Below are 44,814 nucleotides of genomic sequence, written 5' to 3'. Positions count from 1 at the left end.
AGAGACAGCATCAGCATCCATTACCCGCGCTGCACCCGCCCTCACCGGGATGTGCACTGCTGCACTGCATGGCAACCCGGTGGCGGGATATCGCCGCGCCAGGCCCCATCTCCTCCGGGCCAGGGGATGCGTGCGGTACGCTGTGGGGTCCACCGTCTTCCGGAAGGTGCAGGCGCCATGGGCTTCACCTCGAACGTCAACGGCCGGGAGCACGCCGTCGACGCGCCCGAAGACACGCCCCTCCTCTCCATCCTCGTGACGAACTGGGGCCCGGTATGGCTGCAGCGTGGGGCAAGTGCGGCGCATGTACGGTGCTGAGCAATGGCTCACCACTGCGCGCCTGTGTCGCGCCTGCGGCGGCCCTGCTGAAGGAGAAGCCTCCCAGGGTCCCACTTCGGCTGCGCTGGCCAATGCCCTCTTCGACGCCACGGGTGCCAGGCCGCGAGAGCTGCCGCTGATACCGGAGCGGCTGGCGGCGGCGCTCCAGACACGCTGAGGCGGCACCGAGGGGGCAAGCCCATGGCCCGCGCCCACGTCGACAACACTCGACGGAGGCCGCGCGCCATGTGAATCTGCGTTCGAAGTGGAAGGGTGCGGCGATGAACGCCGCAGGAACTCGGATGGTCGGGCCGCCATCCCAGCCGGCAACGCAGCCGGCGGGACCAGCGTATGTCGACGACCACGCCACCGGGGCAGTCTGCCCTTCCGCCCGAGGCCTGGGCCCCACTGCTTCGACTCTCCAGGCTCGCAGGCCGGCCACTGGAGCGCTTCCTCCATATCGAGGCGGCCAGTGGCATCCTGCTCCTCGTGGCGGCGGCCATCGCGCTCCTGTGGGCGAACTCGCCCTGGGCGGAGAGCTACGCGCACTTCTGGCACACGCCACTCGGCATCCGCGTCGGTGACTTCACCTTCGAGCGCAGCCTCGAATGGGTCGTCAACGACGGCTTGATGGCCATCTTCTTCTTCGTCGTGGGCATGGAAATTCGCCGCGAGGTCCATCAGGGCGAGCTGTCAGAGTTGCGGCGCGCCGCGCTCCCCGCCGCGGCGGCGCTGGGGGGCATGCTCGTTCCGGCGGGCCTGTACCTCCTCCTGGCGGATACCCCGGACACCCGCTCGGGGTGGGGCGTGCCCATGGCCACGGACATCGCGTTCGCGGTGGGCATCCTCACGCTCCTCGGAAGCCGGGTGCCCCCCGCCCTGCGCGTGCTCCTGCTCGCGCTCGCGGTCATCGACGACCTGGGCGCCATCATCGTCATCGCGGTGTTCTACTCATCGGGCGTGGCCATCACCGGGCTGCTCGTCGCGGCGCTGGGAATCGTGGGTGTCTTCGCGATGCAGCGGTTTGGCGTGCGCTCGAAGTGGGCCTACATCGTTCCAGCGTTCGTCGCCTGGGCGGGCGTCTACTCCGCGGGGATTCATCCGACGATCGCGGGCGTCATCATCGGGCTCATCACGCCGGTGCGCACCTGGCTCGGTCCGGAAGGATTCGTCACCGGCGCTCGGACCGAACTCGAACACATCGCCCAGGCGCAGCCAGGCGAGCTGTCCTCCCATCACCTGTCGGAGACCTTGCGCCGGGTCGATGCCGCGCGCCGTGAGGCCATGTCGCCTTCGGAGAGCCTGATTGCCACGCTGCATCCGTGGGTGGCGTTCGGCATCATGCCGGTGTTCGCGCTCGCGAACGCGGGGGTGCCGATTTCCAGTGAACCGCTCGATGCGGCGTCGTGGACCGTGGCCCTCGCGACGGCCACCGGGCTCCTGGTGGGCAAGCCCCTGGGCGTGATTGGCGCCTGCTGGCTCGCACTGCGCCTGCGGCTCGCGACGTTGCCGAAGGGCCTGGGCATGCGGGAGCTGCTGGTGCTGGGAAGCACCGCGGGCATCGGCTTCACCATGGCCCTGTTCATCGCGCAGTTGGCCTTCACGGAGACGAAGCTGCTCGCCGCAGGGAAGCTGGGGGTACTGGCCGCGAGCGGGGCCGCCGCCGTCGTCGCACTCGTCCTGGGACGGTGGTTGCTCACCACTTCGGCCCGGCCCGGCGCCGCGAGGTCCGTGGACGAGGCGGAGCGTTCGACGGCGCTATGACGCCGCCCAGCCCCAGGTGTCCGCCACGCGCCACGACGCCAACGACGTCACGGGGACGCAGGTGGGCTTCCGGCTCCCCACCGATGTCGCAGGAGTCATCATCGAGGTGCGCTGGCCCGAGCTCGCGCACTTGGACGCCTCCTGGCGACGCATCCAGGGCTCGGGCACTATCCCGGTCACGAGCCTCGATGGCTCGTCGAACACTGCGGGAGCAAGTGATGCGGACATCGATGAAATGCATGGGGCTGTTGTTGCTCGTCCTGGGAGGCGCGTGCGCGAGCACCCGGCCCGCCGTGACCGAGCCCGTGCCTCCCCACCAGACATTCACCATCGAGTCCGCGAAGCTGAAGGAGCCCCGCCACATCACCGTCTACCTGCCGCCGGGCTACACGACGGCGGCGGAGAGCCGCTTCCCGGTGCTCTACATGCCCGATGGCGGCCTGAAGGAAGACTTCCCGCACCTGGCCACCACCGTCGACACGGCCATCCGCGCGGGCGAGCTGCGGCCCCTCATCATCGTGGGAATCGAAAACACCGTGCGGCGGCGGGACATGACGGGCCCGACCACGGTGGCATCGGACCTGGAGGTCGCCCCCGTCACGGGAGGCTCGGCGACGTTCCGAGCCTTCATCCACGAAGAGTTGATGCCGGAGGTGGAGCGCCGCTACCGGGTGACGCAAGAGCGGGCCATCATCGGCGAGTCGCTCGCGGGCTACTTCATCGTGGAGACGTTCTTCCTCCAGCCGGAACTGTTCGGCACCTACCTCGCGCTGAGCCCCAGCCTGTGGTGGAACGCGGAGTCGTTGGTGAAGGGGGCGGGTGAATGGTTCGCGGCCCGGCCGGACCTGCGCGCGGGACTTTACGTGTCCTCCGCCAATGAAACGGGCGACATCGTCCCCGCCGTGGCGAGGCTCCAGGACGTCCTCCGAACCAGCGCACCCGCGGGCCTGAAGTGGGAAGTCGAACCCCGGCCCGACTTGCGCCACGACAACATCTACCGGGAGAGCTCGCCCAGCGTGCTGCGCAAGTGGCTGCCTCCCGTGGTGGCCGCTGAACGCGCGCCCTGACGCAGCGCCCACGCGCCGCGCGGAAGCCCTGGGCATCCACGCGGCGCACCACGTCCGCAAACTACTGCGGAGGCATCTGGTTCGGGTCCATCCAGGCCACCTCCCAGTGGTGACCATCCGGGTCGTAGAAGCTCCCGCCGTACATGAAGCCCATGTCCATGGCGTCCGCCGCGGGTGAACCACCGTTCGCCAGCGCGGTCTTCACCATCTCATCGACATCCTCTCGGCTGTTGGCGGACAGCGCATAGGTGCCGGCGGTGCTCTGCGTCGCATCGTGCAGGGGCTTCTTGATGAAGTCCTTGAAGCGGGTATGCGTGAGGAGCATCACGAACGCGTCCTCGCCCACCACCATGCAGGTGGCGTGCTCGTCGGTGAAGTCCTTGTTGAACTCGAAGCCCAACTTCGTGAAGAAGTCCACCGACCGCTTCAGGTCGGCCACGGGCAGGTTGAGGAAGAGCTTACGGGGACGGCTGACCTTCATGTTCGCCTCCAGGGCGGGTGGGTTACGAGGGCTTTGACTCCCGAGGCGGACCGAATTCATCGGTCTTTTTTCAGAAAGATTCTCCGCCCCCCCGCCTACCGAGGGAGCTCCTGGGGAAGGCCGAACCGCGGGAACAACGCCTCCGTATCGAGGAAATGGGTCATCGCCGCGATGCGTCCACCGGACAGCTCCAGGACGATGAGCGACCACGGCTTGAAGGGCCCGCCGTCACTGCTCGCGTGGTACTGCCCATAGGCCGGTGAGCCACAGGCCTCGGTCCTCACCAGCCGGGAGTCCCTGCAGACCGCCCCTCGCCCGAGGAACCAACCGCGAATGGACGCGTGCCCCTGGAGCCACAGCGTGTACGGGGGCATGGAGAGGGTGACTTCCTCGTGGAGAATCGCGGTGAAGGCGTCCATGTCGTAGCGCTCGAACGCATCCACGTAACGATTCAGCAGCGCCACCTGCGCGTCGGACTGAGGCACCCGGAACTCGGAGTCTTCCAGCCGCAGGTCCGACACAGTCACCCGGGCACGCTGGAGCGCGCTGTTGACCGAGGCGACCGACGTCTCCAGCGTCTCGGCGATCTCCGTGGCTGGCCAGCCCAGGACCTCGGCCAGCAGCAGCACCGCGCGCTGCTTGGGGGGCAGGTGTTGAAGCGCCGCGAGGAACGCGAGCCGGATGCTCTGACGCAGTGACGCCTGCTCGGAGGGGTCCACGTCCGACGGCACCGCCAGCGCGTCCGGAATGGGCTCAATCCAACTGTTCGCCGGCAGTGGCGTCAGCGGCCCGTCGATGGAGTACGCGGGCCCCAGCTCCATCGGCCGCGCGCGGCGCCCGCTCGCCGACAAGGCGTCCAGGCACACGCGGGTGGCGATGGAGTACAGCCAGGTCCGTGGAGACGCACGGCCCTCGAACCGGTCCCTCGCGCGCCAGGCGCGCACCATCGTCTCCTGGACGGCGTCATCCGCCTCCGAGACAGAACCCAGCATGCGATAGCAATGGCCCATGAGCGCCGAGCGGTGCGCCTCGAAGCCAAATGCCTGCTTCCCAGAATCCGGAAGGTCCTTCATCAACGGGCGGTCTATCAGTCCCAGCAGGTCATGTCAGGGGCTCGGACAGGCAGCCCCCGTATCAATCCACGCGCGGATGAGCTCACCCAATGCACGCTGAGTGCCCGGCACGGGCTCCAGGCCAGGACCCGGGTCCCAACCCCACCCCACCAGGACGTCCTCGGCCATGTGGTGTCTCATTCGCGTTCCAACTCTCTCAGGACGGCCTCCGCGGCGCGGCGGCCCGACACCAGCGCGCCGTCGATGGAGGCATTGTCACGGTGGTCTCCACACACGAACAGTCCCGGTGACAGCCGCACCGGCCGGCGAGGCGGCTCCAACACCTCCGGAGGCTGCGCGGGCAGCGCGAGCGGAATCGCATAGGTGCGCAGGTGCCGCCATGCGGACACGGCCGGACCGAACCAGTCCGTCAGCTCCGCGAGCACCTCGGCTTGCAGCGTGGCCAGGTCCGGCGTGGCGCCGACAACGGACACGGACACGAGCGCCTGTCCCCGCGGCGCATACGCCGGTGACACCTCGCTCATCACCGCCACGTTGTTCACCCGGCCCCGGCCCTCGCCATTGAGCAGCAGCCAGGGCCCTTCCACGGGCGGCTCCGGCGCGGCGAAGTAGAGGCACGTCACCCGGTTCATCACCGGTGGCACCATGCCCGGCAGCAGCTCCACCGCGCTCGCCGGGTCCGTGGCCACCACCACCGCCCTGGCGCCAATCAACTCTCCGTCCGCCAGACGCACGCGGTGTCCCCACACGTCCGCCACCGGCGCGCGCATCCGCAGCAGGCCCGACGGAAGGCGCGCCGACAGTTGCGCTGGAATGGCGCCCATCCCTGACTCCGGAACCGCCGCGTATCCGGATGAGAACATGCGGAAGACGAACTCCAGGAAGCGGCTGGAGGTGGTCAGCTCCCGCTCCAGGAAGATGCCAGCGAAGAAGGGACGCAGGAACGACTCACGCAAGGCCTCCGTGAAGCCCAGTTCGTCCAGGTAGCGCCGCGACGTGCGTGACGGCCGATGCCACACGTCCTCCACCTCACCGGAGAGCGCCAACTGCCTCAGTTCCAGGATGCGCAGCTTGTCCCCGAACGTCCCCACGGGAGCAAACAGGTGCCCGAGCGCCTCCACGGGGCGCCGCAGCGGGTCCGCGACCGTGTGCAACTTGCCACCCCGCCACACCTTCGCGCCGGGGGCGAACCTGCGCAACGTCAGCGCCTCAAGGTCCAACGTGCGCCGGCCCTCCGGATACGCGGACAGGTACACCTGGAAGCCTCTGTCTAGCAGAAAGCCCTCATGGACATCCGTGCGAACCCTGCCCCCCGGTGCGTCACTGCCCTCTAGCAACAACACCTTCACCCGTGACGCGACGAGCGCCCGCGCGCACGCCAACCCCGCGAGCCCTGCCCCGACGACGATGACCTCCGGATTCGACACGCACGCGCCTCCACACTTCCCGCTCAAGAAAAGCGCCCACGCTCGCTTGATAAGCGTGGGAGGCGCAAGGGAGACTCGGAAGCGGTTGCGGGCAACAGACACTTGATGCAGAAACACCGGCTGTTGCCCGTCCCACCCATGCAACCAAGCGCCGGAATGCTCCCGGCCCACAGCACCCCTCGGAGCGAGAGAAAGCAGGCAGCCCCATGTTGATCGTGATGCGACCCGACGCGACGGCCCAGGACATCGAGCGTGTGAACGACGAGATCCGCCGCCGTGGTTGGCAACCGCACGCGATTCCAGGGGGCACTCGCACGGCCGTTGGCATCACCGGAAACCCGGGCGCGGTGGAACCGGAGCCCTTCCGCGTGCTCCCTGGCGTCGCTGACGCCGTGGCCATCTCCCAGCCGTTCAAGCTCGTCAGCCGCGAGGTGAAGCCGGACGACACGCAGCTGCGCATCGGCGACCTGACGATTGGCGGCTCCGCCTTCCACGTCATCGCCGGCCCGTGCTCGGTGGAGTCGCGCGAGCAGATTCTCTCCACCGCCCACGCGGTGAAGAAGGCGGGTGCCACCATGCTGCGTGGCGGTGCGTTCAAGCCGCGCACCAGCCCCTATGAGTTCCAGGGCCTCAAGGGTGACGGCCTGGCGCTGCTGGCCGAGGCGCGCCAGGAGACGGGCCTGCTCGTCACCACCGAGGTGAAGGACACCGCGACGCTCCAGGCCGTCGCCGACACCACGGACATCCTTCAGATTGGCGCGCGCAACATGCAGAACTTCAGCCTGCTGGAGGCCGTGGGGGACCTGCGCAAGCCGGTGATGCTCAAGCGCGGCATGAGCGCCACCATCAAGGAACTGCTGATGGCGGCCGAGTACATCGTCGCCCGCGGCAACACGCAGGTCATCCTCTGCGAGCGCGGCATCCGCACCTTCGAAACGATGACGCGCAACACGCTGGACCTCAACGCGGTGCCCATGCTGAAGGCGCTCTCGCACCTGCCCGTCTTCGTGGACCCGTCGCACGGCATCGGCGTGCGCAAGGCGGTGCCGGCGATGATGCGCGCGGCGACGGCGGTGGGGGCGGACGGCATCATCGTCGAGGTGCACCCCGACCCGCCGCGCGCGAAGTCGGACGGCGCCCAGTCGCTGGACTTCTCCGAGTTCGAGAAGTCCATGAACGAGGTCCGCGCCATCGCCCAGGCGATGGGCCGCGAAGTGGTCAGGCTGGGATAGGCCATGACACTCAAGGAAGCGCTGGGCAAGGTGGTGGGCCGGCGCGACCTCACCCGCGAGGAGATGACCCGCATCATGGGTCTGATGCTCGCCGGGGAGGCTTCGCCTGCCCAGGTTGGCGCGCTGGCGACAGCGCTGAAGATGAAGGGTGAGACGGAGGATGAAATCCTCGGCGCGGCGGAGGCCATGCGGGCCTGCGCGGCGAAGCTGTCCCCGCGTGCCGACGTGGTGCTCGACACCTGCGGCACCGGTGGCGACGGCGCGCACACCTTCAACATCTCCACCGCGGTGGCCTTCGTGGCCGCCGGGGCCGGAGTGACGGTGGCCAAGCATGGCAACCGCGCGGTCTCCAGCCGCTGTGGCAGCGCGGACGTGCTGGCGGCGCTGGGCGTCTCCATGGAGCGTCCGCACGAGCGCGTGGCCAGGGACATCGACGAGCACGGCGTGGGCTTCCTCTTCGCGCCCTCGCACCACGGGGCCCTGCGGCACGTGGCGCAGGCGCGGCGGGACATGGGGTTCCACAGCGTGTTCAACCTGCTGGGGCCGCTGACGAACCCGGCGGGCGCGCGCTACCAGCTCCTGGGAACGTTCGACGGCAAGCGCGTGGAGCAGACGGCGCGCGTGCTGGGCCGGCTCGGCAGCCGCCGCGCGTGGGTGGTGCACGGCCATGACGGGCTGGATGAAATCTCCCCGTGCAGCGCCACGCAGGTCGCGGAGCTGCGCGAGGACGGCACGGTCCACACCTTCACGGTGTCGCCCCAGGACGCGGGGCTGGACGTAGTGCCTCGTGAGGCCATCGCGGGTGGCGACGCGGAGGAGAACGCCCAGCGGCTGCGCGCGCTGCTGGACGGCGAGCGCTCGGGGCTGCGCACGGCGGTGCTGCTCAACGCGGCGGCGGCGCTCGTCGTCGTGGGACTGGCGGCGGACCTGCGTGACGGCGTGCGGAAGGCGGAGCAGGCCATCGACTCGGGCGCGGCCCGCAACAAGCTCTCCGCCCTCATCGAAGGGGGCTTGTCATGAGCACGACGGGAACGTTGGACCGCATCATGGCGCGCAAACGCCAGGAACTTGAAGCGCGTCCGCCCATGGCACCTCGCCCCCGGCCCACGCCCCGCGACTTCGCCCAGGGGCTGGTGACCCACCGCTCCGGGCGGCGAGTGAGCGTCATCGCGGAGGTGAAGCGCAAGAGCCCTTCGGGCGGGGACTTCCCCCACGCGGACGTGGTGGCGGTGGCCCGAGCCTATGAAGCCGCGGGCGCCAGTGCCATCAGCGTGCTGACGGATGGGCCGGACTTCGGCGGCAGCCTGGAGGACCTCGTGGCCGTGCGGGCGGCGGTGTCGCTGCCCGTGCTGCGCAAGGACTTCCTCGTGGCGGCGCGCGAGGTGGAGGAGAGCGCGCAGTGGGGCGCGGACGCGGTGCTGCTCATCGCCGACGCGCTGGAGGATGGCGAGCTGCGGGAGATGGTCGCCACCGCGAAAGCGGTGGGCGTGGCCGCGCTGGTGGAAGCCCACACGGAGGCGCACGCCGAGCGCGCGCTGGCCGCGGGCGCGAAGCTGGTGGGCATCAACAACCGCAACCTCGCCACGCTGAAGACGGACACGGGCACGGCCCTGCGGGTGATGCCGAACCTGCGCTCCCGGGCCCGGGTGCTGGTGGCGGAGAGCGGCCTCAAGTCCCTGGCGGACCTGGTGGCGGCGCAGGAAGCGGGAGCGGACGCCGTCCTGGTGGGTGAGTCCCTGCTTCGAGAGCCCGACCCCGGACACGCGCTGCGGAGGCTGCTCGGGGTGAAGGACGCGGCGCCATGAGTGTCCGCGTGAAGGTGTGCGGCGTCACGCGCCTGTCCGACGCGGTGGCCGCGTGGGAGGCAGGCGTGGACGCGCTGGGCCTCAACTTCTACCCGAAGTCCCCCCGCTACCTGGACCTCCCCACGGCGGCGGCCCTGGCCCGTACGCGGCCTCCCCTGGGCACGGTGCTGGGCGTGTTCGTCAACGCGGCGCCGGACACCATCCGGGAGACGGTGCGCGCCTGTGGCCTCACGGCCGTGCAGCTCCATGGGGACGAGCCCCCGGAGGCCTGTTCGGGGTACGGGGTGCCTGTCATCAAGGCGCTGCGAGTCACGGGGCCGGAAGACGTGGTCCGGGCTCGGACGTATGTGGGCGTAGGAGACGTCGCGGGGCTGCTGCTCGACGGCGCGGCGCCGGGGTATGGCGGCGGCGGCGTGGGCTTCGACTGGTCGCTCGTCGCGGGGCTGGCGGGAAGCGGCGTGCCCGTGCTGGTGGCGGGAGGCCTGCGGCCCTCCAACGTGGCCGAGGCGGTGCGCGCGACGCGGCCGTACGGCGTGGATGTGGCCAGTGGCGTGGAATCCGCCCCTGGCATCAAGGACGTGGAAGCGGTGCGCGCCTTCGTGCGCGCCGCGAAGTCCATCAACCTCTGGGAGTGACAGACATGACCACGGAGACTGCCGCCGGCCGCTTCGGGCGCTACGGCGGACGCTACGTTCCGGAGACACTGGTTCCCGCGCTGCAGGAGCTGGAAGAGGCCTACGCCACGGCGAGCGCGGACCCGGCCTTCGGCGAGGAGGTCGCCCGCGTGCTGCGCGAGTACGTGGGCCGCCCCACCACGCTGACGCCCGCCCGGCGCCTCACGGAGGCCTGGGGCGGCGCGAATGTGTGGCTCAAGCGCGAGGACCTGGCGCACACCGGTGCGCACAAAATCAACAACACCGTGGGTCAGGTGCTGCTCGCCAAGCGGATGGGCAAGAAGCGCATCATCGCGGAGACGGGCGCGGGCCAGCACGGCGTCGCCACCGCCACCGCGTGCGCGCTCTTCGGCCTGCCCTGCGAGGTGTACATGGGCGCGCTGGACGTGGAGCGGCAGGCGCTCAACGTCTTCCGCATGCGCGCGCTGGGCGCGGTGGTACGGCCGGTGGAGTCCGGCTCGCGCACGCTGAAGGACGCGATGAACGAGGCCATGCGCACCTGGGTGTCGCAGGTGTCGGACACGCACTACGTCATCGGCAGCGCGGCGGGGCCGCATCCGTATCCGACGGTGGTGCGTGACTTCCAGACCGTCATCGGCCGCGAGCTGCGGACGCAAGCCCAGGCGGCCTTTGGCGGCCTGCCGGATGCCATCATCGCGTGCGTCGGGGGCGGCTCGAATGCCATTGGCGTGCTGCACCCGTTCATTGGCGACGCCAGCGTGCGGCTGGTGGGCGTGGAGGCGGGAGGCCACGGCCTGGATACGAAGCAGCACGGCGCTTCGCTGACGCTGGGGACAGAGGGCGTGCTGCACGGCTCGCGCTCGCTGGTGCTCCAGGACGAGGACGGCCAGATTCAGGAGGCGCACAGCATCTCCGCGGGCCTGGACTATCCCGGCGTGGGCCCGGAGCTGGCGCACCTGGCGAAGACGGGCCGCATGGAGGTCCGCATCGCCACGGACGACGAGGCGCTGGCGGCCTTCTACGAGGTGGCGCGCCTGGAAGGCATCCTCCCCGCGCTGGAGACGTCCCACGCCTTCGCGCGCGGCCGGGAGCTGGCGCGTGAGCTGGGGGCGGGCAAGCACCTGGTCATCAATTGCTCGGGCCGCGGAGACAAGGACGTGGCCACGATTTCCGCGCGGGGCGTGCCTCCGCCGGTGGGGGTGAAGGCATGAGCGGCGAGATTGCACGGACTTTCGCCCAGGCGAAGGCACGGGGCGAAGGCGTACTGGTGACCTATGCCATGGCGGGCGACCCGGACCTGCCCCGTTCGGTGGACGTGTTCGCCGCGCTGGTCGAGGGCGGCGCGGACGTGCTGGAGATTGGCGTGGCGTTCAGCGACCCCATCGCCGACGGCCCCGTCATCCAGGGCGCGGCGGAGCGAGCGCTCAAGGCCGGCTCCACGCTCAAGCGCGTGCTGGACGAGGTGGTGCCGGCGGTACGCAAGCGATGTCCCCAGACGCCGCTGGTCATCATGACGTACGTCAACCTCATCATGGCCATGGGCGAGGCGCGTTACGCGAAGCTCGCACGCGAGCGCGGCGTGTCTGGAACCATCCTCCCCGACCTGCCGCCCGAGGAGAGCGCGAGCCTGCGCGCCACGTTCGACGCGGAGGGCATGGACCTGATTCCCCTGTGCGCCCCCACGACGCCCCCGGCGCGGGCGCAGGCCATCGCGAAGGATGGCCGTGGCTTTGTCTATTGCGTGTCCGTGTCGGGCGTGACGGGCATGCGCGCGGAGCTGCCGCCGGACCTTTCACAGCGATTGGATTTGGTGCGCAAGGCCGCGACCGTGCCCGTGGTGGCAGGCTTTGGCATCTCCACGGCGGAACAGGCACGCATGCTGTCTGCCCATGCGGACGGCGTCGTGGTGGGCAGCGCGCTGGTGCGTGCCGCGCACACCGAGGGCCTCGAGGCGGCGAAGGCGCTCTGCGCCGACATCAAGCGCGGGCTGCGACGCTGAGGCGCGGCTGCAAACGCTCTCTCCAAGCTGAAAATTCAGGGATAATCCCACACCCCGTATAAGCACTCCGGCTCTCCGCATGTGCCCGCATCAGGCGGGCACTTGCGCGAGGACATTCCTCCGGAGGCAACATGCAGCAACGGCGAAGGCCGTCTTGGAGCAGGACGTTCCTGCTGACAGCAGGTCTGTTGGCGGGAACGGGCTGTGGGGGCAACGCGGCGCCCACCGAGCCCGAACAGCTCAGGAGTCAGCCGCAAAGCCGGGGCTTTGGCCCCGACCTCGTGGTTCGAGAGCTACGAGGCCCCAGCAGTATTCGGTTCGGTGAGCCCTTCACGACCATCGTGAAGGTCTGCAACGAAGGCACAGCGCCCGCGCAGAGCCCCATAGGTCCCATCCAGACGGACTTGTACCTGTCCATGGATGGCACGCTCTCCTGGCCCGACCCGAGCTTGCCACCCCCGACGGACCAGGTGCTCCTCGCCACGCTGGAGGTCAGCGCGCTGGCGGCCGGCCACTGCGAGACGCGAGCCTTCACCGGCTCCGCTACGCTGCCGGGGCCCCAAACGGACGGAATCTACTACCTCGGAGCCATCACCGACGTGCACCAGACCCTCGTCGAACTGGACGAGGCCAACAACACCGCGGTGACCGCGCTGGGCATCGGAAACCGGCCGGACCTCGTCGTCACGGAGCTTCGTGGCCCCACGAGCGTCACGGACAGCGGGACGGTCGCATCGACGCTCAAGGTGTGCAACCAAGGCACCAACGTGTCGGACGACACCATCGTGGAGCTTTACCTCTCCACGAACGGCACGCTGTCACTTCCAACGACGGGCGGACCTCCCCCCACGAATCAGGCCTCACAGGGAACGGTGGAAGTGCCCGAACTGCTCCCGGCCCACTGTGCCATCCGCCACGCCTCTTTCCCGGTGATATTGCCGCCCGGCGCGACACCTGGTCAGCCGCTCTACCTGGGCGCCATCGCCGATACGCCCGAGTTCTCCACGGAACTCAACGAGGACAACAACGTCTTCGTGGGGGACCTCGTCGCCATGGGAGCGGGACCGGACCTCGTCGTCACCTCGGTGCACGCCCCCACCAGCATCCAAAGCGGAGACCTGCTGGGCGCCTCCGTGAGGGTTTGCAACCACGGCACGCTGCCCGCGAATCCCAGCTCGCTCGAGCTGTACCTCTCCGTGGATGGCAACGTCACCGTGCCAGGCAGCGGCAGCCCACCGCCGCCGGGACAGGAACGGGTGGGCCAGACGGATGTGCCCCTCCTGAACCCTGGCATTTGCATCACTCGCAACGTCCAGGGCGCCGCGACGTTCCCAGCCGGCGCACCCGTGGATGGCGCCCTCTTCCTGGCCGCCATCATCGATTCCACGCAAGACATCCCTGAACTGCGTGAGGACAATAACGCCTTCACCCAGGGACTCATCGGCGCAGGTGCGCGCCCGGACCTCGTCGTGACCGCGGTTCGTGCTCCGGCCAGCGTGGCCCCTTCGGCATCTTGGGCCCCTGTCAGCGTCACGGTATGCAACGAGGGGACCGTCGCTGCCTCGGCGGTCCCGGTGGATATCTACCTGTCCATGGTGCCGACGCTGGACTCGCCTGCCATGGGGGGACTGCTACACGGGACCCAGTTCAAGGTCGGCGGATTCGGCCTCTCCAGCGTCGAAGCAGGGCGTTGCGTCACACGCGAGGAGCCCATCACCCTGGACCGGCCCCTGGGTGCGCCACCCCAACTCCAAGCATTCTACGTGGGCGCCATTGTCGACCCCAGGTCGAACATCGTGGAGCTTCGCGAGGACAACAATGCCTTTGTCGGTGAGCAAATGGGTCTCGGCAACGGGCCGGACCTGGCCATCACCTCCGTGAAGGGCCCCGCCAGCAGCATGCCTGGCGACGTGCCTGTCACCGCCCGCATCTGCAATCAGGGCACCGTGGCCTCACAGAACACCCAGGTGGAGTTCTACCTGGCCGCGCATGCCTTCCTGAATGCTCCGATTCAGGGGGGCTCGCCTTACAACGCCGACCCGCATACGGCGTTCTCCATTGGGATGCACCAGGTGCCATCGTTGGATGCGGGCGAGTGCAGGACGATCTCCACCCTTGCTACCGCGATGAGCTTCCCCGCGGAGTACATCGACAAGGCGTTCAATCTTGGAGCCATCATCGACCCATACGCGCAGGACAATGAACTCCGCGAAGACAACAACACCTTCGTCGGAGACTTCATGGGCCTGGGCCACCGTCCTGACCTGGTGGTCACTGCCATCGATGCTCCCGCCAGCGTGCGCGACAGCATCCTCTTCGCGACCACCCTGACCGTCTGCAACCAGGGCACCTATTCCTCCGAGCCCACGATGGCGCAGGTGTATCTGTCCACCGAACCCCACCTGGTGCTGCCAGATTGGAGCGGGCATGGAACTCCGCTCCCGTGGAGTCAAACGCCCGTGGGCGACGTGAGCATCCCCACCCTGCACGTCGGGCACTGCTTCACAGGGCAAGTGACTGGCGCGGCCTACATCCCGCCCGGCTCGCACGGCGAGGCCATCTATCTGGGCGCCATCATCGATGCGAACGACTCCATCGAGGAGCTCCGCGAGGAGAACAACGCCTTCGTGCGCGGCCGCATCGGCGTAGGGAGCAAGGCGGACCTCGTCGTCACCGCCATCAACGCTCCGACAAGCGCGCGAATCCACAGTGCCTTCACCGCCACCGTGACGGTTTGCAACCAGGGCACCGACTACGCGAGTTCCTCGGACCTGGAACTCCACTTCTCGACCCTGCCCACGTTGGAAATGCCACGGTGGTTCGGTTCGGGCTCCCCCCTGCCCGTCACCCAGGCCCCCATCGGCAACATCTCAGTGCCACACCTGGACGCGGGCCACTGCATTTCCCAATCCATCCAGGCCTCTACAGAGTTGCCACCCGACGCACTGTTTGCCCAACCCCTGTACCTGGGCGCCATCATCAACGGATGGGGCAACGTCGACGAACTGCGCGAGGACAACAACACCTTCGTGAGCGGAATCATCGGCGTCGGTGATGGCCCTGACCTTGTCATCACGGCGGTGCAGGCGCCTCCGAATGTCGGGCCGTTCGCGACGTTTCACCCGACCGTCACGGTTTGCAATCAGGGGACGGAGCCCTCGAACAGCACCCTCGTGGAGTTCCACCTCTCCACGGAAGAGGCGCTCGTCATGCCGCGCTGGAGTGGACCCGGCAATCCACTGCCACCGACGCAGCAGCCCATTGGCGAGCTGAGTGTCCCCCTCCTGAATCCAGGGAGGTGCTTCACGGGAAGCGCTGTCGCAACACTGACGCTGCCGCCCGCGACATCCCCTGACCAGAAACTCTACCTGGGTGCCCTGGTCGATGGGATGCAATCCCAGGAGGAGCTGCGTGAAGACAACAACATCTTCATGAGCGGACGCATGGGCGTGGGCCATGCGTCCGACCTGGTCATCACGTCACTCACGGGCCCCGCGAGCGTCGAAGCCAACACCGCGTTCACCGCCACGGTCACCGTCTGCAATCAAGGCACGTCCGAATCCTATCCCACGGAACTGGAGGTCCACCTCTCCACCGACGCAAGCATGGCCATGCCCGAATGGTACGGCCCGGGAATCCCGATACCCGCCAGCCAGGTGTACGCCGGCGAGTTCGGAGTCCCCGCCTTGGGTATCGACGATTGCATCACGCTGCAGGTGCCCTCCTGGTCGAACCTTCCTGTCCTGGCCCAGCCCGAACAGCCCTTGTATCTCGGCGCGGCCATCAATCCGGACCTGCTCGCGGGTGAGCTGCGCGAGGACAACAACACCTTCGTCGGTGACATCATGGGTGTTGGCGCCGGTCCCGACCTGATTGTCACCGCGGTGCAAGCGCCCGTCAGCGTGGAACGCAACGGCAACTTCACTGCCTCGGTGACAGTCTGCAATCAGGGCACCCAGGCATCGGGCAGCGTGCAGTTGGACCTGTACTTCTCCACCCGGGCCCAGGTCGTGATGCCTCAGTGGAATGCACCAGGTTTCCCCTACCCGCGCACGCAAGCACTCATCGGCGCCTGGAACGTGCAGCCCCTGAATCCGGGACAATGCACCACAGAGCCCGTCCTCGCGTGGGTGGAACTGCCCGAGGAGGCCGAGCCCCATCACCCGCTGTATCTGGGCGCGATCATTGACTCGAACCAGGCGCAGGCCGAGCTGCGCGAAGACAACAACATCTTCGTCAGCGGACTCATGGGTGTGGGCAACCAGCCAGACCTGGTCGTCACCTCCGTCTCCGGCCCCAACTCCGTGAGAACGGGAACAACCTTCACCGCCACCGTGCAGGTCTGCAACCATGGCACCGCGCCCACCAACGGCTCCATGGATGTGGCGCTGTACCTGTCGAGCAACAACACGCTCGAATTCCCCTATCAAAGCTGGCCGGGCGTCCCCCCCGACAGTCAGAGCCAGATTGGAGTGATGACCGTGCAATCTCTGCACGCCGGGCAGTGCGTCACGCGCAACACGCAGGTGACGGTCAACACGCCTCCGGATTCTGGCCCCACTGGGTTCTTCTACCTGGGCGCCCTCGTCGACCCATGGCAGAACCTCGAGGAACTGCGCGAGGACAACAACGTCCTCGCGGACCGGTTCATCGCGGTGATGCCGTAGTCGTCGTGGTCTGAGAACGGGCCCGGCCGAGCGCATCGACGTTCGGCCGGGCCTTGCTTCGAAGTCGCATGCATCCCAGAAAGAATGCCAGCCACCTGCCTGCAATTCTTACACACCCGCGGTGCCGCGTTCCGTCCTCGGCGTCAGTGCCTCCTGCCGTCACGTGCCCATCTGGCTGGAAGTTCCGGACAAGAACAAGTCCCCCGGGACATCCTCCCGCCACTCCCATGACATTCCCAAACAGCACCATTCGACATCCGGGCGCCCTTGAGGGCACATGTATCAGCCCTCAAGAATAACAATAAATAAGAGAACAACTGGCACATCGACTGCAGCCGTCCCTTGTCCCCCCAGCAATGACGGACGAGGAGACCCCCATGATGGATAGGAAATGGCTCGGGCTCCTGTTCATTGGCGCCGTCTGGGCATCGAACGCCTGGGCCAACGACTTCCGAGCCGAGAAGCTCGTGAACGGGCTCAAGCAATACACGGTCGCCACCTACCCGGAGACGCTGCGCTTCACGTTCACCGTCACCAACATCGACCCGACGCTCCCCTCCGAGTTGCTCTCCGCGACCGCGCCCCTGCTGAAGTCCTGCACGCTCTCGCCCACGTCCCCCCTCGTGGTTCCAGCGGGAGGCCACGTCACGTATCAGTGCGAAATCGAGCTGGAGAGCTATGACGCGTGTCTCACATGGGGGATACACGATGCGAACCCCGTGACGCCCAACCACGAGGTCTCCTTCACCAGCACCTTCAGCATCGGCTGGGACGCAGGCGCCAGCCAGGCGGGGGCCAACGTGCTCTGCCTTCCTCAGCCCGACCTGTTCTGTGACGACACCGTCTACCTCTCCACGGCTTCGCGCTCTCCGGAAGGACGGCCCGCGGCCCCCTCACGGCTCTACATCTTCGACCCCACCACCGGCGCGCTGACGCTACAGGGTGAAGCCGCGCTTCCCTACAACGCGCTGGCGTTCAACCACTTCGACAACATCCTGTACGCCATCGCCTCGGACGGTGTCAGCGCGCCCAGCTTCATCCGCATCGACGCCACCGGCTCTTCGAGCATCATCGCCCCGCTGGACACCTCGGCACCTCGCTCGGCCATCTGGACCGCGGGATCCGTTCTCAAGGATGGCTCCTACGTCGGCTTCGAGCACAGCACCCATCGCCTCATCCGCATCAACCCCAGCACCGGGGGCACCCTCTCCGAGCAAGTGGTGACCATCCCGGGAGACTTCCAGATGGCGGACTTCGCGACGAATCCTCGGGACGGCCAGCTCTACGCCTTCAACAACGCCACCCAGCGGCTGACCCGCATCGACCCGCTCACGGGCGTGGCCACCGACCATCCCGAGCCCGCGCAGATTGACGGCAGGTCCGCGGAGAACCCCGTCATGAGCGCCGCCGTCTTCACACGCGACGGCGAGCTCTTCCTCTACGGAACCAGCGGCCCCGACACCCACAGGGTCAGCGGCTTCCATGCCGTGGACGTGACGACGGGAAACCTGACCCGCCTCCTCACGCGGCCGGTGCCCCAGCTCGCGAACGGCGCGATGTGTGGCGTCTACTCCTGGGGCTCGCCTCGTCCGCAGCCGACGACCCGGGACCGCGGATTCTTCGGCGCCAGCGAGAGCGCCCTCTTGGAGTGCCTGGCATACGGCCCCATCTCCCTCGGCGCGCTCGGCGAAGTCTCCACCCTCCCAGGTGCCCTGGGCATCCTCTGGGCCAACCCCGCCATCGCCGCGAACAACACGCGCCGCACGGCCCTGGAGTCCTTGAAGGTCCGGACGGCGCGCGAAGCGCTGACGGCGGTCTGCAACGAGCGCGTCTTCAACACGCGCGCGCCTGCCCTGTCCGCGCTGGAGAATCCCGCGTCGCTCGAACCCGGCCGGGTGGAAGAGCTGCGTCAACGGCTGGAGCGGCACAATCACTCTGGCAAGCGGACCGCCATCCCGCTGCGAAAACGAATCTTCGCGGTGGACCCGCTGCGAGCCATGGAGCGCGCCGAGGAACCTCGGTTCTGAGAGGGAGCGTGGTCATGAAGATTCCATCCCAATCCAGGTGGGTTCCGGGCCTGCTCGTGGCGCTGGGAACAAGTGCCTGCGATAGCAGCGAAGACGATTTGATGCGGGCGCTGGGAGACCCCGTGCTGGACGCCTTCGAAATCCGCCTGCAAGGCCAGGACGCGGCTCAGTACGAGAAGGTCCTGCTGGGCATGGGACAGGTCGAGGTCACGTCCTTCGGCGAGCCCGTCCGCTTCGAGCCCTCGCCCAACGCACGCGCCATGGATTTGTCGGACGCGGACCACGCCCACCTCCTGGGGCGCTTCTTCCTGCCCAGGAACGTGAAGCAGGTGGACATCACCGTGCGCTTGGACGACGTGGGAGCGTTCAAGGAAGACAGCCTGGCAGGCCTCATCAACGCCCAAGCCGGAACCATCCAGTTCTCGACGACGCGCAGCGCCCTGGAGCAACGCTCACGCGTCGTCATCCACCTGCACCTGAAGGACAGCCTCTTCGACGGCAGGGGTGGAAAGACGCTCCTGCCGGCGACTTACATCGCCCACTGAAAGTCCCGACGCCCCGAGGGCCCTCTGGCTTCCACCTGCGCACGAGCCCGGGCCCTGCCAGAATGCGAGCCATGAAGACCCCCGGGAAACAGGTGGTACTCGTCCGGCACGGAGAGACGGAGTGGAGCCGCGCCGGTCGGCACACAGGGCGGACGGACATTCCGCTCCTGGACTCCGGAAGGGAGATGGGCCGCCTTCTCGGCGCGCCGCTGAAGGCCTGGCGCTTCGACACCGTCTACACCAGCCCGCTGAGCCGCGCGGCGGACACCTGCGCCCTGGCCGGCTACGGGGACTACGCCCAACTGCGTGAGGACCTCATGGAGTGGGACTACGGCGACTACGAGGGGCGCACCGGCGCGGAGATTCGCGCCGAGCGGCCCGACTGGACCATCTGGAAGAACGGCGTCCCCAACGGAGAGACCGCGGCGCAGGTCGCCACTCGCGTGGACAGCGTCATCTCCGACGCGCTCCGGACGGACGGGGACGTGCTCATCTTCGCCCACGGGCACCTGCTTCGCGTGCTCGCGGCGCGGTGGCTGGGCCTGCCCCCGTGGGAAGGCCGCCTCTTCCTGCTGAGCACCGCGTCCATCAGCGTGCTCGGCCATGACGGCGACAGGCGCCGCCCGGCCATCGTGTCGTGGAACGACACCACGCACCTGCGCGCGTAGCTACAACCGCCCTTCCAGGAAGTTGCGCACCAGCGCGGGGCCCTCGGGTGTAAGCACGCTCTCCGGATGGAACTGCACGCCCACCACGGGCCGCTCGCGATGGCGCAGCGCCATGATGAGGCCATCCTGGCTCCACGCGGTGGCTTCCAATTCAGCGGGCAGTGACGGCGCCTCCACGATGAGCGAGTGGTAGCGCGCCGCCGCGAAGCCCTCGCTGAGCCCGGCGAAGAGCCCCGTGCCGCCATGCCGGATGTGCGCCGCCTTCCCGTGCACCGGCTCTGGCGCGCGCACCACCTTGCCGCCGAAGGCCGCGCCAATGGACTGGTGCCCCAGGCACACGCCCAGCACCGGCACGCGTGACTGGGCAATGGCCGCCACGCTGACGCCCGCCTCGTGCGGAGTGCAGGGCCCCGGCGAAATCACCAGGTGGGACGCGCCCGAGGCCGCGACACCTTCGGCATCCAGGTCGTCGTTGCGCACCACCTTCACCTCGGCCCCCAGCGTGTACAGGAGCTGCACGAGGTTGAAGGTGAAGGAATCGTAGTTGTCGATGACCAGAATCACCGGCCACCTCCCTCGCGCGCCAGCCGCAGCGCGGCGGCCATGGCGCCCGCCTTGGCTTCCGTCTCGTCCGCTTCCTTCGACGGCACCGAGTCCGCGACCACTCCCGCGCCCGAGGTCCACATCGTCCGGTCTCCGTCCACGAAGAAGGTGCGCAGCGCAATCGCCACGTCCAGCGTGCCGCAGAAGGACAGGTAGCCCACCGCGCCCGAATAGGGCCCGCGCCGCTGGACCTCCAACTCGTCGATGATTTGCATCGCGCGAATCTTGGGCGCGCCCGACACCGTGCCCGCGGGGAAGGTGCTGGCCAGCGCATCCAGCGCGTCGTACTTCGCGTCGAGCTTGCCGCGCACCTGCGACACGATGTGCATCACGTGGCTGTAGCGCTCGATGAGCATCATGTCCTCGACGCGCACCGAGCCAGGCGCCGCCACGCGGCCCACGTCGTTGCGCCCCAGGTCCACCAGCATGATGTGCTCGGCGAGCTCCTTCTCGTCCGCGAGCAGCTCCTTCTCCAGCGCCAGGTCCTCGGCCTCGGACGCACCACGGCGCCGGGTGCCGGCGATGGGCCGCACCACCACGTCCCCGTCGCGCACCTGCACCAGCAACTCCGGCGACGCGCCCACCAGCGCGCGGGCCTCGCCCAGCTCCACGAGGAAAAGGTACGGCGATGGATTCACCCGCCGCAGCGCGCGGTAGAGCGACAGCGGCGGCGGCGCGCCCCGGGATTCGAAGCGGCGCGCGAGCACGACCTGGAAGATGTCTCCGGCGCGGATGTACTCCTGCGCCTGAGCCACCGCCGACTCATACCCCGCGCGGTCCCAGCACGCGGTAGGCGCCGCGTCCCCACGCATGCGCGGCTCGGGCGCATAGGCCTCTGGTGGCAGTGGTTTCAACAACCGATCCGCCATGGCCTGCGCGCGCCCCTCCGCGTCCTTCAGCGCGGCGGCCACGCTGCCGTGCAGCGACGGACGGGCAATGGCGGTGGCCTTGAGCGTCCCGGTGCGGGTGTCGTGCGTGACGAAGTCCTCGCACACCAGCCATTCCGAGTCCGGGAAGGAGATGTCGCTGGGGTGCCGGTCCGGCACCGAGGGCTCCAGCCACGAGAAGCAGTTGTAGCCCATGTACCCCACGAGCCCGCCGAGGAAGGGGGCCTCTCCAGGGAGCCGGGCCACGGCCAGCTCGCGCCAGAGCTGGCGGAGCACATCCAGGGGATTGCCGTCCCGGCGCTCCTCGCGCGAGCCGCGCCACAAGGTGGCACCGTTCCGGTCCAAGCGCACGCGGCCCGCGGGCTCCGCGCCGATGTGGCTGTAGCGGCCGAACCGCTCGCCGCCGTAACACGACTCGAGGATGAAGCCGCGCGAACCACCGCCCAGCTTCAGATAGGCCGACAGCGGCGTATCGAGGTCCGCCGGCAGCTCCACCGACACCGGCACCGCCTCACCCTGCTCCGCGCGCTGCCGATAGGCTGACTTCCGCTCCTGTGCATCCATCGTCTTTGACTCACTTCCCACCACGCATCACGGCAGGGGGATGGGTTATCCCCCGTCCGAGGGGAGTCCTCCAAGCGGTCCGATATTCTCCTCCCCACGCCGCGCAAGCCCCCGGGCCAGCGGGTGCCCGGGAAGCAGCCCGGGGAGTTCCCGCCGGTGAGGCGGCGTCCTACCCCGGGTGGTCCGGCTCCAAGCCCCTCGCTATCTGAATGGGACTTTGAGTGCCGCTCCTTCCGCCCCATTGATGACGGTGACGCCTCAGGGGCTCTACTGCGTTCCCGGCGGCTTCCACGTCGACCCCTGGCGTCCGGTGGACCGGGCGCTCATCACCCACGCGCATGGAGACCACGCGCGCAGTGGCAGCCACCGCTATCTGGGCGCCCGGGCGGGCAAGGGACTGCTCCATCGGAGATTGGGCGCGGACGCAACCATCGACACGCTCGACTACGGCGAACGGCTGCGCATCAACGGAGTCACCGTCAGCTTCCATCCCGCGGGCCACGTGCTGGGCAGCGCGCAGCTGCGTGTGGAGCACGGCGGCGAGACCTGGGTCGTGTCCGGCGACTACAAGCGCGCGCCGGACCCCACGTGCACGCCCTTCGAGGTCGTCCCCTGCCACACCTTCATCACCGAGGCGACGTTCGGCTTGCCCATCTTCCGCTGGGACGCGACGGAGCAGGTGGCCGAGGACATCCTGCGTTGGTGGGACACCAACCGCGCGCTGGGCCGCGCGGCGGTGCTGTTCTGCTACGCGCTGGGCAAGGCGCAGCGGCTGCTCGCGGAGTTGGCGAAGCTGACCGACCGCACCGTGTTCGTCCACGGCGCCTTGCACTCCCTGGTGGACGTATACCGGAACGCGGGCGTCCGCATGCTGCCCACGCACCGGGTGTCGGAGGTGGAGAAGGGCACCTCGTTCGCGGGAGCGCTGGTGCTGGCGCCGCCGAGCGCGAGCGGCACCACGTGGATGCGCCGCTTCGGTGAGCACGAAACCGGCTTCGCGTCCGGCTGGATGCGCGTTCGAGGCAACCGCCGCCGCCGGGGCTTCGACCGCGGCTTCGTGCTGTCGGACCACGCGGACTGGCCCGACCTGCTGCGCACGGTGAAGGACACCCGGGCGGAGCGCGTGCTGGTGACGCACGGCTACGCCGAGCCGCTGGCCCACTACCTGCGCGAGCAGGGCGTGGACGCCGCGCCCCTGGCCACGCCCTTCGAAGGCGAAGCGGAGGACTGACGCGTGCGGCGACTGGCGGACCTCTACGAAACGCTGGACCAGACCACGTCCACCAACGCCAAGGTGGAAGCGCTCGCGCGCTACTTCAAGGAAGCGCCCCCGGAGGACGCGGCGTGGGCGCTCTACTTCCTCACGGGGCAGAAGCTGAAGCGGCTGATTCCCACGAAGCTGCTGGTGGGGTGGACGCAGGAGCTGACCCGCATCCCCAGTTGGCTCTTCGAGGAGGTCTACGCCTCCGTGGGTGACCTGGCGGAGGTGATTGCCCTGCTGCTGGACGCCCGTGAGCGCCCGGCGCGGACCGAGGAGCTGCCCCTGTCCGTCTGGCTGGAGCAACGCCTGTTGCCGCTGCGTCAACTGGACGCCGCCGGGCAACGCGAGCAGGTGGTTTCCTGGTGGCACGCCATGCCCCGGCGTGAATTGTTCCTGCTCAACAAGATGCTCACCGGCGAACTGCGGGTGGGCGTGTCCTCCACGCTGGTGGTCCGCGCGGTGGCGCAGGTGGCGGGCCTGCCCGCGCCCAGCGTGGCGCACCGGCTGATGGGGACGTGGACGCCCTCGCCCACCTTCTTCCGGCAGCTCGTGTCCCAGGACGTGTCGGATAGCGACAGCTCCCGGCCCTACCCCTTCTATCTCGCGTCGCCGCTGGAGCAGCCACCAGGGGACCTGGGCGACCGGGCGGAATGGCAGGTGGAGTGGAAGTGGGATGGCATCCGGGGCCAGCTCATCCACCGCAAGGGCAGCGTGCACCTGTGGAGCCGCGGCGAGGAGCTCATCACCGAGCGCTTCCCCGAAATCGCGGACGCCGCCGCCGCGCTACCCGAGGGCACGGTGCTGGACGGCGAGGTGTTGGCCTACGCGGACGGAAGGCCCCTGCCCTTCGCCCAGCTCCAGCGGCGCATCGGCCGGCAGAAACTGACGCCCAAGGTGCTGGCCGAAGCGCCCGCGGCCTACCTCGCCTACGACATGCTGGAGCTGGGAGGCGAGGACCTCCGGAGCCAGCCGCTGCGCGTGCGGCGCGCGAAGCTGGAGGCGCTGTTGGAAGACGTGCCTCGGCTCCCCGTCTCCCCCGTCGTGCAAGCGGCGACCTGGGAGGACCTGGCCACCGCGCGGGGCGAAGCGCGAGAGCGCAACGTCGAGGGCTTCATGCTCAAGCGCCTGGAGTCGCCGTACCTCACAGGGCGCAAGCGGGGCGACTGGTGGAAGTGGAAGATTGACCCGTTCACGGTGGACGCGGTGTTGCTGTACGCGCATCCGGGCCACGGTCGGCGCTCGTCGCTGTACACCGACTACACCTTCGCGGTGTGGAACGGCACGGAGCTCCAGCCCGTGACGAAGGCGTACTCCGGCCTGACGGACGCGGAGATTGGCCGGCTGGACCGGTGGATTCGCGCGCACACGCGGGAGAAGTACGGCCCCGTGCGCTCGGTGGAACCTGAACAGGTGTTCGAACTGCACTTCGAGGGCATCCAGTCCTCGCCGCGTCACAAGTCGGGCGTCGCGCTGCGCTTCCCTCGAATCGCCCGCTGGCGGACGGACAAGAAGCCGCAGGACGCGGACACGCTGGACTCACTCAAGGAGCTGCTCCATGCCAGCGGGTAGACCCCGCTCGCTGCGGGCGCAGATTGCCGCCAGTCGCAAGGCCCTGCGCGCCACCACCGAGCCTCTGAACGCAGAGGCACCGTCCAAGCCCAGGCGCCCCCGCATCCAGCGCGCATCGACTCGAGTTCAAACGAATGAACCACCGCTGGAGCGGCTGCGCGGCTGGTTCCGCGCGAAGGGGTGGACGCCCTATCCATTTCAAGAAGAAGCCTGGGCCGCCCATGCGCGCGGCGAAAGCGGGCTCATCCACGTCCCCACCGGCGCGGGCAAGACGTACGCGGCCTACCTGGGTCCGCTCGCGGACGTCGCGGCGAATGGACAGCCAGGGCTTCAACTCCTCTACGTGACGCCGCTGCGCGCGGTGTCCCGGGACGTGGAGAAGGCGTTGAGGGAGCCCCTCACCGTGCTGGACGCGGACATCACCGTGGAGAGCCGCACCGGCGACACGTCCTCGTCGGTGCGCCAGCGTCAGCGGGAGCGCCTGCCGCAGGTGCTCATCACCACGCCGGAGTCGCTGTGCGTCCTGCTCACGCATGAGCGGGCCCCGGAGCTGTTCGCGTCACTGCGCTCCGTCATCGTCGATGAATGGCACGAGCTTCTCGGCTCCAAGCGGGGTTCGCAGTTGGAGCTGGCGCAGGCCCGCCTGCGCCACTTCGCGCCGGGCCTGCGCACCTGGGCGCTGTCCGCCACGCTGGCCAATCTGGAAGAGGCCGCCCGTCACGCCGTGGGCACCGGCCAGACGCCCACGATTGTGAACGCGGCGTTGGAGCGGCCCGTCGTTGTCGAGACATTGCTGCCCGAGTCCGTGGATGCGTTCCCCTGGGCGGGCCACCTGGGCTTCTCCATGCTGGCCCGCGTGGGCGCGTGGCTGGACGCGGAGCGCTCCACGCTCATCTTCACCAATACGCGCTCCCAGGCCGAGCGCTGGTTCGAAGGCCTGCGCTTCGCCCGCCCGGAGTGGGAGCACCTCATCGCGCTCCACCATGGCTCCATCGACCGCGAGGAGCGCGAGCGCGTGGAGAGCGGCCTCAAGGAAGGCTCGCTGCGCATCGTGGTGTGCACCTCGTCGCTGGACCTGGGCGTGGACTTCGGCCCGGTGGAGCGCGTGGTACAGGTGGGCAGTCCCAAGGGCATTGGCCGCACGATGCAGCGCGCGGGCCGCAGCGCCCACCGCCCGGGCGCCACGTGTCACATCCTCTTCGTCCCCACGCACGCGCTGGAGCTGGTGGAGATGGCCGCCGCCAAGGACGCGCTCCTGCGCCGCGAGGTGGAGGCCCGCACGCCGCCGGACAAGCCGCTGGACGTCCTGGCGCAGCACCTGGTGACGTGCGCGTTGGGCGGCGGCTTCACGCCCGACGCCCTGCGAGACGAGGTGCGCACCGCGGCGGCCTTCGCCGGCCTCACCGACGAGGAGTTCGCGTGGACTTTGTCCCTGGTCCGCGAAGGCAGCCCGACACTGCGCGCCTACCCGGAGTTCCGGCGCGTGGTGGAGCACGAGGGCCGCTGCGTCGTCGCGGACGCGCGCGTGGCCCGCATGCACCGCCTCAACATCGGCACCATCACCTCCGACGCGGTGGTGCAACTGCGTTACTGGAGCGGAGGGCGCCTGGGCAGCGTGGAGGAGTCCTACGTCAGCCGCCTCAAGCCGGGCGACACCTTCATCTTCGCGGGGAAGAAGCTGGAGTTCAGCCGCATCCAGGACATGACCGCCTACGTGCGGCCCGCGAAGACGAAAGTCACCCAGACGCCGCGCTGGGGCGGCAGCCGCCTGCCCTTGTCCGGCTCATTGGCCGCGGCCGTTCGGCGCACGCTGGACACCGCGCGCCACGGCGACGTCACGTCGGACGAACTGGCCGCGGCCTGGCCCGTGCTGGACGCGCAGGCCCGCCTGTCCCGCATCCCCGCGGCGGACATCCTACTGGCGGAGACGTGCCAGACGCGCGACGGGCACCATCTCTTCCTCTATCCCTTTGAAGGACGGTTGGTGCACGAAGGACTGGCGGCGCTGCTGGCACTGCGGCTGACGCGCCTGCGCAAGGCCACCTTCACCCTGTCGGTGAATGACTATGGCCTGGAGCTGCTCACGCCCACGCCCTTCCCCTTCGAGGAGGCGCTGCACCCCGCGCTCTTCACCCGCGAGCGTCTGGAGGCGGACGTCCTGGAGAGCGTCAACGTCGGCGAGCTGTCAAAGCGCCAGTTCCGCGACATCGCCCGCATCGCCGGGCTGGTGCTGCCGGGCCTGCCCGGCGCGCGCAAGTCCTCGCGGCAGGTCCAGGCCAGCGCGTCGCTGCTGCACGACGTCTTCATCAAATACGACCCCGACAACCTCCTGCTCGTCCAGGCCCGCCGGGAGGTGCTGGAGCAACAATTCGAGGAGGGGCGCCTGGAGCGGACCTTGGAGCGGCTTCAAGCCGCGCCCGTGGAGCGCATCCATGTCCGCCGGCCCACGCCCCTGGGCTTCCCGCTCGTCGTCGAGCGCATCAGCGCGAGCCTGTCGAGCGAGTCCCTGCTGGAGCGGGTGGAGCGATTGAAGGAGCGATGGACTCGCGAAGATGCCAGGTCCGCATAGAGGGCACCCTGCTGGAGCTGCTCCCGGAGCGCGCCCTCTACTGGCCCGACACCCGCACCCTGGCCGTGGCGGACCTGCACTGGGGCAAGACGGAGAGCTTCCAGCAGCACGGCATCCCCCTGCCCACCGGCGTGCTGGAGGACGACCTGGCCCGCCTGTCCGCGGCGCTCACCACCACCGGTGCCCGCCGCCTGCTCCTGCTGGGGGACCTCATCCACTCCCGCCAGGGCCTCACCCCCGCCCTGGTGGACCGGCTGGCCCTGTGGCGGGAGTCCCACGCGTCGGTGGAGTGCGTCCTGGTGCGGGGCAACCATGATCGGCACGTGGAGACGCTGCCCGGGCGCTGGCGCCTGGACGTCCGCGAGTCCCACGCCGACGAAGGCCCCTTCCGCTTCGCCCATCACCCACAGTCCATGTCAGGCCGCTACGTGTGGGCAGGTCACCTTCACCCCATGGTGCGACTGGGCGGCAAGAGCGACACACTGCGTCTCCCCTGTTTCCATGTGGGACGCGACGTGGGCGTGCTCCCGGCCTTCAGCGCCTTCACCGGTGGCGTCAACGTCTCCCGCCGCGCCGGCGATCGCATCTTCGCCCTCGCCGGCCCCGCAATCGTCGAGGTGTAGGGTGAGTCAGGCCAAGCGTCGGAAGATACTGGGTATCATCGAAACGGATAATACCTTCGAGCGCGCCAACCACCGGGACCGCGAGGCGTGGCTCGGCAAGTGCTTGCACTGTAACGCACACCTATGGGTCGGCCTGGATGGCGAGCCGATCAGCCGCGCCACCATCGAGCACATCCTGCCAAAGACGGCCGGGGGCACCGAGGCGCTGACCAACCTGGGTCTGGCCTGCGCCCGGTGCAATCAGGGCAAGGGCACCCGGCACGACGCCCGTTATCACCGGGACGCACGCGCCCGGGAGCTGGTGGAAAGGCTTCTGGCCCGGCGCCTCGCGCACTGGCGGAAGCCGGAGACCGACGAAGAGCCGTGAAACACCCGGAGTGATCCTCCCCGACGGGTGCTTTGCTCAATCGTCCCTACCTCCCTCCAGAAGAGAGATTCATCACCGCGCGACCGCGACTTTCCGCCCTCGCACGAGGAAGTGGTATCCCCGTGCCGCCATATCAGAATGGTTGACACTGCCGTGTCGATGCCCGATGGTCCCGCGCCGCATTAGGGCAGGGAGAGGAGGAGGGCCCCGCCCACGGTATTACTAATAGAGGTTTCGTTGGACGTGTCCGCTTCGCCTTCAGTGCGCCAGGAGCTACCGCCCACCCGCCCCAGTGGGGCCGGGAATGCCCCTCCGCTCCCTGTGCCCGGTAACGCCCACGCCTCGCCTTTCGTTCCCTTCACGAGTGCTGTTGTCGAAGCCCCCTTGCCCATGGTCCAGGTATGAGCGGCCCTCTCTTCCCACGTTGGACGAACACGGTGTCGCGGCTGTCCGCCGCGGCGCTCCTTGCCGTGCCCGCCATCGGTATCGGCGGTCTCATGGCCTACGTGCGCTCGCCGTACGTCACTGGCCAGCAGCGGCCCATTGAACAGCCGATCGAGTTCGATCACCGCCACCACGCGGGTGATGAGCAGATTGACTGTCGGTACTGTCACTGGTCGGTCGAGGAGTCGCCCTCCGCGGGCATCCCCTCCACCACGGTGTGCATGTCCTGCCACGCACAGGTCTGGAACAAGAGCCCGTACCTCACCGAGGTCCGCAAGGCGTTCTTCTCCGACCAGCCCATCCCCTGGGTCCGCGTGCACAACCTGCCGGACTTCGTCTACTTCAACCACTCCATCCACGTGGCCAAGGGCGTTGGCTGCGCCACCTGCCACGGCCGCGTCGACCAGATGGCCGCCGTGGAGCAGGCCGCGCCGCTCACCATGGCCTGGTGCCTGGATTGCCACCGCAATCCGGAGCCCCACCTGCGCCCGGCGGAGTTCATCACGTCCATGACGTGGACCCCGCCCGAAGACAAGGCCAAGGCCGCTGAGCTTGGCCGCCAGTTGGCTGAAGCGTACGACGTCCACTCGCGCGAGAGCTGCTCCACATGCCACCGATGAACACGAAGCGCGACGGCGCCCCGTCGCAGGATACCCCCTCCTCCTTCGCGCTCCCGGTCGTCACGGACCGGCCTGCCGCCAGGTCCGACGTTGTCGGCGAGGCGCTCGAGCACGCGGCCGCCAACGCCTCCCCCTCCGAGCCCGGCTATGGCCAGACGTACTGGCGCAGCCTGGAGGAGAAGCTCGGCACGCCCGACTACCTGGAAGCGACGCGGCCGGAGTTCCCCGTCGGCGCGGACCTGGCTCCCACGGGCTTCGCCCGCCGCGAGTTCATGCACCTGCTGGGCGCCTCGCTGGCCCTGGCCGGCGCCACGGCGTGCAGCACCCGTCCGGTGGATGAGCGCATCCTGCCGTACACCAAGACGCCCCCCGAGCTCGTCCCGGGCAACCCGCTCCACTACGCGTCCGGCATGACGCTGGCCGGTCACACCTCCGGTCTGCTCATCACCGCCCGCGAGGGTCGCCCCGTGAAGATCGAGGGCAACCCGGACCACCCGGTCAACCAGGGCGCCGCTGGCCCCTGGGAGCAGGCGTTCCTCCTGTCCCTGTACGACCCGAGCCGCGCCCGCGTGCTCCGTCAGGGCAAGAGCCCCCGCGCCCTCCGCGTCCTGCGCGAGGAGCTGGTCAACGCCGCCAGCAAGGCCGCCGCCAATGACGGTGGCAGCCGCGTGCGTTTCCTGTCCGAGCCCGGCAACTCGCCGCTGACCGGCGACCTGCGCAGCCGCATCCTGAAGAAGCTGCCGAACGCGCGCTTCCACAGCTACACCGCGCAGACGCACGACACGCAGGACGAGGCGACCCGCGCGCTCTTCGGCGGACAGCCCGTTTCGGCCGTCTACGACTTCGCCCAGGCGGACATCGTCCTGTCGCTGGACGCGGACTTCCTGGAGAGCCGCCCGGAGAACCTGGGCTACGCGCGCCAGTTCGCCAACCGCCGCGACCCGAACAACGGTCCGCTCAACCGGCTCTACGTGGCCGAGGCCCGCTTCTCCATCACCGGCGGCATGGCCGACCACCGCCTGCGCGTGAAGTCGCAGGACGTGCTCGCGGTCGCCGCCGCCGTTGCCCAGGCCGTGGGTGGCCCCGCCGCCTCGCTGGCTGGCGCCGCCGCCAACAAGGCGTCGCTGAAGTCGGACCACAACGCGTGGGTGCAGGCCGTCGTCGCGGACCTGCGCGCCGCGCAGCCGGGCCGCACCCTGGTGGTCGCGGGTGAGCGTCAGCCGGCGGCGGTCCACGCGCTGGCCCACGCCATCAACGCCGCGCTGGGCAACACCGGCACCACGGTGAAGTACGTGCAGTCGTCCATCGCGGAGCAGGAGGGCCTGAGCCAGGTCCGCGCGCTGGTGGAGGACATCACGGCGGGCCGCGTGGACACGCTGGTCATCACCAGCTGGAACCCGGTGTTCTCGGTTCCGGCGGACACGGGTCTGAAGGAGCTGCTGGACCCGGCGACCAACCCCAACCGCGGCAACCTCACCGTTCTCTACACGGGCCTCTACGAGGACGAGACCAGCCAGTACGCCGACTGGTTCGTCCCCGCGACGCACCCGCTGGAGACGTGGAGCGACGGCCGTTCGTTCGACGGCACCGTGGCCATTGCCCAGCCGCTCATCCAGCCGCTCTACAATGGCGTGCCGGAGTCCGAGCTGCTGGCGATGTTCCTCGACGAGCCCTACCGCCCCGCGTACCAGATGCTGCGCGACTACTGGCAGGCTCAGTCCGAGGGCCAGGCTAACTTCGAGGCCCACTGGGAGAGCTGGGTGTCGGACGGTGCCATCCCCGGCACGCAGGCCGCTCCGGCGCAGGGCGCTCCGGACTTCGGCGCCGCCTCCTCGTTGGTGACGGGCTACACGGCCCCCGCCACGGGCGAGCTCGAGATCAACTTCGTCTACGACTACAAGATCTTCGACGGCCGCTTCGGCAACAACTCCTGGCTGCAGGAGCTCCCGGACCCCATCACCAAGATGACCTGGGACAACGCCGCGCTGCTGAGCCCGGAGACCGCCAAGAGGCTGAGCCTCGAGCCCGGTGACCTGGCGGAGCTGACCTACGGCGGCCGCAAGCTGACCGTGCCGGTCTGGATTACCCCCGGCCACGCGGACGACACGGTGACGATGTCGCTGGGCTACGGCCGTGACGGCCTGCACGAACAGGTGGCCAAGGCGGTGGGCTTCAACGCCAACGCGGTGCGCACCGTGAAGGCCCCCTGGTTCGACGGCGGCGCCACGCTCACCAAGGTGCGCGGCAGCTACAAGTTCAGCCTGACCCAGACGCACTGGCGGATGGAGAACCGCCCGCTGGCGCTGGACATGCCGCTGTCCGAGCTGAAGAACCCGTCCATCGCGACGCAGCACACGCTCCACCGCGTCAAGAGCGAGCTGAAGTTCGGCGTCCAGGACAACCTGCCGGCCTTCGACTACAACAAGGGCCCCAGCAACCCCCAGGGTTACAAGTGGGGCATGGCTATCGACCTGTCCCGCTGCACCGGTTGCAGCGCGTGCGTGATTGCCTGCCAGGCGGAGAACAACATCCCCGTCGTGGGCAAGCAGCAGGTCTCCGTGAGCCGTGAGATGCAGTGGCTGCGCATCGACCGCTACTTCGAGGGCAGCGAGAGCGACCCCCGGATGGTCATGCAGCCGGTGATGTGCGTGCACTGCGAGAAGGCCCCGTGCGAGTACGTCTGCCCGGTGAACGCCACCGTGCACTCGGACGAGGGCCTCAACGACATGGTGTACAACCGCTGCGTCGGCACCCGGTACTGCTCGAACAACTGCCCGTACAAGGTGCGCCGGTTCAACTACCTGCACTACACGGCGGACAAGACGGCCACCGAGAAGATGCTGATGAACCCGGACGTCACCGTCCGCAACCGCGGCGTGATGGAGAAGTGCACGTACTGCGTCCAGCGCATCGAGCGAGTGCGCATCGACGCCCGCGTCGAGAAGCGCCTCATCAATGAGAAGGAGCTGCAGACGGCCTGCCAGCAGACCTGCCCCACGCAGGCCATCACCTTCGGCTCCCTCAACGACCCGCAGCAGCGCGTCACGCAGCTCCACGAGGACGAGCGCGCGTACAAGCTGCTCCACGAGCTGGGCACCCGCCCGCGCACCGCGCACCTCATCCGCGTCCGCAATCCCAACCCCGCCCTCGAGCCCGCCGCGTCCGCCGCTGCGAACCAAGGGAGCCACTAAGCCATGGCTGAAACTGCTTCCACCACGTATCACGACCCGCTCGAGCCACGACCCCTCGTCGCGCCGCACCATGACGACGCGACCCTGAACGAGACGCTGCTGGACCATGTCTGGCGCAAGCCGGGCAAGGGCTGGTTCATGCTCTTCGGCCTGTCGCTCAGCGCCCTGGGCCTGCTCGTCATCGGTGTCACCTACACGCTGGCCCGCGGTATCGGCGTGTGGGGTAACAACCAGCCTGTCGGCTGGGCGTTCGACATCATCAACTTCGTCTGGTGGGTCGGTATCGGCCACGCCGGTACGCTCATCTCCGCCATCCTCCTGCTCTTCCAGCAGAAGTGGCGCACGAGCATCAACCGGTTCGCGGAAGCCATGACGCTGTTCGCCGTCATGTGCGCCGGTCTGTTCCCACTGCTGCACACCGGCCGTCCCTGGTTCGCCTTCTGGCTGTTCCCCTACCCCAGCACCCTGGGCGCGTGGCCGCAGTTCCGCTCGCCGCTGGTGTGGGACGTGTTCGCCATCTCGACGTACCTCACGGTGTCCGCGCTCTTCTGGTTCGTGGGCCTCATCCCGGACCTGGCGGCGCTGCGTGATTCGTCCAAGACGAAGCTCCAGCGGACCATCTACGGCCTGTTCGCGCTCGGTTGGCGCGGCTCCGGTCGGCACTGGCACAACTACAAGATTGCGTACCTGCTGCTGGCCGGTCTCTCCACGCCGCTCGTGGTGTCCGTGCACACCATCGTTTCGTTCGACTTCGCCGTCTCCCTGCTGCCCGGCTGGCACGCCACCATCTTCCCGCCCTACTTCGTGGCCGGCGCCGTGTTCAGCGGCTTCGCGATGGTGATCACGCTCATCATCCCGGCGCGCAAGTACCTGGGTCTGCGGGACGTCATCACGGACCGCCACCTGGAGAACATGAACAAGGTCATCCTGGCGACGGGTCTGCTCGTCTCCTATGGGTACCTGATGGAGCACTTCGTCGCCTGGTACTCGCAGAACCAGTACGAGCTCTGGACCTTCTACGTGAACCGCGCCACGGGCCCCTACGCCGGCGTGTACTGGCTGATGATCGCCTGCAACGTCATCACCCCGAACATCTTCTGGTTCAAGAAGTGCCGCACCAACATCGCCATCATGTGGGTGGCGTCCATCGCGGTGAACATCGGCATGTGGTGCGAGCGGTTCATCATCATCGTCACCTCGCTGAGCCAGGACTTCCTGCCGTCCTCCTGGGGCATCTACACCCCGACGTGGGTGGACTGGTCCATCTACATCGGCACGCTGGGCCTGTTCGGCACCCTGTTCCTCCTGTTCCTCAAGTTCGTGCCCGCGGTCGCCATCAGCGAAGTGAAGGAGCTCCAGCTCGAGCTCAAGCACGCCGCTCACCAGCACGGCTCTGATGATGCGCTTGCCGGCGCCGGCACCCTCACCCACGGAGCTCACTAAGAGCCATGGAAGCCACCGTTCTCGATTCCTGGGTCCTGGCGGAGTTCTCGACGCCGGACGCCCTCGTGACCGCCACCCGCCAGATGCGGGAGAAGGGCTTCGAGGGAATGGACACCTACTCTCCGTACCCGCTGCACGGCGGGTCGGAGGCCCTGGGTCTGCCGCCCTCGCGCGTGCCCTTCATCGCCCTGTGCGGCGGCCTGACGGGCGTGGCCACGGCGCTGGCCATGCAGACGTGGATGAACACCATCGACTACCCGCTCAACATCGGCGGTCGCCCGCTGCTGTCGCTGCCGGCGTGGGTGCCCATCACGTTCGAGCTGGGGGTGCTGTTCGCCGCCTTCGGCATCTTCTTCGGTCTGCTGGGGCTCAGCCGCCTGCCCCAGCCGTACCACCCCGTCTTCGAGTCCGAGGAGTTCCGCACCGCCTCCACGCACGGCTACTGGCTGAGCGTGCCCCAGGCGACGGGCACGGACGCGGCGCCGGTCATGGATCAGCTCAAGGCCCTGGGCGCGACCCAGGTGACCCTCGTCACGGGAGAGAAGGAATGAGGTGGCTCATCCCCGCCGCCGGACTCGCCACGCTCACGGGCTGCAACGTCAGCTCGGAGTTCCTCCAGCGCATGGAGCACCAGGCGAAGTACGAGTACTACGAGGCGTCCGACTTCTGGGCGGACGGTCGCGCCATGCGCACGCCTCCCGTGGGCACGGTTCCGCGTGAGCGCTTCGAGAAGCTCCCCGAGCTCAAGGACCCGACCCAGCGCCAGGTGGCCCTCACCGGCCGCAGCGCCGGCCAGCCGGTGGCCCACCTGCCCATCACGGTGGACCAGAACCTGCTGACCCTGGGTCAGAAGAAGTACAACATCGTCTGCTCGCAGTGTCACGGCGTGCTCGGCGATGGAAACAGCATCGTCGCGGAGAACATGGCCCTGCGCCTGCCTCCCTCGCTGCTGGACCTGGAGAGCAAGTCGGACGGCCACTTCTACGTGGCCATCAACGAGGGCTACGGCGTGATGCCGTCCTTCTCCGGTGAGCTCGACCTGCGCGAGCGCTGGGCCGTGGTCGCCTACGTCCGCGCACTCCAGACGGCCCGCAATACCCGCACGGACGGCCAGCAGCCCGTTCCGCAGGAGAACCGATGAGTCCCCCCGTCACCAACTCGCACACCAACTTCGGGCCGTACACCGGCACGCCGAAGCTCATGGTGCCCGCGTTCGCCGTGGGCATTCTCTGCCTCCTGGCCACGCTGGGTGGCTTCTTCGCCACCGACGCCAAGGGTGAGACGGCGCACGCCTATCTGATTGGCTTCACCTACTGGGTGGGCATCAGCGTCGCCTTCCTCATCATGCAGGCCATCTTCCACACGGCGAAGGCCAAGTGGCTCATCGTGCTGCGCCGGACGATGGAGACGGCCTCCGCGGTGATTCCGGTGTTCTTCGTGCTGGCCCTGCCGCTGCTGGCCATGGCCACCTACCTCTACCCCTGGTGGGAAGGCTCCGAGCTGACCAAGGGATACTCCAGCCTGGAACTGGAGCACCTGAGCCACAAGCAGCACGGGTACCTGAACAACCACCTGTCCTTCCCCCCCGGCGTGGGCATTCGCCACATCATCTACTTCGGCGTGTGGACGTTCGCGGCCTGGCGGCTGCGGTCGTGGAGCCTGAAGCAGGACACCGAGGGTGGACTCGACTTCACGGTGAAGCAGCGCAAGTTCTCTCCGGGTGTGCTGCCGTTCCTTGCCCTCACCATCACGTTCGCTTCTTTCGACTGGCTGATGAGCCTCACGCCGCTCTGGCAGTCGACCATCTTCGGCGTCTATTACTTCGCCGGAAGCTTCCTGGCGGCCTTCTGCATCCTGACCATCGTCACGGTGAGCGCCCAGGGCAAGGACCTCTACGGCAGCGTCGTGAAGCTGGACCACTTCCACAACCTCGGCAAGCTGATGCTCGCCTTCACCGCGTTCTGGGCCTACATCGCCTTCTCCCAGTTCATGCTGGTGTGGATCGCGAACATCCCGGAAGAGGCGCCCTGGTACGGCCTGCGCATGTTCGGCCCGTGGCGGTCGATGTCCATCGCCCTGTTCTTCCTCCACTTCCTGCTGCCCTTCGGCATCCTGCTGTCGCGCAAGCTGAAGCTGCAGCCTCGGAAGCTGGCCGTGGTGGCCGTGTACCTGCTCATCATCCACGCGGTGGACCTGTACTGGCTGGTGTGGCCGGCGCTGACCGGTGACGCGGGCCCGACGTTCCACTGGTCGCTGCTCACGGCCTTCTTCGGAGTGGGCGGTATCGCGGTGGGCTTCGCCCTCTACCTGGCGCGTGGCCACTACACGCTCACGGTGAAGGACCCCTACATCGCCGAGTCCTTGAGGTACGTGCAGCCATGAAGAAGACCCAGGTTGAGCTCGAGTCGCGCGTCATCGTCGGCGCGCACGGCGTGGCGGCGGAAGAAGACCACCTGGTCATGGGCAAGGTGGTGGGCGTCGGCGTGGGTGCGCTCGCCATCTTCGCGGTGGGCATCGTCTGGGCCTACACCATCCAGGTCCGGACGATGGCTGACATCCAGCCGGAGGGTCCGCCGCCGCGTCCCGCGGCGATGGGGCAGTACGAGGTGGGCATCGTCAACCAGCGCCTGTTCGAGCAGGACTGGCACGCCGTGGACAAGATCAGCGGCCAGGACCAGGCGCTGCGCGCCGGCTGGGGTAACGAGCCGGGGGTGAAGCAGCACCCCGGCATCGACGACGCGATGAAGACGGTCATCGAGCAGAAGCGCAACCCGCCCCCTGCTCCGACCCCCACGCCTACCCCGGAGACCACTCCCGGGCAGACGCCTCCGGCACCGCAGCAGTAGCCTTCACCGCTCCCCTGTCGTAAGAGCCGTCCTGCAATGATGTCCACCCGCTCCTACATCCTTCCGCGCGCCTGCCGCGCGGGCTTCCTCGCCGCGGCGGCGCTGGTGCTGGCCGTCGCGGTGCCAGCCTTCGCCATGCCAGGTGCCGGGAAGACGCCCCGGGCCATCCTGGAGGCACAGCAGGACCTGCCGCCCCCCATCCAGGGTGTGGACGTGCAGGAGCATCTGGGGGAGCTGGTGCCCATGGACACCCGCTTCCTCGACGCCTCCGGGCGCGAGGTGCGCCTGGGCGACGTGGTGCCGAAGGCGCGGCCCACCCTGCTGACGCTCGTCTATTACAACTGTCCCATGCTCTGTAACCTGGTGCTCAACGCCCAGGTGCAGTCCATGAAGGAGCTCGGGCTCGAGCTGGGCAAGGACTACGAAGCCGTTACCGTCAGCATCGACCCTGACGACACGCCCGCCCAGAGCATGGAGCGGCGGCGACGGCACCTGCAGTCCATGGGCAAGCCGGAGACGGCCCCCTGGCACTTCCTGACCGGCACGGACGCGGAAATCCGCCGGCTCGCCGACGCCCTGGGCTTCAAGTACACCTACGACGAGAGCACGAAGCAGTACGCCCACGCAGCCGTGGTGCACGTGCTCACGCCGGAAGGCAGCATCTCCCGGTATCTCTACGGGACGACGTTTCCCCCCTCGGACATGAAGCTGGCGTTGCTGGAGGCGGCCAATGGCCGCGTGGGTACCAGCTTCGATCAGATCATCCTGTCCTGCTTCAAGTATGACACCGCCAGTCGGCGGTATGGCTTCTACATCTTCGGGTTCATCCGCCTGGGCGGCATAGCCGTGTTCTGCGCCCTGGCGACGATGCTGATCTACTTCTGGAGGCGCGAGCTGAAGAAAGGCGCGGCGGCATGAGCGAGCTTCTCAACAATATCCTGTTCCTCCCGGAGGCCGCGTCCACGTTCGCGGAACGCATCGACTCGCTGCATCACTTCGTCGTGGGTACGACGATGGTGATGTCGACGGCGGTCGGTCTGGCGGCCCTGTTCTTCTTCTTCCGTTACCGCCGCCGCCTCCCGGCGCAGGCGACGGAGTACATCGTCCCCACCCTGAAGACGGAGTTCCTCTTCGTCTCCGTTCCCCTCGTGTTCTTCCTGGCCTGGTTCGGTATCGGGTTCCGGGACTTCACGTGGGTCACCACGCCGCCCAAGGACTCGATGGATGTCTACGTCATGGGCAAGCAGTGGATGTGGAAGTTCTCCTACCCGGAGGGCCCCAACGGGGTGAACGTGCTGCACGTACCGGTAAACCGTCCGGTGCGTCTGCTCATCACCTCGCGTGACGTGCTGCACTCCTTCTACGTGCCGGCCTTCCGCATCAAGATGGATGCGCTCCCGGGCCGCTACACGCAGATCTGGTTCGAGGCGACCAAGCCGGGCACGTACCAGGTGCTGTGCACCGAGTACTGCGGCCTGTCGCACTCGAAGATGCTGGCCGAGGTCGTCGTGCTCCCGCAGGAGGAGTACGAGAACTGGATCCAGGAGCAGCGCCGCGGCCGTCTGCAGGACCGTCAGGACGCGCTGGCGGACAACTCCCTGGTGCCGCCGGTGGCGCGCATGGTGGAGCAGGGCCAGGTGCTCGCGGGCACCCAGGGCTGCCTCAAGTGCCACTCGGTGGACGGCTCGCAGCACATCGGCCCGACCTTCCTGGGCATGTACGACCGCGTGGAGAAGCTCGATGACGGGCAGACCATCCGCGTGGACGAGGCCTATATCACCCAGTCGATGATGGACCCGGGCGCCCACCTGGTGGCGGGCTACCAGAACGTGATGCCGACCTACCAGGGCAAGCTGCAGGGCCCGGAGACGGCCGCCATCGTCGAGTACATCAAGTCGCTTCGCACTCCGAACGTCCGTGAGGGCGCCTCCGAGGGACCCGCCTATGACGCCATCCAGTAGCATTGCAGCCCCGGGCGCCACCCCCGCGCCCGAGGAGCATCACGACCACCACCCGAACTACCTGGTTGACGGCACCACCATCAAATCGTGGCTGCTGACGGTTGACCACAAGCGTATCGGGCTCATGTTCCTGTTCTGGGTCCTGCTGTTCTTCCTCGTGGGCGGCATCTTCGCGCTGCTCATCCGGGTGGAGCTGCTGACGCCGGGCCCGACCATCATGGACGCGATGACGTACAACCGTACGTTCACGCTCCATGGCCTGGTCATGATCTTCCTGTTCATGATTCCGGCCATCCCCGCCGTCTTCGGCAACTTCATGTTGCCGCTGATGCTGGGTGCCAAGGACGTGGCCTTCCCCCGGCTGAACCTGCTGTCGCTCTACATCTACCTGGCCGGCGCGGTGCTCGCGCTGTGGGGCATGCTCAACGGCGGCCTGGACACGGGCTGGACGTTCTACACCCCGTACAGCGCGCACACGACGACCACGGTGGCGCCGGTGCTGTTCGGTGCGTTCATCATCGGGTTCAGCTCCATCGTCACGGGCATCAACTTCATCGTGACGTGCCACACGATGCGCGCACCGGGCATCACCTGGTTCAAGATGCCGCTGTTCGTGTGGGCCATCTACGCCACCAGCTGCATCCAGGTGCTGGCCACGCCGGTCATCGGCCTGCTGCTGGTCCTGGTGACGGTGGAGAACCTGTTCGGGTTCGGCATGTTCGACCCGGCGCGCGGCGGTGACCCGGTGCTCTTCCAGCACCTGTTCTGGTTCTACAGCCACCCGGCCGTGTACATCATGGTGCTGCCGTCCTTCGGCGTGATGAGCGAGGTCGTCGCGACCTACAGCCGCAAGAACATCTTCGGCTACCGCGCGGTGGCGTACTCCAGCCTGGGCATCGCCTTCGTGGGTTTCTTCGCGTGGGGCCACCACATGTTCGTGTCTGGCCAGTCCACCTTCGCGGGCGGCCTGTTCGGCGTGCTGACCATGATTGTGGGCGTGTTCACCGCCATCAAGGTCTTCAACTGGGTGGGCACCGTCTACAAGGGCGCGGTCGAGTTCAAGACGCCCTTCGCCTACTTCTGCGGCTTCCTGTTCTTCACCGTGTTCGGTGGCATGACAGGCATCGCGCTGGGCACGGTGTCGCTGGACGTCGCCTGGCACGACACCTACTTCGTGGTGGCGCACTTCCACTTCATCATGGTGGGCGCGACCATCATGGCCTTCCTGGCCGCCCTCCACTACTGGTTCCCGAAGATGTTCGGGCGCACGTACCACGAGGGTTGGGGTCTGGTGGCCGCGGCGCTCATCATCCTGGGCTTCAACGCCACGTTCATTCCCCAGTTCCTGCTGGGCAACAACGGCATGCCGCGGCGCTACTACGAGTACCCGGAGCGCTTCCAGGCGCTGAACGTGGCCTCCACGGCCGGCGCGACGCTGCTGGCGTTCGGGTTCATCATCATCGCCATGTACCTGACGTACGCCCTGATCTACGGCAAGGCGTCCGGCAAGAACCCGTGGCGCAGCAAGGGCTACGAGTGGCTGTCCGAGTCTCCGCCGCCGACCCACAACTTCGTGGGGCCGCAGCCGGAGTTCCCGGAAGAGCCCCACTTCTACGTGGACCCCAAGAAGGCCGAGGTGCCCGATGCAGTCTAGTTCTCACGCCGCCGGGGGCGCCGCCCTGCCCGTCCCCCGGCTCGCCGGCCACTTCGCCTCGCTCGAGGTGCAGAACCACGCCGCGCGACTGGGCATGTGGCTGTTCCTGGCGACGGAAATCCTGCTCTTCGCCGGCCTCTTCATCTGCTACGGCGTCTACCGCTTCCTCTTCCCGGAGGCGTGGGCCGCCGCCAGCCGCAGCCTGGACCTGACGCTGGGCACCGTTAATACGGTGGTGCTCATCACCTCCTCGCTCACCGCGGCGCTCGCGGTGCACTACGCGAAGGAGGGGAAGAACAAGATGGTCGCGGTGCAGATTGGCCTCACGCTGGTGATGGCCGTCGGCTTCCTCGTCATCAAGTACTTCGAGTATCACCACAAGTTCGAGATTGGCACGCTGCCGGGCCGCTTCTACTCGTACGAGGGCATCCAGCTTCCGGGCGTGCCCCTGTACTTTACGGTCTACTTCTGCGCGACGGCCCTGCACGGCATCCACGTCGTCATCGGCATGATCGTGCTGGCCTTCTCCATGGTCCGCGCGCTGAAGAAGGCTGACTTCGGGCCGAACAACTACACGATGGTCGAGCTGGGCAGCATGTACTGGCACCTCGTCGACCTGGTGTGGATCTTCCTCTTCCCGATGCTGTACCTCGTTTGAAGGGTTCCTCCACCATGGGCATTGCCAACGAATCCCGGCAAGAAGAACAGAACATGCGCGAGGAGCACCACGGAGCGGGCCGTTACTGGCTCATCTGGGGTCTGCTGCTGGTGCTGACGGTTGTCACGGTCGTCACCGGCCGTATCCACATCCCCACCTGGGGCCTGGTGCTGGCGCTCGTCATCGCCTCCACCAAGGGCACGCTGGTGCTGCTCTACTTCATGCACCTGGCTGACCACCGCGGCGCCAACCGGCTGGTGTTCGCCGTCTCCATCATCTTCGTGGTGTTGTTGCTCGCCATTCCGCTGGTGGACCTGGGCACCCGCTTCCGCGGCGCCACGCCTCCGGGTTCGACGTACAGCGACCTGCAGGCGATCGACATCGGCGCGGATGCCGAGGAAGGCCGCTACGGCGGCGCCATCCGCAAGCAAGGGAAGACGGGCGAGGAGTCCGGCGCTCCCAAGCAGTAGGGCGGTCGGGGCGGCCACCGCCCCACACCACCCACACGCGGCGCCGAGGGACATCCCCGGCGCCGCGTTGCTTTTGCGGGCTACAGCAACACTTCGAAGTTCAGCGCCAGCGCGGTGTCCGTGGACACCTTGCCCGGAGGCGGCGCGCTGTCGTGCTTCACCAGGAAGCTGGTGCCCAGCGACAGCTGCTTGGTGAGCCCCACGGACAGCTGCGTCTGGCTGTTGAAGAGCATGCGCGAGTCGCCGATGACGCTCACCAGCACCTCCACGTCCTCCTTGAAGGTGACGTTCTGCGCCAGGCCGTAGCGGAACACGGCGCCGAAGCGAGGGCCACCCAGGTCGACGTCCGGCAGGTTCATCCGCGTGGGGTAGTACTGGAAGCGCGTCTCGTTGGCGTAGCGGAAGGCGGCGTCCGTGCGGAGGTAGGACTCGCGGCCCTTCTCCTTCTTCTCGTCCCACCACAGCACGCCCAGACCGCCTTCGCCGAAGGTGCGCGACTCCACGCTCTTCACGTGGTCCGTCTCCGCGCCCCCCAGCAGGTAGCCGCTGATGACGTCGGTGAAGCGCCGGTCGCCGCGCAGCTCCAGGCCCGCGTTGAACGCCACCACCTGGGACACAGCCTCCTCGCCCGTCACCTCGGGCGGACGGCTGCGGCCATAGGAGCCGTAGGACTTGATGGCGTAAATCCAGTGGTCCGTCGTGCGCTGGGCGCTGGCCAGGCCACTCACCGTCAGGGTGGAGGCGTTACCCGTCAGCGAGATGAGGCCCAGGCCGACGGTGACGTCCCACTCCCCCTGCTTCTTGTCGGTGGCGGGAGCGGCCGCGGCCGCGGCGGCCGGGGGCGGAACGGTGGCGGCGGCGGCGCGCTCGGCGGCCTCGGCGGCACGGGCGCTGGCCTCGGCGGCGCGCTCAGCCGCGATGGCGGCGCGCTCGGCGGCGATGGCGGCGCGCTCCTCCACGCTGAGGGGCGCGGCGGGCGCGGTCTCCGCGGCGGGAGCCGGCGGCGTGGAAGAAGTGGGCGCAGGCGTCTGGGCCTGCAGGGACGTAGCAATCAAGAAGGCAGCGGAAAGCATCGGGTCTCCAGGTCAACGACGCCGGCAAAAAGCCTGAGTCCGGGTGTGGAAGTCCTGTGTTCCCCCCCGATGCCGACGCAGCTCCCTTCCTGCTTCAAAGGCCCGCCGCGCTTCAATGGCTTAATGCTCGAATTCGGACACGCCCCACCACCGCCGCACCGGGTGGGTCCGTTCCCACCGCCTTCCAGACAGCTGTTGAAAGAAAAAGGCCCATGCCCCTGCCCCTGCGCCCCGCTCCGCTCCTGCTGCTCTGCGCCCTGCTCGTCCCCGCCGCGGCCTCCGCCCAGCGCGTCACCGTCCCGGTGGACGTGGGGGTGGGGCCCGCGGCCTTCGCCTTCTTCGGCCCCGTGTTCGACGACCAGCCCATCCACACCGGGCTGAAGCTCTCCGTGGAGGCGGTGCTGGACAAGGAGTGGATGAAGAAGAACCAGCGTCGCGTGCCCCCGCGCTACCGCAAGTACGCCAAGAGCCTGGATGAGGTCCGCATCTCCCCGTCCATCCTCATCCCGGACGCGCTCATCATCTCCCCCAAGCTGCGCAATACCGGCATGTACGGCGCCACCTGGAAGCCGCTGTCGCTGGGGGTGCCGCTGACGTCCAGCCCGGCACGGCTGTCGCTCGGCGCGGGGCTGCTGCTGACGTACGTCTACATGCACTCGGACACGCTGCCCAACACGCACTTCCTGCGGCCCGGCGCGGAGGTGGGCATCGACCTGGAGCTCCAGCTCTCCAAGAGCTTCCTGCTAGGCGTGGGCTGGGAGTCCGCGTTCTACGTCCCGCAGGAGTTGGGAGGCCTGGGCCTGCCCGAGCGCCTGCGCGATGGCATCTTCCACGTGGGACAGGCCTACCTTCAGCTCCACTTCCGGTTCCCCTACACCGTGCGCTTGTGAGGCGGAAGGCAGGCAGGCCTCACGGGCCCTCCAGGGCTGCTGCGAAGCGTCGCGCGCGCGACTACCCTGCCCCGCCATGCATCTGGTCGTCGCCAACGAAGCACAGAAGGCCGAGAGAGACCGCCACACCTATACCGCCTGGGGGTCGCCGCTCACCGTCGAGCAGTTCCTCGAGCGGGAACAGCGGCTGCGCGCCCATCCCTGGAGCCGGGACACCATGCGCACCTGGCTGCTGTGCGATGACGCCGGCCGCGTGCTCACCTCGTGCGAGACGTTCCGCACGCCCAGCTACCTGCGCGGCCCCGACTGTCAGACGACGCGCGGCGACAGCTTCGTCATCGCCAGCGTCTACACCGAGCCGGCCCTGCGCGGACACGGCCATGCCACGCGGCTGATGGACCAGGTGGCCGCGGAGCTGGAGCGCACGGAGCCGGACGCCCAGGCCGCCGTGCTCTACTCCGACGTGGGCGCCCGCATCTACCGGCGCTCCGGCTACCTGGAGGTCCCCGCCTGGGACTGGCACCTGCCGGTGGGCAATGGGCCCTTGATTCGCAAGGTGGACGCGCTGCTGGAAGACGCGGACGTGCCCTCGGCGCTCGAGCGGATGCGGCGGCCGGAGGTGCCCTTCTACCTGTGGCCGGGCGCCTCACAGGTGGACTGGCACCTGGAGCGCGAGCGCATCTACGCGGAGCTGCTGCGCCGCCCCCGGCCCCGGGCCTGCGGCGCGGTGGTGGGCGCGTCCACTGCGCTGTGGGCGATGATGGCCCGCCAGGGAGAGCTGGTGGTGCTGATGCTGGACGCGCGCTCCGAGGACGACGCCGCCGCGCTGCTGGAGGCCGCGGGGGCCCAGGCCCACAAGGCCGGACTGTCCAAGGTGGTGCTGTGGGAGGAGCCGGGCACCATGCCGTGGGTGGCCCGGCTTCCCGAAGCCAGCCGCGAGGCCCGGGATGGCTCGCTGCCCATGGTGCGGCCCCTGCGCGAGGGCCTGCCCACCGCCGCGGACATCCCCTTCGCTCGCGCGCTGTGGGCGTGAGCGTGCGGCTAGGATGCGCGCATGGCCCGCAGAACCCGCATCATCGAGGGCACGTGGAACTGCACCTCGTGTGACACGAAGTCGATTCGCGCCCGGCACAAGCGCTGCCCCCAGTGCAACAACCCGCGCGAGCTGACGGGCAAGGAGTCGGAGTTCGACTTCGGCGGCGTGGACGCGACCAGCGGGAAGTCGCTGCGCGAGGGCGTCACCGACGCGGCGGCGTTGGCGCTGGCCAAGGCGGGAGAGGACTGGTTCTGCGCCTTCTGCGGCGCGGCCACGCGGGGGGACACGACGCGCTGCAAGCACTGCGGCGCCGAGCGCACCGACGACGCGAAGGCGGCTCCACGCCAGGCGTTCGACGAGCCCCCACCACCCCCCCC

Annotated in this window: 37 protein-coding genes and 2 pseudogenes; 32 read left to right on the top strand and 7 right to left on the bottom strand. The window is 68.3% G+C overall.

The genetic code is table 11. From position 1 onward, the window contains the following. Window positions 1-669 precede the first annotated feature (669 nt). Complete coding sequence (gene nhaA / locus FMQ63_RS26945; RefSeq protein WP_011556004.1) at window positions 670-2,082, top strand: Na+/H+ antiporter NhaA; 1,413 nt, start codon at window positions 670-672, stop codon at window positions 2,080-2,082. 188 nt (window positions 2,083-2,270) lie between these two features. Further along, window positions 2,271-3,149 (top strand): alpha/beta hydrolase, encoded by an 879-nt coding sequence (locus tag FMQ63_RS26940; protein ID WP_011556005.1) that lies wholly within the window; start codon window positions 2,271-2,273, stop codon window positions 3,147-3,149. A gap of 61 nt (window positions 3,150-3,210) precedes the next feature. On the opposite strand, the gene FMQ63_RS26935 is transcribed toward FMQ63_RS26940, so the two are convergent. From FMQ63_RS26935 to FMQ63_RS26920, 4 genes and pseudogenes are all read right to left on the bottom strand, one after another. Beyond that, the gene (locus tag FMQ63_RS26935) at window positions 3,211-3,630 is read right to left on the bottom strand and encodes a VOC family protein (protein ID WP_011556006.1); all 420 of its coding nucleotides are present in this window, start codon (window positions 3,628-3,630) and stop codon (window positions 3,211-3,213) included. 95 nt (window positions 3,631-3,725) lie between these two features. Beyond that, window positions 3,726-4,703 (bottom strand): sigma-70 family RNA polymerase sigma factor, encoded by a 978-nt coding sequence (locus FMQ63_RS26930; protein ID WP_171452326.1) that lies wholly within the window; start codon window positions 4,701-4,703, stop codon window positions 3,726-3,728. A gap of 33 nt (window positions 4,704-4,736) precedes the next feature. Next, window positions 4,737-4,883, bottom strand: a pseudogene (locus FMQ63_RS26925) (Isoquinoline 1-oxidoreductase subunit); the annotation flags it as partial. Continuing rightward, on the bottom strand, window positions 4,880-6,130 hold the full coding sequence (locus FMQ63_RS26920) for an NAD(P)/FAD-dependent oxidoreductase (RefSeq protein WP_026114256.1): 1,251 nt from the start codon (window positions 6,128-6,130) through the stop codon (window positions 4,880-4,882). The gene FMQ63_RS26920 and the pseudogene FMQ63_RS26925, both read right to left, overlap by 4 nt. Window positions 6,131-6,336: 206 nt before the next feature. Here FMQ63_RS26920 and aroF point away from each other — a divergent pair, with 206 nt between their 5' ends. The 10 genes from aroF to FMQ63_RS26870 all read left to right on the top strand — a co-directional run bounded on the left by aroF (window position 6,337) and on the right by FMQ63_RS26870 (window position 19,708). Continuing rightward, window positions 6,337-7,362 carry a 3-deoxy-7-phosphoheptulonate synthase gene (gene aroF, locus FMQ63_RS26915; protein ID WP_011556010.1) on the top strand — a complete coding sequence of 342 codons (1,026 nt, stop codon included), beginning with the start codon at window positions 6,337-6,339 and terminating at the stop codon, window positions 7,360-7,362. Between the two features lie 3 nt (window positions 7,363-7,365). Continuing rightward, window positions 7,366-8,382 (top strand): anthranilate phosphoribosyltransferase, encoded by a 1,017-nt coding sequence (gene trpD / locus FMQ63_RS26910; protein WP_011556011.1) that lies wholly within the window; start codon window positions 7,366-7,368, stop codon window positions 8,380-8,382. After that, a complete protein-coding gene (locus FMQ63_RS26905; protein WP_011556012.1) occupies window positions 8,379-9,167 on the top strand; it encodes an indole-3-glycerol-phosphate synthase in 789 nt (262 codons plus the stop codon). Before trpD ends, FMQ63_RS26905 begins: the two co-directional genes overlap by 4 nt. After that, window positions 9,164-9,802, top strand: a complete 639-nt coding sequence (locus tag FMQ63_RS26900; protein ID WP_011556013.1) for a phosphoribosylanthranilate isomerase — start codon at window positions 9,164-9,166, stop codon at window positions 9,800-9,802. Before FMQ63_RS26905 ends, FMQ63_RS26900 begins: the two co-directional genes overlap by 4 nt. 5 nt (window positions 9,803-9,807) lie before the next feature. Then, window positions 9,808-11,013 (top strand): tryptophan synthase subunit beta, encoded by a 1,206-nt coding sequence (gene trpB / locus FMQ63_RS26895; protein ID WP_011556014.1) that lies wholly within the window; start codon window positions 9,808-9,810, stop codon window positions 11,011-11,013. Next, on the top strand, window positions 11,010-11,801 hold the full coding sequence (gene trpA / locus FMQ63_RS26890; RefSeq protein WP_011556015.1) for a tryptophan synthase subunit alpha: 792 nt from the start codon (window positions 11,010-11,012) through the stop codon (window positions 11,799-11,801). The genes trpB and trpA overlap by 4 nt, the downstream gene beginning before the upstream one ends. 281 nt (window positions 11,802-12,082) lie before the next feature. Beyond that, entirely contained in the window at window positions 12,083-16,468 is a 4,386-nt protein-coding gene (locus tag FMQ63_RS26885) for a CARDB domain-containing protein (RefSeq protein ID WP_020478861.1), read from the top strand. Between the two features lie 377 nt (window positions 16,469-16,845). Next, complete coding sequence (locus FMQ63_RS26880; protein WP_225909502.1) at window positions 16,846-18,495, top strand: hypothetical protein; 1,650 nt, start codon at window positions 16,846-16,848, stop codon at window positions 18,493-18,495. Between the two features lie 14 nt (window positions 18,496-18,509). Further along, entirely contained in the window at window positions 18,510-19,040 is a 531-nt protein-coding gene (locus tag FMQ63_RS26875) for a hypothetical protein (RefSeq protein WP_216609242.1), read from the top strand. A 62-nt stretch (window positions 19,041-19,102) separates the two neighbouring features. Beyond that, window positions 19,103-19,708: a histidine phosphatase family protein gene (locus FMQ63_RS26870; RefSeq protein WP_011556019.1), complete on the top strand. Its 606-nt coding sequence runs from the start codon at window positions 19,103-19,105 to the stop codon at window positions 19,706-19,708. On the opposite strand, the gene FMQ63_RS26865 is transcribed toward FMQ63_RS26870, so the two are convergent. Together FMQ63_RS26865 and FMQ63_RS26860 are read right to left on the bottom strand one after the other, a co-directional pair. Beyond that, on the bottom strand, window positions 19,709-20,272 hold the full coding sequence (locus tag FMQ63_RS26865; RefSeq protein ID WP_011556020.1) for an aminodeoxychorismate/anthranilate synthase component II: 564 nt from the start codon (window positions 20,270-20,272) through the stop codon (window positions 19,709-19,711). It abuts the gene before it with no gap. Beyond that, window positions 20,269-21,762: an anthranilate synthase component I gene (locus FMQ63_RS26860; protein ID WP_011556021.1), complete on the bottom strand. Its 1,494-nt coding sequence runs from the start codon at window positions 21,760-21,762 to the stop codon at window positions 20,269-20,271. Before FMQ63_RS26860 ends, FMQ63_RS26865 begins: the two co-directional genes overlap by 4 nt. A gap of 178 nt (window positions 21,763-21,940) precedes the next feature. On the opposite strand from FMQ63_RS26860, the gene FMQ63_RS26855 reads away from it, so the two are divergent. The 17 genes from FMQ63_RS26855 (at window position 21,941) to FMQ63_RS26775 (ending at window position 41,438) form a co-directional block, all read left to right on the top strand. After that, a complete protein-coding gene (locus FMQ63_RS26855; RefSeq protein ID WP_011556022.1) occupies window positions 21,941-22,993 on the top strand; it encodes a ligase-associated DNA damage response exonuclease in 1,053 nt (350 codons plus the stop codon). 3 nt (window positions 22,994-22,996) lie between these two features. Next, complete coding sequence (locus FMQ63_RS26850) at window positions 22,997-24,592, top strand: ATP-dependent DNA ligase (protein ID WP_011556023.1); 1,596 nt, start codon at window positions 22,997-22,999, stop codon at window positions 24,590-24,592. Continuing rightward, window positions 24,579-27,161, top strand: a complete 2,583-nt coding sequence (locus tag FMQ63_RS26845) for a ligase-associated DNA damage response DEXH box helicase (RefSeq protein ID WP_011556024.1) — start codon at window positions 24,579-24,581, stop codon at window positions 27,159-27,161. The genes FMQ63_RS26850 and FMQ63_RS26845 overlap by 14 nt, the downstream gene beginning before the upstream one ends. Next, entirely contained in the window at window positions 27,131-27,784 is a 654-nt protein-coding gene (gene pdeM, locus FMQ63_RS26840) for a ligase-associated DNA damage response endonuclease PdeM (RefSeq protein ID WP_011556025.1), read from the top strand. The genes FMQ63_RS26845 and pdeM overlap by 31 nt, the downstream gene beginning before the upstream one ends. Window position 27,785: 1 nt before the next feature. Continuing rightward, window positions 27,786-28,151, top strand: coding sequence for an HNH endonuclease (locus FMQ63_RS26835; RefSeq protein WP_011556026.1), 366 nt, complete (start codon window positions 27,786-27,788; stop codon window positions 28,149-28,151). A 401-nt stretch (window positions 28,152-28,552) separates the two neighbouring features. Next, complete coding sequence (locus tag FMQ63_RS26830) at window positions 28,553-29,215, top strand: cytochrome c3 family protein (RefSeq protein ID WP_011556027.1); 663 nt, start codon at window positions 28,553-28,555, stop codon at window positions 29,213-29,215. Next, window positions 29,212-32,406, top strand: coding sequence for a TAT-variant-translocated molybdopterin oxidoreductase (locus FMQ63_RS26825; RefSeq protein ID WP_011556028.1), 3,195 nt, complete (start codon window positions 29,212-29,214; stop codon window positions 32,404-32,406). The genes FMQ63_RS26830 and FMQ63_RS26825 overlap by 4 nt, the downstream gene beginning before the upstream one ends. Before the next feature lie 3 nt (window positions 32,407-32,409). Then, window positions 32,410-33,849: an NrfD/PsrC family molybdoenzyme membrane anchor subunit gene (nrfD, locus tag FMQ63_RS26820; protein WP_011556029.1), complete on the top strand. Its 1,440-nt coding sequence runs from the start codon at window positions 32,410-32,412 to the stop codon at window positions 33,847-33,849. A gap of 5 nt (window positions 33,850-33,854) precedes the next feature. Continuing rightward, window positions 33,855-34,400, top strand: a complete 546-nt coding sequence (locus FMQ63_RS26815; RefSeq protein ID WP_011556030.1) for a DUF3341 domain-containing protein — start codon at window positions 33,855-33,857, stop codon at window positions 34,398-34,400. Further along, on the top strand, window positions 34,397-34,990 hold the full coding sequence (locus FMQ63_RS26810) for a cytochrome c (RefSeq protein ID WP_011556031.1): 594 nt from the start codon (window positions 34,397-34,399) through the stop codon (window positions 34,988-34,990). The genes FMQ63_RS26815 and FMQ63_RS26810 overlap by 4 nt, the downstream gene beginning before the upstream one ends. Continuing rightward, entirely contained in the window at window positions 34,987-36,231 is a 1,245-nt protein-coding gene (locus FMQ63_RS26805) for a hypothetical protein (protein ID WP_011556032.1), read from the top strand. The genes FMQ63_RS26810 and FMQ63_RS26805 overlap by 4 nt, the downstream gene beginning before the upstream one ends. Further along, a complete protein-coding gene (locus tag FMQ63_RS26800) occupies window positions 36,228-36,695 on the top strand; it encodes a hypothetical protein (protein WP_011556033.1) in 468 nt (155 codons plus the stop codon). The genes FMQ63_RS26805 and FMQ63_RS26800 overlap by 4 nt, the downstream gene beginning before the upstream one ends. A 36-nt stretch (window positions 36,696-36,731) precedes the next feature. Further along, complete coding sequence (locus FMQ63_RS26795) at window positions 36,732-37,613, top strand: SCO family protein (RefSeq protein WP_011556034.1); 882 nt, start codon at window positions 36,732-36,734, stop codon at window positions 37,611-37,613. Beyond that, on the top strand, window positions 37,610-38,656 hold the full coding sequence (gene coxB / locus FMQ63_RS26790; protein ID WP_011556035.1) for a cytochrome c oxidase subunit II: 1,047 nt from the start codon (window positions 37,610-37,612) through the stop codon (window positions 38,654-38,656). The genes FMQ63_RS26795 and coxB overlap by 4 nt, the downstream gene beginning before the upstream one ends. Beyond that, window positions 38,640-40,310 carry a cytochrome c oxidase subunit I gene (gene ctaD, locus FMQ63_RS26785; protein WP_011556036.1) on the top strand — a complete coding sequence of 557 codons (1,671 nt, stop codon included), beginning with the start codon at window positions 38,640-38,642 and terminating at the stop codon, window positions 40,308-40,310. The genes coxB and ctaD overlap by 17 nt, the downstream gene beginning before the upstream one ends. After that, the gene (locus FMQ63_RS26780) at window positions 40,300-40,968 is read left to right on the top strand and encodes a cytochrome c oxidase subunit 3 family protein (RefSeq protein WP_011556037.1); all 669 of its coding nucleotides are present in this window, start codon (window positions 40,300-40,302) and stop codon (window positions 40,966-40,968) included. Before ctaD ends, FMQ63_RS26780 begins: the two co-directional genes overlap by 11 nt. A 14-nt stretch (window positions 40,969-40,982) precedes the next feature. Continuing rightward, window positions 40,983-41,438: a cytochrome C oxidase subunit IV family protein gene (locus FMQ63_RS26775; RefSeq protein ID WP_011556038.1), complete on the top strand. Its 456-nt coding sequence runs from the start codon at window positions 40,983-40,985 to the stop codon at window positions 41,436-41,438. Window positions 41,439-41,518: 80 nt separating this feature from the next. Here the strand turns inward: FMQ63_RS26775 and FMQ63_RS26770 are convergent, their stop codons facing one another. Then, entirely contained in the window at window positions 41,519-42,493 is a 975-nt protein-coding gene (locus tag FMQ63_RS26770) for a DUF481 domain-containing protein (protein WP_228556502.1), read from the bottom strand. Window positions 42,494-42,723: 230 nt separating this feature from the next. Between FMQ63_RS26770 and FMQ63_RS26765 the strand changes: the two genes are divergently transcribed. From FMQ63_RS26765 to FMQ63_RS26755, 3 genes and pseudogenes are all read left to right on the top strand, one after another. Then, window positions 42,724-43,401, top strand: coding sequence for a hypothetical protein (locus FMQ63_RS26765; protein WP_020479052.1), 678 nt, complete (start codon window positions 42,724-42,726; stop codon window positions 43,399-43,401). 76 nt (window positions 43,402-43,477) lie between these two features. After that, window positions 43,478-44,434, top strand: a complete 957-nt coding sequence (locus FMQ63_RS26760; RefSeq protein ID WP_026114319.1) for a GNAT family N-acetyltransferase — start codon at window positions 43,478-43,480, stop codon at window positions 44,432-44,434. A 21-nt stretch (window positions 44,435-44,455) separates the two neighbouring features. Further along, window positions 44,456-44,814, top strand: a pseudogene (locus FMQ63_RS26755) (hypothetical protein); the annotation flags it as partial.

The organism is Myxococcus sp. CA005 (genome assembly GCF_006518205.1).
GTDB classification, from domain to species: Bacteria; Myxococcota; Myxococcia; order Myxococcales; family Myxococcaceae; genus Myxococcus; species Myxococcus xanthus.
This window is presented reverse-complemented; position numbering and strand designations above follow the sequence as displayed.

What these genes read in the sequence shown, in the direction of transcription:
- FMQ63_RS26935 (WP_011556006.1), bottom strand. Translation starts at nt 3,630, where the DNA reads ATGAAGGTCAGCCGTCCCCGTAAGCTCTTCCTCAACCTGCCCGTGGCC.
- FMQ63_RS26825 (WP_011556028.1), top strand. Translation starts at nt 29,212, where the DNA reads ATGAACACGAAGCGCGACGGCGCCCCGTCGCAGGATACCCCCTCCTCC.
- FMQ63_RS26830 (WP_011556027.1), top strand. Translation starts at nt 28,553, where the DNA reads ATGAGCGGCCCTCTCTTCCCACGTTGGACGAACACGGTGTCGCGGCTG.
- FMQ63_RS26805 (WP_011556032.1), top strand. Translation starts at nt 34,987, where the DNA reads ATGAGTCCCCCCGTCACCAACTCGCACACCAACTTCGGGCCGTACACC.
- FMQ63_RS26760 (WP_026114319.1), top strand. Translation starts at nt 43,478, where the DNA reads ATGCATCTGGTCGTCGCCAACGAAGCACAGAAGGCCGAGAGAGACCGC.
- FMQ63_RS26880 (WP_225909502.1), top strand. Translation starts at nt 16,846, where the DNA reads ATGATGGATAGGAAATGGCTCGGGCTCCTGTTCATTGGCGCCGTCTGG.
- FMQ63_RS26810 (WP_011556031.1), top strand. Translation starts at nt 34,397, where the DNA reads ATGAGGTGGCTCATCCCCGCCGCCGGACTCGCCACGCTCACGGGCTGC.
- ctaD (WP_011556036.1), top strand. Translation starts at nt 38,640, where the DNA reads ATGACGCCATCCAGTAGCATTGCAGCCCCGGGCGCCACCCCCGCGCCC.
- FMQ63_RS26775 (WP_011556038.1), top strand. Translation starts at nt 40,983, where the DNA reads ATGGGCATTGCCAACGAATCCCGGCAAGAAGAACAGAACATGCGCGAG.
- FMQ63_RS26905 (WP_011556012.1), top strand. Translation starts at nt 8,379, where the DNA reads ATGAGCACGACGGGAACGTTGGACCGCATCATGGCGCGCAAACGCCAG.
- FMQ63_RS26940 (WP_011556005.1), top strand. Translation starts at nt 2,271, where the DNA reads ATGGCTCGTCGAACACTGCGGGAGCAAGTGATGCGGACATCGATGAAA.
- pdeM (WP_011556025.1), top strand. Translation starts at nt 27,131, where the DNA reads ATGGACTCGCGAAGATGCCAGGTCCGCATAGAGGGCACCCTGCTGGAG.
- FMQ63_RS26870 (WP_011556019.1), top strand. Translation starts at nt 19,103, where the DNA reads ATGCGAGCCATGAAGACCCCCGGGAAACAGGTGGTACTCGTCCGGCAC.
- aroF (WP_011556010.1), top strand. Translation starts at nt 6,337, where the DNA reads ATGTTGATCGTGATGCGACCCGACGCGACGGCCCAGGACATCGAGCGT.
- coxB (WP_011556035.1), top strand. Translation starts at nt 37,610, where the DNA reads ATGAGCGAGCTTCTCAACAATATCCTGTTCCTCCCGGAGGCCGCGTCC.
- FMQ63_RS26845 (WP_011556024.1), top strand. Translation starts at nt 24,579, where the DNA reads ATGCCAGCGGGTAGACCCCGCTCGCTGCGGGCGCAGATTGCCGCCAGT.
- nhaA (WP_011556004.1), top strand. Translation starts at nt 670, where the DNA reads ATGTCGACGACCACGCCACCGGGGCAGTCTGCCCTTCCGCCCGAGGCC.
- FMQ63_RS26765 (WP_020479052.1), top strand. Translation starts at nt 42,724, where the DNA reads ATGCCCCTGCCCCTGCGCCCCGCTCCGCTCCTGCTGCTCTGCGCCCTG.
- trpA (WP_011556015.1), top strand. Translation starts at nt 11,010, where the DNA reads ATGAGCGGCGAGATTGCACGGACTTTCGCCCAGGCGAAGGCACGGGGC.
- FMQ63_RS26795 (WP_011556034.1), top strand. Translation starts at nt 36,732, where the DNA reads ATGATGTCCACCCGCTCCTACATCCTTCCGCGCGCCTGCCGCGCGGGC.
- trpB (WP_011556014.1), top strand. Translation starts at nt 9,808, where the DNA reads ATGACCACGGAGACTGCCGCCGGCCGCTTCGGGCGCTACGGCGGACGC.
- FMQ63_RS26930 (WP_171452326.1), bottom strand. Translation starts at nt 4,703, where the DNA reads ATGAAGGACCTTCCGGATTCTGGGAAGCAGGCATTTGGCTTCGAGGCG.
- nrfD (WP_011556029.1), top strand. Translation starts at nt 32,410, where the DNA reads ATGGCTGAAACTGCTTCCACCACGTATCACGACCCGCTCGAGCCACGA.
- FMQ63_RS26815 (WP_011556030.1), top strand. Translation starts at nt 33,855, where the DNA reads ATGGAAGCCACCGTTCTCGATTCCTGGGTCCTGGCGGAGTTCTCGACG.
- FMQ63_RS26860 (WP_011556021.1), bottom strand. Translation starts at nt 21,762, where the DNA reads ATGGATGCACAGGAGCGGAAGTCAGCCTATCGGCAGCGCGCGGAGCAG.
- FMQ63_RS26875 (WP_216609242.1), top strand. Translation starts at nt 18,510, where the DNA reads ATGAAGATTCCATCCCAATCCAGGTGGGTTCCGGGCCTGCTCGTGGCG.
- FMQ63_RS26900 (WP_011556013.1), top strand. Translation starts at nt 9,164, where the DNA reads ATGAGTGTCCGCGTGAAGGTGTGCGGCGTCACGCGCCTGTCCGACGCG.
- FMQ63_RS26800 (WP_011556033.1), top strand. Translation starts at nt 36,228, where the DNA reads ATGAAGAAGACCCAGGTTGAGCTCGAGTCGCGCGTCATCGTCGGCGCG.
- trpD (WP_011556011.1), top strand. Translation starts at nt 7,366, where the DNA reads ATGACACTCAAGGAAGCGCTGGGCAAGGTGGTGGGCCGGCGCGACCTC.
- FMQ63_RS26780 (WP_011556037.1), top strand. Translation starts at nt 40,300, where the DNA reads ATGCAGTCTAGTTCTCACGCCGCCGGGGGCGCCGCCCTGCCCGTCCCC.